Here is a 56,774-nt window from a genome sequence, read left to right as displayed (position 1 = left end):
AGCCGATGCCGCACAGAATCCCGACCGCCACGATTTGTTTGCAGGTGGTGCCTTGAGGCAATGAAGCCCACTTTAATTTCAGCGCCAGCCAGCAGAACAGACCGATACCCAGCGGCTTACCGATAAACAGCCCGGCAATAATGCCCATCGGCAGCAGCGAGGTCAGTCCTTCAATCGTCACACCCTGCAACGAGACGCCGGCGTTCGCAAAGGCAAACAACGGCAGAATCAAATACGCCACCCACGGATGCAGCACATGCTCAAGCTGCTTCGCAGGTGACTTGCCGCCCTGCTCTTTTAGCGGGATCATAAAGCCGACAATCACCCCGGCTAACGTCGCGTGAACGCCGGACTTCAATACCGCGGTCCACAGCACTGCGCCCACCAGAATATAGATGCCGGTACGCCGCACGCCGCACAGATTCATGGCTGCCAGCACGATGATGGCCCCTGCAGCGACAACCAGCGACAATACGGAAAGATCGTTGGTATAAAACAGGGCGATAATGATGATTGCCCCTAAATCGTCGATGATCGCCAGCGCCATCAGGAAGATTTTCAGCGCCGGTGGTACACGGCTGCCCAGAAGTGCCAGCACGCCCAAGGCAAACGCGATGTCAGTTGCCGCCGGGATCGCCCAGCCCTCTCGGGTGATCGGGTCCTGAGCGTTAAACGCCAGATAGATCAACGCAGGAACCACCATGCCACCCAGCGCGGCCACAACAGGGAAAATGGCCTGACGGCGGCTGGCTAGCGCGCCCTGCATCATCTCGCGCTTCACTTCCAGGCCAATCAGCAGGAAGAAAATCGCCATCAGCGCGTCGTTAATCCACAGCAGCATGTTCTTGTTGATTTCTAATGCGCCAACACGCAGCTGTACGGGAGTGTCTAAAAAAGAGTGATACAGGCCGGTAGTGGCGCTGGTGTTAGCCAGCAGCATCGCCAACACGGCCGCACAAATGAGGATAATGCCCCCTGAAGCATCGCTACTGAAAAAACGCTGCAGATGTTTCACTTTTACTCTCTCTATTAAGGCTAATTCATCGATTAAACTATTCTAGTCGCCATAACATTTCGAAAAAATAAGATTATTATTGCTAAATAGATCGGTTTTAACGATCTAATCGTAGCACATCATCAAAGTGCAACACGGAAATCGGCATCACTAACGTAGCGTGGGTCAGAAACAAAAAAGCCACTTAACGATGAAGTGGCTTTTTTAAATTGCAGAAGCTTAGCGGGTCAGGTCGTCGAAGAATTTCTTCACGCCATCAAAGAAATTTTTGGAGCGCGGGCTGTTTTTCTCACCCGTTGGTCCGCCAAAACTTTCCTGCAGATCCTTCAGCAACTGTTTCTGTTTGTCGTTCAGTCCGACCGGTGTTTCAACCACCACGCGGCACAGCAGGTCGCCCTGAGCACCACCACGCACGGATTTCACACCTTTACCGCGCATGCGGAACAGTTTGCCGGTCTGCGTTTCGCCAGGCACTTTGAGATTCACCCGGCCGTCCAGCGTCGGGACTTCAATCTCGCCGCCGAGGGCTGCCATGGTGAAGTTAATCGGCACTTCGCAGTACAGGTTATTGCCTTCACGCTCAAAAATAGCGTGCTGCTTAACCTGGACCTGAACGTACAGATCGCCCGCCGGAGCACCGTGCTCGCCCGCTTCGCCTTCACCTGACAAACGAATACGATCGCCGGTATCCACGCCAGCCGGGATTTTAACCGACAGGGTTTTGGTTTTCTCTACGCGACCGTGGCCGTGACATTTGTTGCACGGATCTTTAATCAGCGTACCGCGTCCCTGACAGTGCGGACAGGTCTGCTGAACGGCGAAGAAGCCCTGACGCATCTGCACCTGGCCCTGACCATGACAGGTCGGACAGGTCTGCGGTTTGCTGCCAGATTTCGCGCCGCTGCCGTGGCAGACGTCGCACTCTTCCAGCGTCGGGATACGAATCTCTTTGGTCACGCCGCGAACGGCTTCTTCCAGCGTAAGATCCATGTTGTAACGCAGGTCAGCGCCACGCGCCGCACGCTGACGACCACGACCGCCGCCAAAGATATCGCCGAACACGTCGCCAAAGATATCGCTGAAGTCGGCACCACCGCCAAAACCACCGCCGCCACCGCCCATGCCACCTTGTTCAAAGGCGGCGTGGCCGTATTGATCGTAGGCCGCACGCTTCTGGTCATCAGTCAGGATTTCATACGCTTCTTTGATTTCTTTGAATTTCGCTTCGGCTTCTTTATCACCCTGGTTACGGTCCGGGTGGTATTTCATCGCCAGGCGCTTATAGGCCTTTTTGATTTCACGCTCTTCCGCTGTTTTGGAAACGCCTAAAATCTCGTAATAATCTTGCTTTGCCATTGGTGTTTTTCAGCCCCTTAACATGCGTGCACGGGCGGAGAGGAAACCTCTTCGCCCGTGCCAGTGTTTTACCCGTTCAAAGGGCGATTATTTTTTGTCTTTCACTTCTTCAAACTCGGCGTCAACGACGTCGTCGTCTTTCGCGTTGCTTTCGGAAGCTTCAGCACCGCCAGCCTGTTGCTGAGCGTGTTGCTGTTGAGCAATTTCCATCAGCTTCTGAGAAGCCTGTGCCAGCGCCTGCATTTTCGCTTCGATATCGGCTTTATCTTCACCTTTCAGGGAAGCTTCCAGCGCGGTCAATGCAGATTCGATCGCAGTTTTGTCGTCAGCCGGCAGTTTGTCGCCTGCTTCTTCAACCTGCTTACGGGTGCTGTGCAGCAGATGGTCACCCTGGTTGCGGGTCTGTACCAGTTCTTCGAACTTACGGTCAGATTCAGCATTCGCTTCCGCATCGCGAACCATTTTTGCAATCTCTTCTTCGTTCAGACCGGAAGAAGCTTTGATGGTGATTTTCTGCTCTTTACCGCTATTTTTGTCTTTCGCGGACACGTGCAGGATACCATCAGCATCGATGTCGAAGGTGACTTCGATCTGCGGCATACCACGCGGTGCCGGGTTAATCCCATCCAGGTTGAACTGACCCAGTGATTTGTTATCAGAGGCGCGTTTACGCTCACCCTGAATCACATGGATAGTTACCGCAGACTGGTTGTCTTCTGCAGTAGAGAACACCTGGCTATGTTTAGTCGGGATAGTGGTGTTCTTGTTGATCAGCGCAGTCATCACGCCGCCCATGGTTTCGATACCCAGAGACAGCGGAGTAACGTCGAGCAGCAGAACGTCTTTCACTTCACCAGTCAGTACACCACCCTGAACCGCAGCACCGATCGCCACAGCTTCATCCGGGTTAACGTCTTTACGCGGCTCTTTACCAAAGAATTCAGCCACTTTCTTCTGAACCATTGGCATACGAGTCTGACCACCGACCAGGATAACGTCCTGGATATCGGAAACGGACAGGCCCGCATCCTGCAGAGCAACTTTCAGCGGCTCGATGGAACGGTTCACCAGGTCTTCGACCAGGGATTCCAGTTTCGCACGAGTCACTTTGATGTTCATGTGTTTCGGACCGGTGGCATCTGCAGTGATGTACGGCAGGTTCACGTCGGTCTGCTGTGCGGAAGACAGCTCGATTTTCGCTTTTTCTGCCGCTTCTTTCAGGCGCTGCATCGCCAGCGGGTCGTTACGCAGGTCGATGCCCTGATCTTTCTTAAACTCGTCAACGAGGTAGTTGATCATACGGCTGTCGAAGTCTTCACCACCCAGGTGGGTATCACCGTTGGTCGCCAGAACTTCGAAGGTTTTTTCGCCGTCAACTTCGTCGATTTCGATAATAGAGATATCGAAAGTACCACCACCGAGGTCGTAAACCGCAATAGTACGGTTGCCGACTTCTTTATCCAGACCGTAGGCCAGTGCAGCAGCGGTCGGTTCGTTGATAATACGTTTGACTTCCAGACCTGCGATACGACCGGCGTCTTTCGTTGCCTGACGCTGAGCATCGTTGAAGTAAGCAGGTACGGTGATAACAGCTTCAGTTACCGGCTCACCCAGGTAATCTTCCGCGGTTTTCTTCATTTTTTTCAGCACTTCAGCAGAGATCTGCGGCGGTGCCATTTTCTGACCTTTCACATCAATCCATGCGTCGCCGTTGTCGGCGCCGATGATTTTGTACGGCATGATGGATACATCACGCTGAACTTCTTCGTCCTGGAAGCGGCGACCAATCAGGCGTTTAATCGCAAACAGGGTGTTTTGCGGGTTAGTCACTGCCTGACGTTTAGCCGGCTGACCTACCAGGATTTCGCCGTCCTGAGTGTAAGCAATGATAGAAGGCGTGGTGCGGTCGCCCTCGGCGTTCTCCAGCACACGAGCAGTAGTACCATCCATAATCGCGACACAAGAGTTGGTTGTCCCCAGGTCGATACCAATAATTTTACCCATCTAAACGTCTCCACTAAAAATTCGATCAACATGTGGTTGTGAACCTGTAATAAGGGCGAAACCTACGGTTTCAACTGCCCGGTCATGATTTTTTTCAGGTTCATTCACTGCGGTTGACTACAAGATGGGGTCGCCTGCCGCTTCATCAAGGGGGGAGATTAAAAATTTTTTATCTTTCTCTCATTCAGTGGGACACAGGAATTCAGGATATCGGCATAAATAGCAGGTGAAAAAGTAAGAACCAACGCCGACGATAACCCCGTCAGACGGCGATCGAGCCAGACAGGTGGCGATGAATCTTCCGCATTTTCCGGTACCTGCGTAAATTGGCGAAAAATACCTCGCCAGATCATAGACAGTTATCCCGCGCCTCATTATTATGCCGCGCCCCGCCACCGAGTCGCGGGGTAATGCTTCCCTTTCTAATCATTATTTTGAGGAATTATGGGCAACACTAAGTTGGCTAATCCGGCACCGCTGGGCCTTATGGGTTTCGGCATGACCACTATTCTGCTTAACCTGGCAAATAGCGGCCTGTTCGCGTTTGATGTAGCTATCCTGGCGATGGGCATTTTTTACGGCGGCATTGCGCAGATTTTCGCAGGCCTGCTGGAATTTAAAAAAGGCAATACCTTTGGTTTAACGGCTTTTACTTCCTACGGCGCCTTCTGGCTGACGTTGGTTGCCATTCTCCTGATGCCGAAAATGGGCCTGGCAGAAGCGCCGAATGCGCACTTCCTGGGCATGTATCTCGGACTGTGGGGCGTCTTTACCCTGTTTATGTTCTTCGGAACGCTGAAAGCTGCACGTATGCTGCAGTTCGTGTTCCTGAGCCTGACCGTACTGTTTGCACTGCTGGCAATCGGTCACCTGGCTGATAACGAAGGCATCGTAAAAATCGCGGGCTGGATTGGTTTAGTCTGCGGCGGTAGCGCCATTTATCTGGCGATGGGTGAAGTCCTGAACGAGCAGTTTGGTCGCACCGTACTGCCTATCGGCGCGCCTCACTGATAGCACATACCCTCGTCCCGGCGGGACGAGGGTTGTCATGCGTTAAGGCAGATGCGGCACTTCAGCGCCTTTTGCCGCCACATCACGATACTTTCCCTGCCGCAGCCAGATCCCCAAGCCTAATCCCATCAACGACAGCGCCAGCACGTACCAGGCAGGAGCCATCGGCGACACCCCCATTAACATGGTGACCGCAATCGGCGTCAGGCCGCCAAAGATCGCGTAAGAGACGTTATAAGAGAAAGAGATACCGGTAAAACGCACTTCTGCCGGGAAGGCCCGCACCATCACGTAAGGCACCGCCCCCACGACACCAACGCACAATCCTACCGTGCCATACAGTAGGAACAGCTGCTCGGGACTGTCTCCTGAAAGGTGATAGAACGCCCAACTGGAAGCCGCCAGTAACAGGCTGCCGACAATGAACGTGCGGCTGGCGCCAAAACGGTCCGCCGCCAGCCCTGCCAGCAGGCAGCCGAAGCACAGCATAATCGTCGCAATGCTGTTGGCCTGTAGGGTGATCGCTGGCGCATAGCCGTAATGTTTTTGCAGCCACACCGGTGACATCAGAATCACCACCACGATGCCGGCGGATAACAGCCAGGTCAGCAGCATGGAAACCACCACCGCTTTCTGATGCTTCAGCACCACCGATTTAACCGGCAATTCCTGCGCTAACGCTTTACGCTGCTGCATCTCAAGGAAGATCGGCGTCTCCTGTAGCCAGCGGCGTAAATACATCGCCACCAGGCCAAACACGCCGCCCAGCAGGAAAGGGATACGCCAGCCGCCATCATGAACGCCCTGTGGCGTCATGCTGGTATTTATTAGGGTGGCCACCACCGAACCCAACAGAATACCGACCGTCAGACCGGCGGTCAGGGTACCGCAGGCGATGCCAATCCGTTTTTCCGGAACGTGTTCGGCAACAAACACCCAGGCGCCAGGCACTTCACCGCCAATGGCCGCCCCTTGCAGCAGGCGCATCAGTAACAGCAGTAACGGTGCCGCAAGCCCGATCGATGCATAGGTCGGCAGCAGGCCAATCGCCAGCGTCGGCAATGCCATCAGCAGAATGCTCAGGGTGAACATTTTTTTGCGCCCGACCAGATCGCCAAAGTGGGCCATGATAATCCCGCCTAACGGACGAGCCAGATAGCCGGCGGCAAAAATGCCGAACGTCTGAACCTGGCGCAGCCATTCTGGAATATCAGCCGGGAAAAACAGTTCGCCGACGACGGCGGCGAAGAAGACGAAGATAATGAAGTCATAAAACTCCAGCGCGCCACCCAATGCAGCCAGCGTCAGCGTTTTATAATCCTGTCGATTCAGAGGTCGGGTATGTTGTGACATAACGAGCAGTTCATCCAGAGGTGTGTAGAGTTATCACGCAATGTGTAAAGTAAAAAACACTATATCGTAAATAAAACAGCACACCACCGACAATGCAGGTTATGTCAGGAAAGTATTAAATTCAGGATAAAGTTTCGCGCCTTGCGCTTTTAGGGCGAAAAGCCGCTACAACATCGCCGTCTGTCTCGACATATGGCCCTTCAAGCAGCTGTACACAATAAGGTACACTTGCGAAAACCCCATGCACCAGCACCTTGCCCTCGGCATCTTTGACGCCTTCAAGCGTTTCCTGAATGGCTTTTGGCTGGCCTGGCAGATTCAAAATCAGCGCCTGCTTGCGGATCACGCCCACCTGACGAGAAAGGATCGCCGTTGGCACAAAGTGTAGGCTAACCTGGCGCATTTGCTCGCCAAAACCCGGCATAACGCGATCGGCAATAGCCAGCGTCGCATCCGGCGTGACGTCGCGTCTGGCAGGACCGGTCCCGCCGGTGGTTAACACCAGATGGCAGCCCATCTCGTCCACCAGCTCACACAGCGTCTGTTCGATAATCACCTGCTCATCAGGGATTAAGCGGGTCTCCAGCTCAAAGGGGGTCGTCAGCGCACGCGCCAGCCACTCTTCCAGTGCCGGGATGCCTTTATCCTGATAGACGCCGCTGGAGGCGCGATCGGAGATGGAAACTAAGCCGATTCGTAAGGTATTCATCGTTATTCCGTTCAAACTGTGCAATTAGACGGAATGATACACGCTGGAGGGAAATACAGACAGGGCTCAAAAGAAGTAGCGTGACCGGGAGCCCGGTCACGCCGCAATGATTACAGCAGATCGCCGATCATTTTTTCCAGTTTTTCCTGGTCGATTGCAAACTTACGGATACCTTCCGCCAGTTTGTCTACCGCCATCGGATCCTGGTTGTGCTGCCACAGGAACTGGGATTCGGTGATGCGTTCCGGGCGCGCTTTCACTTCGCCGCTGAACGTCAGTTTACGCTCGATAGCGCCTTCGCTTTCTGCCAGCTCTTTCAGCAGAGCCGGTGCGATGGTCAGGCGGTCGCAACCAGCCAGCTCAAGGATTTCACCGACGTTACGGAAGCTTGCACCCATCACCACGGTTTCATAACCGTGCTGCTTGTAGTATTCGTAGATTTCACTGACGGACACCACGCCCGGATCTTCAGCCGGCGCGTACTCTTTCTTATCCGTGTTTGCTTTGTACCAATCGAGGATACGGCCCACGAACGGAGAGATCAGGAATACACCTGCTTCCGCACAAGCGCGAGCCTGAGCGAAGGAGAACAGCAGCGTCAGGTTACAGTTGATGCCTTCTTTTTCCAGCTGCTCGGCGGCACAGATGCCCTGCCAGGTAGAAGCCAGTTTAATCAGAATGCGATCGTTACCGATGCCTGCGTCGTTGTACAGCTTGATGATGCGTTTCGCTTTGGCGATAGAAGCCTGCGTGTCATAGGAGAGACGCGCATCAACTTCAGTCGAAATACGGCCTGGAATCAGCTTAAGAATTTCGAGACCAATGTTCACCGCCAGCTTATCGGAAGCATCGATAATCTGCTGCGCGCGATCGCTGCTCTGGCTACGAGCCCATACGACAGCGTCATCAATCAGCTTACGGTACTCAGGAATCTGAGCCGCGCCGAGAATCAAAGAAGGGTTAGTTGTGGCATCCTGAGGCTGATACAGCTTCATTGCCGCAATATCTCCGGTATCAGCTACGACAGTGGTGTACTGACGCAGAGAGGTCAATTTATCCGTCATGATAGTGTTTCTCTTAAACAGCAGTTAAGGGGATGTAACCGGTCTGCCAAGATGATAACACGCTGCATCTTCAGCGCAACAGCGGACCATGCAAGAGCGCAGAGTGTGATAAACTGGATAAATTAATTCTCTGAATGCTAAGGGATTGTCACTAAAATGGTAACGCTTACATTAGCGGGCCTGCATGGACAAGAGGATAATTGATGCCTGACTTTTTCTCTTTTATCAACGAAATACTCTGGGGCTCGGTAATGATTTATCTGTTACTGGGCGCCGGCATTTGGTTTACCTGGCAAACGAAATACGTGCAGTTTCGCTATGTCCGCCAGTTTGGGAAAAGTCTAAAAAAGAGCCTCCTGCCACAACCCGATGGACTGACCGCTTTTCAGGCCCTGTGTACCAGCCTCGCCGCCCGCGTAGGTAGCGGTAACCTGGTCGGCGTGGCGCTGGCTATCTCGGCGGGCGGGCCCGGCGCCATTTTCTGGATGTGGGTTTCCGCCCTGCTTGGCATGGCCAGTAGCTTTGCCGAATGCTCCCTCGCCCAGCTCTATAAAGAGCGCGATGCGCAGGGGCAATTCCGTGGAGGCCCGGCCTGGTACATGTCCCGAGGCCTGGGAATGCGCTGGATGGGGGTGATGTTCTCTATTCTGCTGCTGTTGGCCTATGCCGTTATTTTTAATACCGTGCAGGCCAACTCGGTCGCCCATGCCATGTCCTATGCCTTCGGACTTCCTTCCGTACTGACCGGTGGGGCGCTCGCCGTGCTGACGCTGCTGGTGATAATGCGCGGTTTACGAGGCGTGGCGCGGCTGATGCAGTGGGTTGTGCCGCTGATGGCCCTGCTGTGGGTTGCCGCCAGCCTGCTCATTGGTCTGTGGCATATCACGGCGCTGCCGGCTATTTTCGACACCATCTTCCGTTGCGCATTCGGCTGGCAGGAAGCCGCCGCCGGCGCGGTGGGGTACACCATCAGCCAGGCGCTCACCAGCGGTTTTCAGCGCGGTATGTTCTCGAACGAAGCCGGGATGGGCTCGACCCCTAACGCTGCAGCCGCCGCCGCTTCATGGCCACCGCATCCGGCGGCCCAGGGGATCGTGCAGATGATCGGCGTCTTCATCGATACAATTGTCATCTGTACCGCCAGCGCGGTGATTATTATGCTGGCCCCGCCGTCAGAGGTGGAAAATAGCACCCACGGCATTCAGGCGATACAGCACGCCATGACCGGCATTGTCGGCAGCGGCGGCGCGGGTTTTGTGGCAATCATCGTCTTGTTTTTCGCCTTCAGCTCGATCGTAGCAAACTATATTTACGCCGAAAATAACCTTATCTTTCTGCGTCTTAACCGCCACTGCCATATCTGGGCGCTGCGAATAGTCACCATACTGATGGTCCTCAGCGGCACGCTGGTCGGTATGCCGGTCGTCTGGCAGTTGGCGGATACCATCATGGCGCTGATGGCCATTACTAACCTGACCGCCATTTTACTGCTATCACCCACGGTGCGGATCCTCGCTGGCGACTATCTCCGTCAGCGGCGACTGGGCGTGCAGCCGACTTTTGACGCCACGCGATACCCGGAAATCAATCAGCAGCTGGCGCCCGGCACCTGGAATGACCTGCCGCATGAATAATGCGGCAATCGCAGCTATCGATCCCTCCGTGACCTTTTTTTGTTAAAGTCACAGATAAAACTCCTGCAAGGACTGGATATGCTGATTCTTATTTCACCGGCAAAAACGCTCGATTACCAAAGCCCGCTGACGACATCGCGCTACACGCAGCCTGAACTGCTGGAATACTCCCAGCAGCTGATCGGCATCGCGCGCCAGCTCTCTGCACCGCAGATCGGCAAGCTGATGAGTATCAGCGATAAGCTGGCGGACCTCAACGCCACCCGTTTTCACGACTGGCATCCGGACTTTACGCCGAAAAACGCCCGCCAGGCGATTCTGGCCTTTAAAGGTGACGTCTACACCGGGCTGCAGGCGGAAACCCTCAGCGAAGCCGATTTTGATTTCGCCCAGCAGCATTTGCGCATGCTTTCCGGCCTGTATGGCGTGCTGCGCCCGCTGGATCTGATGCAGCCCTATCGCCTGGAAATGGGGATAAAACTGGAGAACGCCAAAGGCAAAGATCTCTACCAGTTCTGGGGGGACGTGATTACCAATACGCTGAATCAGGCGCTGCAAGCCCAGGGCGATGACATCGTGATTAACCTGGCCTCTGACGAATACTTCAGGTCGGTCAAAACAAAACAGCTGCAGGGCACGTTGATTAAGCCGGTGTTCCTCGATGAGAAAAACGGCCAGTTTAAAGTGATCAGCTTCTACGCGAAGAAGGCTCGCGGTTTAATGAGCCGCTATATCATCGAGAACCGCCTGAGCCATCCGGAGCAGCTTACCCGCTTCGACAGCGAAGGTTACTTCTATGATGCCGATGCTTCCGGCGCAGGTGAGATAGTCTTTAAGCGCCACGAACGTTAATCCTCTCCCCGGCCACCGAACGGTAGGCCGGGGAGAGCACATTAGTGATGATGCCAGTCGCGATCCGGGCCGCGCCCGCGATCGTGGTCATCATGGCGATCGTGGTCATAGCGACGATCGTCATGCGGGCGCCAGTGGTTATCACGCCAGTCGTAATGACGCCCCCACCATTCGTGGTCGCGCCAGTGGCCGCCATCCCAGTAGTTTCCGTGATTGTCGCGATCGCCGATTTGCAGTTTAATGGCCGGCACCAGCGTAATTTCAGATGCGTGAACCACAGCAGGAGCCACCAGCGACATCGAAAGCGCAAGGATCACAGACTTCAGTGTAGACATAGGTTTCCCCTTTCTTAACGGTCCCCTCGATGGGGCGATAACAAAAGATTAACCTCGCGCAACACCGCACGTTATTCTCCGCAATCCTAATCTTTGCGCGCCGGCATTTAATGGTCATTCATCCATTTTTTCTGCCACTTATCTGCATAATTCCTCCTTTTTCGTCCATAAAAAAACCGGGCGCTGAGGCCCGGTTTGCGAACATCGCACAACGATAATCGCCGTTATGCTTTGCCCATCATCAGCTGACGCAGCGCGGCGAAATCGGCCGGCAGATTATGCGACAGCAGCGGCAGATCAGCGCGGTCGGCCAGCGCTTTTGGCAGCGGCAGCGTCTCCTGCAGGATCTCTTCCACGCTTTCCTTAAACTTAGCCGGATGCGCGGTGCCGAGGAACAGACCGTATTCACCCGGTTGCAGCTGGTCACGCAGTGCACGATATGCAATCGCCGCATGCGGTTCCGAGGTATAGCCAATGGCTTGCAGCTCACGCATGGTCGATTTCGTGGTTTCATCATCCACCGCCGCGTAGCCCAGTTCATTGAGACGCCAGACTTTACGACGGAACAGCTCTTCCACACGCGGCCAGTTGTTAGGCTGGCTGACGTCCATGGCGTTGGACAGCGTCGCCTGCGTTGCTTTTGGCGCCCACTCTCCGTCCTGCAGGAAGCGTGGCACCGTGTCATTGGCGTTGGTCGCTGCGATAAAGCGTTTGATCGGCAGACCTAATGACTTCGCCAGCAGACCGGCAGTCAGGTCACCAAAGTTACCGCTCGGCACCGAAATCACCAGTTGGTTGCGCGCGTCCTGCGGCAGTTGGGCCACCGCTTCGAAGTAGTAGCAAATTTGCGCCAGCAGACGGCTAATGTTGATGGAGTTCGCCGAATTTAAGCCCAGAGCCAGCTTCAGCTCTTCATCGTCAAAGGCCTGTTTCACCAGCGCCTGGCAGGCATCGAAGTCGCCATCGATGGCCACGGTTTCGATATTACCGCCCAGGGTGCAGAACAGTTTTTCCTGCAGCGGGCTGATCTTGCCGCGCGGATAGAGAATCACGACTTTCACATTCGGCAGACCGTAAAACGCGTGCGCAACCGCAGCGCCGGTATCACCTGAAGTTGCCGTCAGAATGGTAACCGGTTTGTCGCCGGCGATTTGGGTCAGCATCTGCGCCATAAAGCGGCCGCCGAAATCCTTAAACGCCAGGGTCGGACCGTGGAACAGCTCCAGACAGCCAATATCATCCTGCACCTTGCTAACCGGCGCCGGGAAGGTGAATGCCGCCGCGATACGCGCTTTCAGCACATCCTGCGGGATCTCATCGCCAATAAACGCCGAGAGAATTTTGGCGCTGCGGGAGACCAAATCCATCTCCAGCATGTCGTCGATGTCAGTCAGGCTAAATTCCGGCAGATCGTGCGGGAAGAACAGCCCCTGTTGCTTGCCAAGCCCCTGCGTGATGGCCTGCGCAAAGCTGACCTGTTCGTTATGATCTTTTAAGTTATAGAGTTTCATTGGTTTCCCACTACGCGTGCGCCCGCCGTGTCCAGCCGGCAAATATGAACGAAGCCTTCTTGATTCTGCAGATAATGTGTCGCCAGCCAGTCGGCAACGCGTTGCGCGGTTTCTGGCTTATCACACAGCGCAAACAGCGTTGGGCCTGAGCCAGAGATGCCGCACGCCTGCGCGCCGATCTCCATCGCCGCCTGTCGCGCTTCGCTGAAGCCCGGCAGCAGTTTGGTACGATACGGTTCGGCAATCACATCTTTCATCAATTTCGCTGCCAGCTGCGGCTGGCGGGTATAGCAGGCATGAATAAAGCCCGCCAGGTGGCGACCGTGAGCAATACAGTCCTGGCGACGATACTGCGCCGGGAGTATTGCACGCGCTTCCGCCGTCGAGACTTTGATCCCCGGATAGGCCAGCACCCACAGCCATTCGTCAAAACCGGGAACCTGCTGGCTGATGATGCCATTCTCTTCAATCATCAGCTGCATCCCGCCCAGGTAGCACGGTGCGACGTTGTCATAGTGAATACTGCCGGAAATACGCCCTTCCATCTCGCCCATCAGCGCCAGCATGCGCGTTTCATTCAGCGGTTTGCCGCAGAATTCATTCATCGCCACCAGCGCGGCAACGACGGAGCAGGCGCTGGAACCCAGGCCTGAACCGATCGGCATGTTTTTTTCCAGCACCATCGAAACCGGTACGTTTTTACCGATCTCCTGGCAGAAGCGCTCCCAGCACTGGTAAACAATATTCTCCTGCGGAGCGGTTGGCAGCTTGCTGGCAAAGCGGCCAACGTTTTGCAGACTGAAGCGGTCTGCCGCCTCAACCGAAACGTTATCCCCCAGCAGCGTACCATCGACTGGCGTTACCGCCGCGCCCAGCACATCAAACCCGACGCTCATATTGGCACTGGAAGCCGGGGCATATACTTTGACCATCTTAAACTCCTAACTTCCATGACAGGGTGCGCAGCAGATCGGCAAACACACCGGCCGCCGTAACATCGTTACCCGCACCATAGCCGCGCAGCACCAGCGGCAGTGGCTGATAATAATGGCTGTAAAAGGCCAGAGCGTTCTCACCGTTTTTCACTTTAAACAGCGGGTCGTTACCATCAACCGCGGCAATTTTTACCCGACAGGTGCCATCCTCTTCGATGTTACCGACGTAACGCAACACTTTACCTTCATCACGCGCTTTGGCGACGCGCGAGGCAAATTCGTCATCGAGTAAAGGCAGACGCGCCATAAAGCTCTCGACGTCGCCGCTGGCATCAAATTGCACGGGCAACACCGGCTCGATGACAATATCCGACAGCTCCAGCTCACGACCCGTCTCACGGGCCAGGATCAGCAGCTTACGGGCTACGTCGACGCCAGAAAGATCGTCACGCGGGTCGGGTTCGGTATAGCCCATCTCACGCGCCAGCCCCGTCGCTTCAGAGAGATTCATCCCCTCATCAAGCTTACCGAAGATAAACGACAGCGAACCAGAAAGAATGCCGGAAAAGTGCAGCAATTCATCGCCGGCGTTCAGCAGATTCTGCAGGTTTTCAATGACCGGCAGACCCGCGCCCACGTTTGTATCGTAGAGAAACTTGCGGCGTGAGCTGCTGGCAGCATGACGCAACTGATGATAGTAATCCAGCGAGGACGTATTGGCCTTTTTGTTTGGCGTGACGACGTGGAAACCTTCGCGCAGGAAGTCGGCGTATTGATCGGCAACCGCCTGGCTGGAGGTACAATCGACAATTACCGGATTCAGCAGGTGATACTCTTTGACCAGACGAATCAAGCGGCCCAGATTCAGCGACTCTTTCGCTTCAGCAAGCTCCGCACGCCAGTTTTCGAGGTTCAGGCCATGCACATTGGTCAGCAAGGCCTGTGAATTGGCCACGCCGCAAACGCGCAGATCGATATGTTTGTTCTTCAGCCAGCCCTGCTGGCGCTTGATTTGCTCAATCAGCGCGCCGCCAACGCCGCCGACGCCGATAACAAAGACCTCAATGACCTGATCGGTGTTAAACAGCATCTGGTGGGTCACACGCACCCCGGTGGTGGCATCATCATTGCTGACCACCACGGAAATCGAGCGCTCTGACGACCCTTGGGCAATCGCTACGATATTGATATTCGCGCGAGCCAACGCCGCGAAGAACTTCGCGGAGATCCCGCGCAGCGTACGCATACCGTCACCCACAACGGAGATAATCGCCAGACGATCCATGATCGACAGCGGTTCCAGCTGTCCCTCTTTCAGCTCCAGATAGAACTCATCTTCCATCACTCGCTTGGCGCGTGCACAGTCGCTCTGCGGCACGCAGAAGCTGATGCTGTATTCTGAAGAGGATTGGGTAATCAGGACCACGGAAATCCCGGCACGGGACATCGTTGCGAAGACGCGGGCGGCCATACCGACCATGCCTTTCATCCCCGGACCGGAGACGTTGAACATCGCCATATTATTGAGGTTGGAGATGCCTTTCACAGGCAGACCGTCTTCATCGACGCTGGCACCTATCAGCGTGCCTGGCGCCTGCGGGTTGCCGGTGTTTTTGATAAGGCACGGGATCTGGAACTGAGCGATAGGGGCAATGGTACGCGGGTGCAACACTTTCGCGCCGAAGTAAGACAGCTCCATCGCTTCCTGATAGGACATCGATTTCAGCAAACGGGCGTCGGGCACCTGACGCGGATCGCAAGTATATACCCCGTCAACATCGGTCCAGATTTCGCAGCAGTCAGCGCGCAGGCAGGCGGCCAGCACGGCGGCAGAGTAGTCTGAGCCATTCCGCCCTAGCACCACCAGCTCGCCTTTCTCATTGCCAGCGGTAAACCCGGCCATCAGGACCATGTGGTCAGAGGGGATTTGGCTGGCGGTGATACGACGGGTAGATTCCGCGATATCGACGGTAGATTCGAGGTAATGACCGACAGCCAGCAGTTTTTCAACAGGGTTGATCACGGTAACTTTGTGGCCACGGGCTTCGAGCAGGCCCGCCATCACGGCGATCGATAACTTCTCACCGCGGCAAATCAGCGCGGCATTAACGCTATCCGGGCACTGGCCGAGCAAGCTGATCCCATGCAGAACATGTTTAATCTGGGCAAATTCCTGGGCGACAAACCCTTTCAGCTGTGCCAGCGGGAACCCCGGCTGCGCGTCGGCGAGGCCCTGCAGCAGTTCAGCAAAAATGCGTTCAGCGTCAGCGATATTGGTGAGCGCGTCCTGACCACCGATGGTTTTTTCAATCATCGCGACCAGATGGTTGGTAATTTTCGCCGGGGCAGACAGGACGGTTGCTACCTGCCCCTGCCTGGCATTGCTCTCCAGAATATCGGCAACCCGCAGAAAACGTTCTGCATTTGCCACTGATGTACCGCCGAACTTCAACACGCGCATGGTTGTTACCCCTAGATTTTTTGTCGAAAAAAAAGCCCGCACTGTTCAGGTGCGGGCTTTTTTCTTTGTTTCCTTTACGCGTCAGCCCGCACCGTTACCTGTGGTAATGGTGATGGTGATAATGGTTGTCATCATGCTGATGCGTTTCATGGATGTTGTGTGCTCTGTCATTGTTATCTGTCTGTGTCCTGCCTATATTGGTTAAAGTATCTGCCGGTCTAAGTCAACGAATTTCTACATTTCACCCTTTCAGACACATCCGGGCAATGCGCCACAACGACCTGATAAAACATCCTGATCCGCCAACTTTCACCGTTTCAGATCGGCATGTATCACCATAATCAAAACTTATATCAGAGCTTTATTCTGGAAGGTTTTTTTCAATATCGTGCAGTAATCGGTGCAACATTGCCGTATCGCGCTGCTGCAAAAGCCCGATCCGCTGCTGCAACCAGTCGGTCAGTTTGACGTCCTCAGCAACCCCCAGTCGGATCAATAATTCGAGCGCCCGCAGACGTAATGCCTGGAGCTGATTATCATCGATACTGGCGGGAACGACCGACGCCTGCTGCAGCAAAGTGGTCAATTGATAGCAGTAGACCATCACCGATTGCCCTAAGTTAAGCGACGGATAGTCCGCCACCATCGGCACCCCGGTCAGCACATCCGCCAGCGCCAGTTCATCGTTGGTCAGCCCGGAATCCTCGCGGCCGAATACCAGCGCCGCATGGTTCATCCACTGCGCTTTTTCCTCCATTAACGGCAGCAGTTGCTGCGGTGTGGCGTAGTAATGGAAACGCGCCCGACTGCGTGCCGTCGTCGCAACGGTGAAGTCGACATCATGCAATGCCTGTTCAAGCGTTGGGTAGGTGCTGATATTATCGAGAATATCGCCGGAACCATGTGCAACCCAGCGTGCCGCAGGTTGCAGATGGGCTTCGCTGTCGACAATACGCATGTCGCTAAAGCCCATCGTTTTCATCGCGCGTGCCGCCGCGCCGACATTTTCTGCCCTGGCCGGGGCCACCAATATGATAGATATGCGCATTGTGGTCTCTTCTACTCTCATACGTCGCGTAAATGAAAATCATCCCATTTTACGCGTCGAAAATTTACAAAATTGCAACAAAAATCACTAAAATTGCCGTTGATTACCGTTAAAAAAGCCTAAACTATTTCCATCAAACCACGACCCGAGGTATGTTAACAGAACGCATTTATCCATATGTTTGCCAATGATATTTAGCGTAGCGCCTTCGAGCAGACATTAGATTCAACATATTTATTAATTTACCAACGTAACCATTTGAGCCGTGTAAAATTTGTGACTATAAATCGCATTTCAACACGATGATTTCACAACACTGTTAACGTGCTACAATTGAATTTGATATATGTCAACGAAGCGTAGTTTTATTGGGTGTTCAGCCTCTCTTAGCCTGTTATATTGCTGTTAAAATGGTTAGGATAACAGCCGTTTTTGACACCGTCGGGTCCAGAGGGAAAGTACCCACGACCAAGCTAATGATGTTGTTGACGTTGATGGAAAGTGCATCAAGAACGCAATTACGTACTTTAGTCATGTTACGCCGGACATGTTAATTTGCGACATGTACCAGGCAGGTCAGGGACTTTGGTACTTCCTGTTTCGATTTAGTTGGCAATTTAGGTAGCAAACATGCAGACCCCGCACATTCTTATCGTTGAAGACGAGTTGGTAACACGCAACACGTTAAAAAGTATTTTCGAAGCAGAAGGTTACGATGTGTTCGAAGCCACCGATGGCGCGGAAATGCATCAGATCCTGTCTGAAAATGATATCAACCTGGTGATCATGGATATTAACCTGCCAGGTAAAAATGGTCTCCTGCTGGCGCGTGAACTGCGTGAACAGGCTGACGTCGCGCTGATGTTCCTTACCGGTCGTGACAACGAAGTTGATAAGATTCTTGGCCTCGAAATCGGCGCAGATGACTATATCACTAAACCGTTTAACCCTCGTGAACTGACAATTCGCGCACGCAACCTTCTCTCCCGCACCATGAATCTGGGCACCGTGAGTGAAGAACGTCGTAGCGTAGAAAGCTACAAGTTCAACGGATGGGAACTGGATATCAACAGCCGTTCGCTGGTCAGCCCGCAGGGCGAACAGTACAAGCTGCCGCGCAGTGAGTTCCGCGCAATGCTGCATTTCTGCGAAAACCCAGGAAAAATTCAGTCTCGTGCTGAACTGCTGAAGAAAATGACCGGTCGTGAGCTGAAGCCACATGACCGTACCGTAGACGTAACCATCCGTCGTATTCGTAAGCATTTTGAATCTATTCCGGATACACCGGAAATCATCGCCACCATTCACGGTGAAGGTTACCGCTTCTGTGGCGACCTGCAGGAATAAGACAGTATTATAGAAAACGGCGCTTCGGCGCCGTTTTCTATTTACAAATAATCAGCTTTATCGCTAGCGACAGCGCTGTCTATCACGCTCCCTGCCGTCAATGCGCCTCAGCACCCCACGGCATGATCGGCACGGCGCTAATGGCATTTTTCGGCGAACCATCGACCACTTTATCCGAATAGCTCATGTAGACCAGCGCATGACGTTTACTGTCGTAAAAGCGGACTACCTGCAGTTTTTTAAACACCAGAGAAGTACGTTTCTGGAATACCACACTCCCCTCGGATTTGCCGTTTTTGATTTTGTCGTTCAGTTCAATTGGGCCAACCTGCTGGCAAGAAATTGCCGCGTCAGAGGTGTCTTCCGCCAGCCCGAGGCCGCCCTTGATCCCACCGGTCTTCGCCCGGCTGATATAGCATGTCACGTTCTGAACATCGGGATCGTCAAACGCTTCTACGACGATCTTATGATCGGGACCAAAAAATTTGAATACGGTATCCACGGATCCAATTTGTTCCGCATGAACAACCTGAGACCCCGCCAGTAACAGCAGCCCAGCAACTAACTTCTTGTATTTCATATTGTTACCATTGTATTAAAATTTCACTAAATAAAGATCGTCGACTCAGCAGAAAATATTTAAAGATCACAACGTTACAAATAAAAGTATAACTCTCGCCGATAAATCGCATTTATAAGCAAAAAAAACACTGAATGCTAAAAGATCAAAAAATGCTATTATCCGCTACCTTAGTAGCAGGCACCTGAGTTTATGGATGAGGACATTTTATGGATCAAGCAGGGATTATTCGCGATCTCCTTAGCTGGCTGGAAGGTCATCTCGATCAGCCACTTTCACTGGATAATGTGGCGGCCAAGGCGGGTTATTCCAAGTGGCATTTGCAAAGAATGTTTAAGGACGTAACCGGCCATGCCATCGGTGCTTATATCCGCGCTCGTCGTTTATCAAAATCAGCAGTCGCCCTGCGCCTGACAGCCCGCCCTATTCTCGACATTGCGCTGCAGTATCGCTTTGATTCACAACAAACATTCACCCGTGCGTTTAAAAAGCAGTTTTCTTTAACGCCTGCGCTGTACCGTCGCTCGCCGGACTGGAGCTCTTACGGAATGCGCCCGCCGCTGCGTCTGGGTGAGTTCACCATGCCGAAGCATGAATTCGTCACGCTAAGCAACACACCGCTGTTGGGCGTAACCCAGAGCTACACCTGCAAGCTGGAGGAGATCTCCGACTTCCGCAGCCAGATGCGCGTGCAGTTCTGGCGCGATTTCCTCGGCAATTCACCGTCGATTCCGCCAACGCTATACGGTCTGCATGAACCGCGACCGAGCCTCGAGAAAGACGATGAGCAGGAGGTTTTCTATACCACTGCGCTGACACCAGAAATGGCCAACGGTCACCTGCAAAACTCCCACCCGGTCATGCTGGAAGGCGGCGAGTATGTGATGTTCACCTACGAAGGCTTAGGCACCGGCTTACAGGATTTCATCCTGACAGTTTATGGCACCTGCATGCCAATGCTGAACCTGACTCGTCGCAAAGGTCTGGATATCGAGCGCTTTTTCCCTGAGGATGACAACCGGGACCAGGAAACGCCGATTCAACTGCGTTGTGAATACCTGATCCCAATTCGTCGTTAACGCTGCAGCTCATCCATGGCGGGGGCGTCAAGATGCGAAATATCCCCCGCCGTCTCCACCACCCAGCCAGGCGCCAGCCACAGGCTCTCTTGATAATCCACACGAGAAATAGAGCAGTTACGCAGGCGTAGACGACGCTCTGCATGCGCCGGTAGCCCGAGGATAGTGCTCACCAGACAGCCCAGCGCAATACCGTGACTGACCAGCAGCGGACGACTTCCGGCAGGCAGCTCCAGACAGGCGGCCAGTGCCGCGTGCATGCGCTCGCTCAGCTCCTGCATTGATTCACCCTGCGGAATGCGACCATCCGGGGTTCCGTCGACCAGACGACGGCGCCATGTCTCTTCTTCCACGCTTAGTGAATCGATATGGCGCTTCTCAAGCACCCCCATATCCAGTTCACGCAGCCGCGAATCCAGAACAACATCACAGCCGCAGGCTTCTGCGATAATTTCTGCCGTCCGGCGCGTACGCCCCAAATCACTGGCAATGATATGCGTGATGTTCAGCGTTCTGGCGCGCTCACCGACCTGCCAGGCCTGTCGCTCACCGTGGGGGGTTAACGGGCTATCTGACTGGCCCTGAATGCGCCTTTCGGCGTTCCACTGCGTTTCGCCATGGCGAACAAGGTGTACCTGTAACATGCTATTTTTCCGTTCTGTGCTCTTCATAATTTCGGCTGCAGGTCTCTCACGCTGCAACGAAAACGATTTGGAGTATACCCGTCATACTTCAAGCGGCATAAGCGTTGGCTTCACCCGCGCCCCCCGGTCACTTACCAATGCAAGCTCCTGGGGATTTGCGGCCTTGCCGCCTTTGTGCAACTTGAATTATTTAGGGTATATACTACGACGACGTAAATTTATTCTGAGTCGTTTGATTATGCACCATGTTGTCTCAGCTACCACTAATCCCGCCAAAATTCGCGCAATTCAACAGGCTTTTAACGAGATCTTCGGCGAAGGATCCTGCCACATTGAGTCCGTCTCCGTCGAGAGCGGTGTGCCCGAACAGCCCTTTGGTAATGAGGAAACGCGCGCTGGCGCACGAAACAGGGTCGCCAATGCCCGTGCAGCACAGCCAGATGCTGACTACTGGGTGGCGATTGAAGCAGGGATCGACGATGGCAGCACGTTCAGTTGGGTGGTGATTGAGGATCGTCATCAGCGCGGAGAAGCGCGATCGGCAACGTTGCCATTGCCCGCCGTCATTCTGGAAAAAGTCCGCGCTGGCGAAGCGTTAGGACCGGTGATGTCGCAACAGACCGGCATTGATGAGATTGGCCGTAAAGAAGGGGCTATAGGCGTCTTTACCGCAGGTAAACTCACCCGCAGCAGCGTCTATCACCAGGCGGTGGTGCTGGCACTCAGCCCGTTCCATAACCTTATTTACCGTTAACGTTCAGCAGCGCCTGCTCCAGCCATTGTCGCAGCTCGGGCGGCGCCGATTTTAAGCTGTTGGAACCGCGTGTAATGGTGGCAATCCCGGCGCCAAGCTCGCTTTTCAGCTCCCGCTGGCTCATTTCTCCACGCAGCAACTCTTCAATGATGCGCACACGAGTGCCCAGCGCTTCACGCTCGTCCGGGGTCAGCATCAGCTGCAGTAAAGGCAGATGCAAATCGTCTGTGTACGCCTGCTGAAGCAGGGCAACGAAGCGCAGCCATTCCTGATGACGCTGTTCGGCCACAGCCGTTGAATAAGGGGATTGTTGGGTCATGTTACGCCGCCTTGTTGGAACAGGCGACCATGGCCGCCTGTCGATGTACTCACTAACGAGTACAAAGCATAACATACTCCGCTCAATACTCTATGGATTTCGCGCCATCCACCGGCAGCAGGCCGGATACATGACGCGAAACCTCAGGGTATCAGTAGCGCTGTTTCCACTCCGCGTCGCTCAGCATCGGGGCCGTTTGCCCCATAAAGTAACGGTAGTAGGCATCATAGGACAGCACGTTCTTCACGTAGCCACGGGTTTCCGAGAAAGGAATACTCTCGACAAACGCCACCGCATCAATGCGCCCGGCGCTGTTGCCCTGCCAGGTGCGAACTCTTCCCGGGCCGGCGTTGTAGGCCGCGGAAGCGTAGATACGGTTATTGCCGAACTGCTGGTAAACATATTGCAGATAGCTGGTACCAATATTGATATTGGTTTCCGGATCCAACAGCTGCGACGGACTGCTGTAGCCAGGGATGTTAAACATACTGACCGTGTGGGTCGCCGTCCCCGGCATGATTTGCATCAGGCCGCTGGCACCAACCGGTGAACGGACTTTTGGGTTCCACGCACTCTCCTGGCGAGCGATCGCCATCGCATAGCTTTGGGGGATATCTTTGCCACTGATGTAACGAGAGAACAGATCGTTGTAGGCCAACGGGAAACGCTCTTCCAGCTGATCCCAAAGTTTTCCGGCGATCGTCGCCTGGACGCTAAGATCCCACCAGTGCTGGTTGAACGCGTAGCGCGCCAGCTGCGCCTGCTGATCTTTGGTCCGGCTGGTCACCAGGTTCGCCCACTCGCTACGCGCGGTGTTGTCCATGTTCCAGTACATCAGCTCACGTACCCGGGCCATTTCCGGTCCGGATGTCAACGCGGGATCGAGATTCGCCGGGGCTTTATCGATGCGGAAGACGAAATCCTCTCCCAGACGCTGGGCGGCAATCATCGGGTAGAAACCGCGCTGCTGCATCAATGAATGGAGGATCGCTTTCGCCTCGTCGTCGCGCCCGCGCTCCATCAGCAGATCCGCCTGCCAGTAACGCCACTCATCTTTCTCTTTCGCTTCCATCGGCAAGCGGGCCAGCCAGGTGTTTAACCCATGACGATCCCCGGCCCCCAGCGCCATTCGCACCCGACGCTCCACCAGCGAGGTGGACTGCGAGCGCATAATGGCATCATCGCGCCAGATAGCTTGCTCTTCGGTGACATCATTGCCCATCAGACGCCAGGCGACGATATCTCGCAGTTCCTGGGTTTGATCGTCATTAAGCTGCTGCGCCTGCACCAACGACGGGATCATCAGGCGGGCATTTTCGGCATCCTGACGGGCCACGCTGGCAAAGGCTACCGCCGCCATTTGGCGAGTGAAATCCGTCGCTCCGGTAGTACGGGCAAAGGTCATCACGGTATTGGGATCGTTTGCCAGCGCGACAACCGCTGACGAAATGGTCTGATATTCCGGCGGCATCTGCTGCGCCAGCACCCTCACCAGAGCGGTATTTCCAGCCTTCATGGCCAGACGGATACGCTCGAGGTACGCCAGCGGATCCTGCTTCCCGGAGGCACGCCAGGCGCTAAACAGCACGTCACACGCATTAGGCTGGCTTTTACCGGTCAGCCACAGCGTTTTCGCGCCATCCCAGGCTTCCTGCGTCTGGCCCACGCTCAGCTTCGCGTAGTAGTAATTACACTGGGCTTCGGTGCTGGTTGGTTTATCAGGGCTGAACGCCAGCAGCCCGCTCCAGTCGGTGCGGCGCGCCAGTTCATTGACGAAGCGTGATTTCAGCGAGCGAGCCGGCGGCAGCGTCGGGTTCGCCTCAATAAAGTTTTTCACCACCAGCGTTGGCTGGTTCATCAAATCGTCAGTTATCTGCCGGTACTGCAGATAGGGGTATAGCGGATAGCTCGCCAGCGTCGGCATCAACTGTTCGACCACGGACATCTGCCGGCTGTCCCACGCCTGTTTAATTTGAGCATAGCGGTTGCGCTGTTCATCCAGTGAGTCCGCATGCACCAGTTGACTGAACGTCAGCAGACTGATGCTGGCCGCCAGAAGACGCCATGCCATTGTTTTGGCTTTTTCCACAAGCTCTTCCCCTATTTAAGTACATCTGTTTACATCAGAGCAGCATCGTGCCGCGTGTAAAATATCCCGCTGTCGCATATAGATATGCTAACCAGACAACGCCAAACGTGCCACGTCCTGGACATTTTTTTACGCTTCTGTGAATCCTATCGCCTCTCTGGGATTACCGTGCGAAAAAGGCTACACTTCGCCTTTGAAAACTATTCACTACTCTACTCAACATCATTCTGACTGCATCAGGGCGGCAACAGAGGAATTCCCAGGGAGCATAGCTAACTATGTGACCGGCGTTTCAGATGTCGCCAACACCGAGGCAGCCTGAAGGATAACGAGTATATAAAAGAGGCGAAGTCCAACGTGGCTCAATTCGTTTATACCATGCATCGTGTCGGCAAAGTGGTTCCGCCGAAACGTCATATTCTGAAAAATATCTCTCTGAGCTTCTTCCCTGGCGCGAAGATCGGTGTTCTCGGTCTGAACGGTGCAGGTAAGTCTACCCTGCTACGCATTATGGCCGGCATCGATACCGATATCGAAGGTGAAGCCCGCCCACAGCCTGGCCTGAAGATTGGCTATCTGCCGCAGGAACCACAGCTGAACCCGGAGCAAACCGTTCGTGAGTCCGTGGAAGAAGCGGTCTCCGAAGTGGTTAACGCACTGAAAGGGCTGGATGAGGTGTACGCGAGGTATGCTGAGCCGGATGCCGACTTCGATAAACTCGCCGCGCAACAAGGCAAGTTTGAAGAGATCATTCAGGCTCACGATGGTCATAACCTGAACGTTCAGCTGGAGCGTGCGGCTGATGCGCTACGCCTGCCGGACTGGGATGCGAAAATCGCCACCCTGTCGGGTGGTGAACGCCGCCGCGTGGCGCTGTGCCGCCTGCTGCTGGAAAAACCAGACATGCTGCTGCTCGACGAACCGACCAACCACCTGGATGCCGAATCCGTGGCCTGGCTGGAACGCTTCCTGCACGATTTCGAAGGAACCGTTGTGGCGATTACCCACGACCGTTACTTCCTCGACAACGTCGCCGGCTGGATCCTCGAGCTGGACCGTGGCGAAGGTATTCCGTGGGAAGGCAACTACTCCTCCTGGCTGGAGCAGAAAGATCAGCGTCTGGCTCAGGAAGCGTCTCAGGAAGCGGCCCGCCGTAAATCCATTGAGAAAGAGCTGGAGTGGGTACGCCAGGGCGCGAAAGGCCGTCAGTCGAAGGGCAAAGCCCGTCTGGCGCGCTTTGAAGAGCTTAACAACGTGGAATACCAGAAGCGTAACGAAACCAACGAACTGTTTATTCCACCTGGAGCCCGTCTGGGGGACAAAGTCGTTGAAGTCAGCAACCTGCGTAAGTCTTACGGCGACCGCGTGCTGATTGACGATCTGACCTTCTCTGTACCGAAAGGCGCGATTGTCGGGATTATCGGGCCGAACGGCGCCGGTAAATCTACGCTGTTCCGCATGATGTCCGGTCAGGAACAGCCTGATGCCGGTTCAATCACCCTGGGTGAAACCGTGAAGCTGGCATCTGTCGATCAGTTCCGTGACGCGATGGATAACAGCAAAACCGTGTGGGAAGAAGTCTCCGGCGGTCTGGATATCATGAAGATTGGCAACACCGAGATGCCAAGCCGTGCCTACGTCGGGCGCTTTAACTTTAAGGGTGTCGATCAGGGTAAACGCGTGGGTGAACTCTCCGGCGGTGAGCGCGGTCGTCTGCACCTCGCGAAGCTGCTGCAGGTTGGCGGCAACGTACTGCTGCTCGATGAACCGACCAACGACCTGGATATCGAAACCCTGCGCGCGTTAGAAAACGCCCTGTTAGAGTTCCCGGGCTGTGCGATGGTTATCTCGCACGACCGTTGGTTCCTCGACCGTATCGCGACCCACATTCTGGATTACCAGGATGAAGGTAAAGTTGAATTCTTCGAAGGTAACTTTACCGAATACGAAGAGTACAAGAAACGCACCCTCGGCGCCGATGCGCTGGAGCCAAAGCGAATCAAGTACAAGCGTATCGCGAAGTAATAAAAACGGGTGGCAAATGCCACCCGTTTTTTTTCACCCCGGCTCACCCATGAGCTGCTTCACCAGATCGACACAGCGCAGGAAGCGCGCATCGTAGTCCGATTCCTTCACATGCACGAAGTCGATCTCATTCTCTTTAAGCAACGATATCAACAGCGTCTGGAACTCTTTGCGATCCACCGAGCTCCCCAGACTGCGCAGGCCATCGGCCACCCACGGCGTGTTGTTCTCCAGCAGGATCACCAGGTCGAAGCGGTACTCGTCGATCAGCGCCTGAACAAAAGGATGCTCGCGCCCTTCATACTTCAGACAAAATGCCTGAGTGCTGACAAAATCCGTATCGATAAACGCTACTTTATTGGCATATTTTACTGCAAAATCAATATACTGTGCATGACCCAAGGCGATTTTGTCATAGTCAGAATACTGTAACGCCATCTCATCGCCGCCCAGATGCGAAAACACATAATCGCGGCCATATTCCCAGGCGCTGGTGGTGTTGAAAATATTGGCGAGCTTGTTCACCAGCGTCGATTTCCCGCTCGATTCGCCGCCGAGGATCGCCACCGTGCGCACAAAGAACGGCTTCACTTCGGTCGGGATATATTCCCAGTAGCGGAAGGGGTTTTCACGAATCTGCCCGCCGCTGATGCTCATGAAGGTACGCTTCGGATCGATCAAGACGGTTTCAATTCCCAGATGCTCGAGATACTGCGCCGCATCGCCCTCCTCCGAGGTATAGATCCAGTTGGGCTCAATGCCTTTTTCATCCATAAAGGCGCGGATCCCATGACTCCAGACGTCCCAGCCGTGCGGATAAGGCTCCATCCCCTCTTCATTGAAGGCGTGGATACGAATGTTTTTTTGGTATTTAAAGGTCTGCAGCAACCAGCGCAGACGGTCGGGCACGGTCGGCTGCTGCGACATCGCGCTCTTTTCAAACAACTCGCGGTCACGGGGATCGTCGTAGCCCATGATGATATGCAGTTCATCCACCTGGCTACAAGCGCGCTGGATAAGATAGATATGTCCGGTGTGCAGCGGATAAAATTTGCCAAACACCACGCCTACGCTCTTTTGCCGGCGCGGGAATTCAAGCCCCAGAAAACGGTGTAGCGCTTCCAGCTTCTGCGCGCTGGGGCTTTTGATTTTGGCATTCAGCAATTGGCTCAAATAGCCTTTGGTCATTCCGCTGGCTTCCGCAACCTGCTGCAGTGTACAGCCCTTCTGCTTTATGGCGGTTTTGAGATAGTCGAACGATGACACAAGAGCCTCCTGCTTTAGCAAAAATAAAGAAAATACCCGAGGCGTTTCGGCCTGGCTGGAGGGCAGCGGCGGGTGAATCGGGCGCGAGGTAAACTCAGTCACTCGGAAAAACGAACGCCGCCTGTGCCTCAGCCGCCGGAAAGGCGACGGGTATTTAATTATAAGTCGTCAAACACACTTAGTGCGTCTGAAAGCTTTTTCACACCAAAGATTTGCATCCCTTCCGGTGCTTTTTTCGGCACGTTGGCTGCCGGAACAATGGCACGGCGAAAACCGTGTTTTGCCGCTTCGGAAATACGCTCCTGGCCGCTCGGCACCGGGCGGATTTCGCCGGACAACCCCACCTCGCCAAACACGACCAGATCGTGCGGCAGCGGGCGATCGCGCAGGCTGGAGACCATCGCCAGCAGCAGTGCCAGGTCGGCGCTGGTTTCCGCGACCTTGACTCCGCCTACGACGTTCACAAACACGTCCTGGTCAGCCATTTGCAAACCACCATGGCGATGCAGTACCGCCAGCAAAATCGCCAGACGGTTCTGCTCCAGCCCCACCGCCACGCGGCGCGGGTTGGACATCATCGAGTGATCGACCAGCGCCTGGATCTCCACCAGCAGCGGACGGGTGCCTTCCCAGACCACCATCACCGAGCTGCCGGAAGTCACTTCATCGCCCCGGCTAAGGAAAATTGCCGACGGATTGCTGATTTCACGCAACCCTTGTTCGGTCATCGCGAAGACACCTAACTCATTCACCGCGCCAAAACGGTTTTTATGGCTGCGTAAAGTACGAAAGCGTGAGTCGGCATCACCATCCAGCAGTACCGAACAGTCGATACAGTGCTCCAGCACCTTCGGCCCGGCCAGCGAGCCGTCTTTGGTCACATGGCCAACCATGATAATCGCCACATCGCGGGTTTTGGCAAACCGGGTCAGATAGGCGGCCGTTTCACGCACCTGAGCGACGCTGCCCGGCGACGACTGCACGTCAGCCATATGCATCACCTGGATCGAGTCGATCACCATCAGCTGCGGCTTTTCGTCATCGGCTATCTGGCAGATTTGCTCAATGCTGGTTTCCGAGAGCATATTGAGATTGGCCGTCGGCAGCCCCAGACGATGCGCGCGCATCGCCACCTGCTGCAGCGACTCTTCCCCGGTGACATACAGCGTTTTCATACTTTCAGACAACCGACACAGCGTCTGCAACAGCAGCGTTGATTTACCGGCGCCAGGGCTGCCGCCAATCAGAATCGCGCTGCCTGGCACTACGCCGCCGCCCAAAACGCGGTCGAACTCTTTAAAACCGGTGGAGAAACGCGGAAGCGCCTCAAGGCTGATCTCCGACAGTTTTTGCACTTTCGACACGCCGGCATTCCCGGCGTAGCCCGTCAGACGCTCGTTTCTCGCCACCTGCGGCGAAGCGGCAATGCGCATCTCGGTGATGGTATTCCAGGCCTGGCAGGCGCTGCACTGCCCCTGCCAGCGCGGGTAATCCGCACCACATTCATTACAGACAAATGCGCGTTTTGGAGCTTTCGCCACGTGTTACCTCTTACTTTTGATTCATGCTGCCCGAGAGGATACAGAAGACCCCCATCAGATCGGCGTGACGGATTGTCACTTCCGACAGCTCGTTCACTTTTGGCTTGGCATGATAGGCGATCCCCAGCCCCGCCGCCTTGATCATCGGCAGATCGTTGGCGCCATCGCCAATTGCCACGGTTTGCGTGGGCTGGATTTCATATTTTTCCGCCAGTTTCTTCAGGGTCGCAGCTTTGTATTTCGCATCGACGATATCGCCGATGACGTTGCCGGTCAGCTTGCCGTCCATGATCTCCAGCTCGTTGGCAACCACGGTATCAAGATGCAGCTTATCGCGCAGGTATTCGGCAAAGAAGGTGAAGCCGCCGGAGGCAATCGCCACTTTCCAGCCCAGCGTTTCGAGTTTCAGCACCAGCTGGGTCAGGCCCGGCATCAGCGGCAGCGACTCACGGACCTGCAGTAAAATACCGGCGTCGGCATCTTTCAGGGTTGCTACGCGCTGGCGCAGGCTGGCGGTGAAATCCAGCTCGCCGCGCATCGCGCGTTCGGTCACTTCCGACACCAGTTCACCGGTGCCGGCCAACTTAGCGATTTCGTCGATACATTCGATCTGAATCGCCGTTGAGTCCATGTCCATCACCAGCAGCCCCGGAGTGCGCAGATGAGGGATTTTGCCTAAGGGCGCGACATCCAGCCCCGCATCGTGAGCCAGCCGGGTTGCCCGTTGCGTCAGGGAGCCCGCCAGACGAATCACCTGATAGTCGTCGACCGCCCAGGAAGCCACAATCACCAACGCTGCCCCCAGTTCACGCTGCCAGTCCGTCAGACGGCGTTTATCCAGGCCGCGTCCGTACAGCAGCCAGCCGCTACGTCCGGCGTGATAATCCAGCGGCATGACCTCATCACCGCTCAGCGAAAGCGGTAATCCAGGCCACAGGGAAACATCTTCGGGCAGATCGCACCAGGTCAAACTGTTTGGCATTACGGCTCCACATTTCTTTATTCAAGCCAGGAAAATAACGCATGAGGCTACCTTGTAACCAGCGCTTCTGGCAACATTAAGCTGTAAATATTAAAGGTGGAATATGGTACGCGCAAAACTGAAATTCCGACTGCATCGCGCGGTCATTGTTCTTATCTGTCTCGCGCTGCTCGTTGCTCTGATGCAGGGCGCGTCGTGGTTCAGCCAGAACAGCCAAAAGCAACGTAATCCACAGTTAGAAGAACTGGCTCGCACCCTTGCGCAGCAGGTTACTCTGAATCTGGCGCCGCTTATGCGTAGCGAAACGCCTGATGAAAAACGTATCGGCCAGTTGCTGGGGCAGCTCACCCGGCAAAGCCGGATCCTTGATGCCGGCGTCTATGACGATCAGGGCGATCTGGTTGCGCGCGCTGGCGAAGGCGTTAATGTTCGCGATCGGCTGGCGCTCGATGGCAAAAAAGCGGGCGGCTACTTCAATCAGCAAATCGTGGAACCGATTGAAGGCAAAAACGGCCCGCTCGGCTACCTGCGCCTGACGCTGGACACCCACACCTTAGCCACCGAGGCAAAACAGGTGGATAATACCACCAACATTTTACGCCTGATGCTCCTGCTCTCGCTGGCTATCGGCGTGGTGCTGACCCGTACCCTGCTGCAGGGTAAACGCACCCGCTGGCAACAATCTCCCTTCCTGCTGACCGCGAATAAGCCGGTACAGGACGAAGACAAAGATGAATCAGAATAAGGAAATCGCTGATGTCGACGCTCCGTTTACTGCTCTCAGACTCCACGGATCCGTGGTTTAACCTCGCGGTCGAGGAGTGTATTTTCCGTCAGATGCCCGCCACTCAACGGGTACTGTTCCTGTGGCGCAACGCCGACACGGTGGTGATTGGGCGGGCGCAAAACCCGTGGAAAGAGTGCAACACCCGCCGTATGGAAGAGGATAACGTGCGCCTGGCCCGTCGCAGCAGCGGCGGCGGCGCGGTATTCCATGACCTGGGCAATACCTGTTTTACCTTTATGGCCGGCAAACCGGAGTACGACAAAACCGTCTCCACCGGAATTGTGCTGGCCGCCCTCAACGCACTTGGCGTTACGGCAGAAGCATCCGGGCGCAATGACCTGGTGGTGAAAACTGCCGAAGGGGATCGTAAAGTCTCCGGCTCCGCCTACCGCGAAACCATCGACCGCGGCTTTCACCACGGTACGCTACTGTTGAATGCCGATTTGAGCCGTCTGGCCAATTACCTCAACCCGGACCAGAAAAAGCTTCAGGCAAAAGGCATTGCCTCGGTTCGGGGACGGGTGGCAAACCTGGTCGAACTGCTGCCGGGCGTCACCCACCAGCAGGTGTGTACCGCAATTGAAGAGGCCTTTTTCGAACACTACGGCGAACGCGTCGCCGCCGAAGTCATTTCACCGGATAAGGCCCCGGATCTGCCGAATTTTGCCGACACTTTCGCACGCCAGAGCAGCTGGGCATGGAATTTTGGCCAGGCTCCCGCCTTCTCCCATCTGCTGGATGAACGTTTCGTCTGGGGCGGCGTCGAGCTACATTTCGACGTTGAGAAGGGGCACATCACCCGAGCTCAGGTCTTTACCGATAGCCTGAATCCGGCCCCGCTGGAGGCGCTGGCTGAGCGATTACAGGGCTGCGCGTATCGGGCCGAGGTATTGCAACAGACGTGCGAAACATTGCGAGAAGCATTTCCGGAGCAGGAAAAAGAGCTACGTGAGCTGGGCACATGGATCGCGGGGGCGGTGCGGTAGTACTGGCAGGTGACGTTCCCGCGACCGCGCCAGGCGCGCCGCGGGAAATACCGTCCCTCTCCCACGGAGAGGGACGAGATACGATTACTCTTGATCGCCCAGCAGAACGGATTCCAGCGCGATTTTGATCATATCGTTGAAGGTGGTCTGACGCTCGGCAGCAGTAGTCTGCTCGTGGGTACGGATATGATCGGAAACGGTGCAGATGGTCAGCGCTTTCGCCCCGAACTCTGCCGCCACGCCGTAGATACCAGCAGCTTCCATTTCCACGCCCAGGATGCCGTATTTTTCCATCACGTCGAACATTGACGGGTCCGGCGTGTAGAACAGGTCGGCGGAGAAAATGTTACCCACGCGTGCGTCTACGCCCAGCGCTTTCGCTGCATCAACAGCGTTACGCACCATACCGAAGTCGGCAATAGCAGCAAAATCATGGTCTTTAAAGCGCAGACGGTTGACTTTAGAGTCGGTGCACGCGCCCATACCAATCACCACATCACGCAGTTTCACGTCGGCACGGACCGCACCGCAGGAACCAACGCGAATAATCTTCTTCACGCCGAAATCGGTGATCAGTTCTTTGGTGTAGATGGAGCAGGACGGGATACCCATACCGTGACCCATGACGGAGATTTTGCGGCCCTTGTAGGTACCGGTAAAGCCCAGCATGCCGCGCACGTTGTTCACTTCACGCACATCTTCAAGGAAGGTTTCTGCAATGTGCTTCGCACGCAGCGGGTCGCCCGGCATCAGCACGACGTCAGCGAAATCACCCATCTCGGCGTTAATATGTGGAGTTGCCATAAATTATCCTTATTTAAAAAGTGGGGAAATACCCTGCGGATGTCGCGTTGTGGAAAGGTGACCACTTCAGCGTTCTCCGATCACATCGATAGCAATATGACCGGAGAGAACGAATGCAGCCAATACATCCACAGCACGAACGAACGCGGGTATTACAGCATGTTCTTGCCGTAGTCCATGGCTGAAGTACCGAAGTACGTCGCCAGCGTCTGGCCAATATCCGCGAAGGTTTCACGGTGGCCCAGCGAACCGGGTTTAACTTTCGGGCCGTATACCAGCACCGGAATATGTTCGCGGGTGTGGTCGGTACCCTGCCAGCTCGGGTCGCAGCCGTGGTCGGCGGTAAGGATCAGCAGATCGTCCTCACCCACCAGCGCCATCAGTTCCGGCAGGCGGCGGTCAAAGAGCTCCAGACCCGCAGCATAACCGGCGATATCGCGACGGTGGCCCCAGGAAGAGTCGAAATCAACGAAGTTGGTGAAGACGATAGTCTTATCACCTGCTTCTTTCATCTCGGTGATGGTGGCGTCAAACAGCGCATCCAGGCCCGTCGCTTTCACTTTTTTAGTGATACCGCAGTTGGCATAGATATCAGCGATTTTCCCTACCGACACCACGTGGCCGTCTTTCTCGTCCACCAGTTTCTGCAGGACCGTCGCCGCCGGGGGTTCCACCGCCAGGTCATGACGATTACCGGTACGCTGGAAGTTACCGGCTTTGTCGCCGATAAACGGACGCGCAATAACACGGCCGATGTTGTAACCGCCTTCGGTTAGCTCTTCGCGGGCAATTTCGCACAGCTCATACAGCTTATCGAGGCCGTAGGTCTCTTCATGGCAGGCGATCTGGAACACCGAGTCAGCAGAGGTATAGAAAATCGGCTTGCCGGTTTTCATATGCTCTTCACCCAGTTGATCGAGAATCACGGTCCCCGAGGAGTGGCAGTTGCCGAGGTAGCCAGGCAGATTGGCACGCTTAACCAGTTTGTCCAGCAGCTCCTGCGGGAAGCTGTTTTCGTGATCGGAGAAGTAGCCCCAGTCAAACAGTACCGGCACACCGGCGATTTCCCAGTGGCCCGACGGGGTATCTTTCCCGGATGAGAGCTCGTGGGCCCAGCCGTATGCGCCGATGACTTCGGCGTTGCCGTCCATACCCGCCGCAATTTTACCGGTAGAGCCTTCATGGGCTTTCACCAGACCCAGGCGGGTCAGGTTTGGCAGATTCAGCGGGCCTTGACGGCCATGGTCAGCGTCCCCTTTTGCACACGCCTCAGCGATATGCCCCAGGGTGTCTGCGCCGACGTCGCCAAAGCGAGCGGCATCTTCAGTCGCACCGATGCCGAAAGAGTCCAGCACCATAATAAATGCACGTTTCATATTATTCTCCGTACCTTTTGCGCTGCAAAAAAGCGATCAGATCAGTATACCGCTATTCGGTGATTCGGCGATAGACCGTCGGGGTTTCTTTCGGTGCCGTATCGTCCAGTTTAATTGCCGCTTTTACGGCTTTGGCCGCTTCCTGCCAGCTGCTTTCGTCTTTCGCGTGGATCACCGCCAGCGGTCGCTGTCCGTCGATGCTGTCGCCCAAACGAGCCATATCGGTAAAGCCGACGCTGTAGTCAATCAGGTCAGAAGCCTGACGACGACCGCCGCCCATCGAGACCACGGCCATTCCCAGCGCACGGGTGTCCATTTCGGCCACAAACCCTTCGCCATCGGCGTAGACCGCTTTGCTCAGCATGGCGGTTGGCAGGTATTTCGCATAGTTTTCAACGAAATCGTTCGGCCCTTTCTGGGCGGCAACCATACGGCCAAAGACCTCTGCCGCCTTGCCGTTGTCCAGCACCGCCTGCAGTTTCGCCCGCGCGTCGGCGTCGTCCTGGGCCAGCTTGCCGGAGATCAGCATTTCGACGCACAGCGCCATGGTCACATCAAACAGACGCGGATTACGGTATTCACCGGTCAGGAACTGTACCGCTTCGCGCACTTCGACCGCATTGCCAGCGCTGGATGCCAGCACCTGATTCATATCGGTCAGCAGCGCGGTTGTACGCACGCCGGCGCCGTTGGAGACGCCAACGATCGCTTCGGCAAGCGCCGCAGAGAGCTCATAGGTCGGCATAAACGCACCGCTGCCGACTTTCACATCCATCACCAGCGCATCCAGGCCTTCCGCCAGTTTCTTCGCCAGAATAGAGGCGGTGATGAGCGGGATAGAATCCACCGTCGCGGTAATATCGCGGGTGGCATAAAAACGTTTGTCGGCCGGCGCCAGCGAGCTGGTCTGCCCGATAATCGCAACGCCAACGTCTTTAATAATGTCGCGGAAACGCGCGTCATCCGGGAAGATATCGAAGCCAGGAATGGCTTCTAGTTTGTCGAGCGTGCCCCCGGTATGACCCAGACCACGCCCGGAGATCATCGGCACATAGCCGCCACACGCTGCCACCATCGGGCCCAGCATCAGTGAGGTTACATCACCCACGCCGCCGGTGGAGTGTTTATCCACGATCGGGCCGTTCAGGTTCAGGCTTTTCCAGTCGAGGACGGTGCCGGAATCCCGCATCGCCATGGTCAGCGAGACGCGTTCCGGCATACTCATATCATGGAAGAAAATGGTCATCGCCAGGGCGGCAATCTGCCCTTCCGACACGGTGTTATCACGAATGCCGTTGATAAAGAAACGGATTTCTTCATCACTCAGCGCGTGACCATCGCGTTTTTTACGAATAATTTCTTGTGCGAGAAACACGGTACCCCCCGAGGAATCAGGTTAAGTGCGGCGGAAAATCCGCCGCGAAAGGAGAATTAATATGCGCTTGCGCTCTTGCCATCGCCGTGGCCCAGCGCTTTCAACAGGCTCGCCAACAGGCTGGATGCGCCAAAACGGTAGTGGCGGGAATCAGCCCAGTCGGCACCAAACAGGTCGTCGGCAATCGCCAGGAACTGCTGCGCGTCTTCGGCACTGCGCACGCCACCCGCAGGTTTAAAGCCAACGGTTTTCTGAACGCCCATATCGCGGATCACTTCCAGCATGATGCGTGCGCTTTCCGGCGTGGCGTTAACCGGCACTTTACCGGTAGACGTTTTGATAAAATCCGCACCCGCTTTGATTGAAATTTCAGAGGCTTTGCGGATTAACGCTTCTTCTTTCAGCTCACCGGTTTCAATGATCACTTTCAGCAGCACGTTTGCCGCCGCACAAGCGTCTTTACAGGCTTTAACCAGATCGAACCCGACCTGCTCGTTACCGGCGATCAGCGCACGGTACGGGAAGACCACGTCAACTTCATCCGCGCCGTAGGCGATAGCCGCGCGGGTTTCTGCCAGCGCGATATCGATATCATCGTTACCGTGCGGGAAGTTGGTTACCGTTGCAATGCGGATGTCCGGGGTACCCTGCTCATTCAGCGTTTTACGGGCAACAGGGATAAAGCGCGGATAGATACAGATAGCGGCGGTATTTCCTACCGGCGTTTTCGCCTGATGGCACAGCGCGATCACCTTTTCATTGGTGTCATCGTCATTCAGCGTAGTCAGGTCCATCAGTTTCAACGCGCGCAGGCTGCTTGCAGATAAATCGGTCATTTCATACTCCGAGGGCGTAGTGCCGTTCAATAGTTTGTTCACCTTGCGAGTCTGTTACTATTGTAACATCGCCTCGCGGTTACACTTCGACATTCATCACAGTTAATGAAAACTCATTGCGAATTTGCATTACTTTAATGTGACACTCATCACTTAAAAAAGCGCAGCATCTCTCCTGCGAACGACAGGATTTCTTTAAGTCTGCTTTAAGCATAACCAGAATTCCTCATCGCGTGATAATGTTATTATAATAACATAAAGATGTGAGAGATCTCGACAACAACCAATATATGTTGCTTTAAAATCCGACAAAAATAGACTTAAACTTTGAAAGTAATCAGTTTTATTTCTAAATCAGACGTGATGTAATTATCACATAAAGAAAGGGATACAATGACATATTACCGCCGGTAGCCTCACTACAGGGTGAAGCTACCGGCGATGACTCGTATCACCAAAAGGGATTTACGTCAGGGCAAACAACGCGGTGGTATTATCGAGCAAGGCCTGAGCGATAACCTCTGGCGGCTCGCGGCGGAGCTCGCACAGAACAGTAAACACCCGTGCCGCCTGTTCAGGGCGATTAGGTTCCCCCTGAAAGCCATTGAGCGGCATATCCGGGGCATCCGTTTCCAGCAGCAGCGCCGACAGCGGCAGTCGCGCCATCACCTCACGGGTCTTACTGGCACGCGGATAGGTAATCGTCCCTCCGACACCAATTTTGTAGCCGAATTGCACGAAACGCTCTGCCTGCTGCAGGCTGCCCGCAAAACCGTGGACCACCCCGGTCCGTGGCAGGGCATGCTTTTTCAGCAACATCGCCAGCTTATCGTGGGTGCGACGAGAGTGGAGGATCACCGGAAGATCATAACGCTTCGCCAGCCGCAGTTGCGCCTCCAGGATCGATACCTGATGGTCAAACTGCGGGTCTTCACGATACAGATCGAGGCCGATTTCCCCCACCGCCACCAGCTTGGGATAACGCCTTTGCAAGCAGGTTTCAAGTTGTTCAAGGCTGTGTGCGTCGTGCCGTTCAATGACGATAGGATGCAGCCCTACGGCGGCATACAGTGCCGCATGCTGCTCCGCCAGCGCCAGCACACGTTGGAAATGGTCCGCTTCAATGGCCGGAACAATAATCCGCGTGACCCCTGATTGCGCCGCCCTGGCGATGCTGTCGGTTTCATTCCCACTAAAAGGGGGAAAATCAAAATGGCAGTGAGTATCGATAAAGCGCAGCGTCATGCCAGGTCCTCGTTATCGAAGCGGGCATCATTAGCCTGCTCGGTGGCGATAAAAGTAGCCGGCTGTGGATCGTTGGCCACCGCTGCTGGCGGCACGACCACCGCCGTCGGCTTGGTAACGCGTGGCACATGACGCACCAGTGGTGGGCTGTCGGCAAGCAGTTTCCCCATCGTCGCCAGAAAATAGCGACCACACTGACGCCCGGTCTTGTAATCATCCCGCAACGCCGGTAAACGGCTGCCCAATGCCATGCTTTTTAGCGGCCTGGGCGGGAAGATTTCAAGGATCCGCAACTTACCCGGCGGCGTTTCGATAAACTGCTGGGTGGCGCGGTAGGTCGCTTCATGATGCTGCACCAGGTTCACCAAAGGCTGCAGGCTGCTCTCCCCCAGCCAGCGTTCCATCCGCTTAAACCATTGCGGGGTATAGTACATCTGCGAGGGAACCGTGCGGATCACCACAATGGTTTGCGCCCCGCGACGGGCGGCTTCCTGAACGGGAATGGGATCGCTGACGCCGCCATCCAGATAGCTGATGCCGTCCAGGGTGACGCCGCTACGATAAAAACCGGGAATCGCACTAGAAGCGCGGATCAGATCGAGCCAGGTGGTCTGCGTCGGGGAGAAGTAGCTGGCCGTGTAATCATCGCCTCGACAGGCGCACAGCCACAGTTCCTTGCCCTGGGCGAACCGCTCCAGCGCATAATCCATCGCCAGCGGCATTTTCTGCGCCGTCACCTCCAGCAGCCAGTCGAGGTCAATCAGATTGCCGCCACGAACAAAACGCATCGGGTCGAAAAACTCACGGGCGGTGGTGTAGCGCGTGATCACCTTGCGGGCATAGCCCTGCTGGTTGCAGATATAGGCCGACAGGTTCTGCGCCCCGGCGGAGGTCCCCAGCATAATGTCGAAGGGGTTAAACCCGGCGCGCATGAACTCATCCAGCACCCCGGCGGTAAAAATACCCCGCTGACCGCCACCCTCGCACACCAGGCCAAGTTTTCCCGGACGAAACGGTTCTACGGATAACGGCGTAATATTGCCAAGCGTTACGGGAATTCGATGCCCCACCCTGCTTTCCTGTTCTGTTGATTCTAAAAGCGCAAAAATGATCCGCCGCACCACAAGCAGCCACCACGACAACCTGCCCGGCTAACGATCATCACCACGGAAGCTGCAATTATTACCCCCCAGAAACTACGAAAGCCAGTCCTGAGGACTGGCTTTATGTAAAACGCTATGTCATGCCACGGCGTTTAGCCGGTTATGTGGCGGGGAAAACACGCTTGCTATGGACGCCTGCGCCCGGTAAACAGGCTGATCAGGAACAGAATAATACCGACGACAAAGACGATTTTCGCCGCCCAGGCTGCTGTACCTGCCAGGCTACCAAACCCTAACGCTGCGGCAATCAGTGCGATGACCAAAAAAATAATGCCCCATCGAAACATAGTCTACTCCTTACCATAGTGAGTAACGGTTGCATTGCCACACGCAGACGACGCGTGGGTATCAACCCTGTCGTGCTCTTTTTATTCAACGGCTGTTCGCCATGCTTCATATTACGGCCATCAAAGCGGTATCCGTTTTTCCGGGTCAACCGCGCCAATGCGCGCCCGGAAATATTGCCGTTTGCCGCTCGTCCGTAATCCAGAACCTGGAGATAAAATAGCTATAACATTATTAAATGAATGGTTTTATTTGACACTGAGATTATTTTCGACGCTTTTCACGCCGGAAACGGCTTTGGCAATATCCGCTGCGCGATCCGCCTGCTGGCGAGATTCTACACTGCCGGATAACTGCACCACGCCGTCACTGGTTTCCACCGTGATGTTTCGCGATGGCACCATGTCATCCGCCAACAGTTTCGCTTTGATTTGACTGGTGATAGCCGTGTCACCGGCATACCCCTTCAGGCTGGCGGACTGCTCTTCACTAACGCTCAGCTTGTCATTGACCGTGGTGACGCCTTTGACGTTTTTCGCCACGCTCAGCGCCTGCTCCTTCTGGGCAGTACTGCCGACCGAACCGCTTAAGGTCACCACTTTATTCTCCGTTTTCACGGAGATACCGGCACTGCTAATACTTTTATCGTCAATCAGCGCCGCTTTCACCCGGGCGGTGATGGTGCTGTCATCCATAAAGTCGCCGACTTTATTCAGTGAGCTGTCAACCGCCTGGCCGGCGCTGTTAGCTACCGATTTTGCACTGTCTGTCGTTGAGTTTTCTGCATATGCCGAGACACTTATCATGGCTGAGCCTAAGAAGAGAGCCACCAGCGCTCCGGCATTCTTTAGTCTTGTCATCATCATGTCCTCGTTATTTCTATATGGGTAAAGCTAAATAAGTAGCGTATTAAGCCAGAATCTTAAAAATTACTTATTAAATATAGTAGAAGGTGATGAGGGAGGCGGGAAATATGCACAAAAAATCACGGCAAAGCGGATCTTTAAGAACTTTCTATAACGTAAATCAGGGGAAATTAACGAGAAAAAATAGCGTGGAGCGCGGCGAACACCGCGCTCCGGGAGGAATTAGTGCTCGCGGGTTTTACGGAACAAAACTTCAGGATAACGTTCCTGAGTCAGATTCAGGTTCACCATGGTTGGGGCGATATAGGTCAGGTTATCACCGCCATCCAGGGCCAGCTGAATTTCGTTTTTACGCTTAAATTCCTCAAATTTCTTCACGTCGGTGGACTCCACCCAACGTGCGGTCGCCACGTTTACGGACTCGTAAATCGCTTCGACGTTGTACTCGCTTTTCAGTCGGGCCACGACCACATCAAACTGCAGTACGCCCACCGCGCCAACGATCAGGTCGTTATTGGCAATCGGACGGAAGACCTGCACCGCGCCCTCTTCTGAAAGCTGTACCAGCCCTTTCAGCAGCTGTTTCTGCTTCAACGGATCCTTCAGACGAATACGACGGAACAGTTCCGGCGCGAAGTTCGGGATACCGGTGAACTTCATCGTTTCGCCCTGGGTGAAGGTATCGCCGATCTGAATGGTGCCGTGGTTGTGCAAGCCGATGATATCGCCAGGCCAGGCTTCTTCCACGTGAGAACGGTCGCCCGCCATAAAGGTCAGCGCGTCGGAAATCACCACGTCTTTACCGGTACGCACCTGGCGTAACTTCATGCCCTTTTCATACTTCCCGGAGACCACACGCATAAAGGCCACGCGGTCACGGTGTTTCGGGTCCATGTTGGCCTGGATCTTAAAGACGAAGCCGGTAAATTTCTCTTCTTCTGCCGTCACAACACGGGTGTCGGTTTTACGCGGCATCGGCGCTGGCGCCCACTCCACCAGACCGTCCAGCATGTGATCCACGCCGAAGTTGCCCAGAGCAGTACCAAAGAAGACCGGCGTAATTTCACCGGCAAGGAACAGCTCTTTATCAAATTCGTTTGACGCACCCTGCACCAGCTCCAGCTCGTCGCGCAGCTGCTGTGCCAGATCCTCTCCCACCGCCGTATCGAGTTCCGGGTTATTCAGCCCTTTGACGATCCGCACTTCCTGGATGGTGTGGCCTTTACCGGTCTGATAGAGATAGGTTTCGTCTTTATACAGATGGTAGACGCCCTTAAACAGCTTACCGCAGCCAATCGGCCAGGTGATCGGCGCGCAGGCAATACGCAGCTCGTTCTCAACTTCGTCCAGCAACTCCATCGGATCGCGGATGTCACGGTCGAGTTTGTTCATAAACGTCAGAATTGGCGTATCGCGCAGACGGGTAACTTCCATCAGCTTACGGGTACGATCTTCAACGCCTTTTGCCGCATCGATAACCATCAAACAGCAGTCCACTGCCGTCAGGGTACGGTAGGTATCTTCGGAGAAGTCTTCGTGGCCCGGGGTGTCCAGCAGGTTCACCAGGCTGTCGTGATACGGGAACTGCATCACCGAGGTGGTAATCGAGATACCACGCTGCTTTTCCATCTCCATCCAGTCAGATTTTGCATGCTGGCTGGAGCCACGGCCTTTTACCGTACCGGCGGTCTGGATCGCCTGTCCGAACAGCAGCACTTTCTCAGTAATGGTCGTTTTACCGGCATCCGGGTGAGAAATAATGGCAAAAGTGCGGCGTTTAGCCACCTCTTGCAGATAAGGAGACAACGTCATAATTCAATCTTCTTAGTAAACGCGGCTAGCGGGCCACGCATGTGGAATCCAAAATTGCGGCTATTTTACTCATCAACAGGGGGGAGGCAATCAGTGTTTACACAGGAGTTGCTCCAGTTCGCTTAACGAGGTCACCGTCCAGTCAGGCTGGAGGTCCGCAGGCAATTCGCGCTGATGAGCATTCAGCCAGCAGGTCGCCAGGCCGGCGTTGACGCCGCCGCGGATATCCGACTCTGCCGTATCCCCCACCATCAGCACGCGAGAACGATCGGGATTGCCCGCCTGTGTCAACGCGTAATCAAAAATACGCGCATCGGGCTTCGCAATGCCAACCTCTTCAGAAATAATCAGTAAATCAAAGTGATGACGTAAACCAGTACGTTCCAGGCGGATTTGCTGCAACGACGTAAACCCATTGGTGATAATGCCCATTTTCACCTTGCCGTGCAGCGCGTTCAGCAGCGATACCGCACCCGGCAGCGGCGAGCAGATTTCGGCCATCGCATTCATAAATGCGTCGTTGAGCTCGCCCGGCGGCACGCTGAGGCGCTCGGCCCAGTTATCAAAACGTTGATGTTGTAGCTGGGATGCGGTGATAGCGCCGTTTTGATAATCCACCCACAGCGGCTTATTCACGGCCTGGTAGTCCTGAAAATCCTCGGCGCTAAAGGTCACGCAATAGTCGAGAAACATCCGCTGTAAACCACTGAAAGCGTCAAACGTAAACAGCGTTTCGTCGGCATCAAAGAAAATCCAGTCCCACTTCATCGTATCACCCTGTCATTGCTCGCCCGCAGGCATGTTGTTACAACCGGTCCGGGAAATCTCCCGGCGCCGGCCACTACATACTGATTGGCAGCGCCATGATGATCGCATCCTCACGCCCGTCGGCCGTGGGGTAATAGTTGCGACGAATGGTTGCCTCGTTAAAACCAATATCCTCGTACAGCGCAATGGCGGCCGCGTTGGAGGCCCGGACTTCGAGCCACAGCGTCACGACGCCCCGCTGTTCGACCTCATCAATGACACGCTCCAGCAGCGCACGCCCAAGGCCACGCCGCTGAAAAGCCGGATCGACGGCGATGTTAAACAACGTCGCCTCGTCCAGCACAATTTGCGTAATCGCGAAGGCGGCCATCTCGCCATCAACAGTCAGTTGAAGATTGAGATAGCGCTCACCCTGATTACTGGCAAAGGTTTGTTCACTCCACGGAAAAGCGTGGGCGCGTTGTTCTATTTGCCAGGCACGGGGCAAATCAGCCGTGTTGAGGGTAGAAATCGTGTTCATGTGCGCAGATTTGTTGCCAGAGCGCCATTCGGGCAGGCACGCTGGTCTGGAGTTCATCAAAAGCAGGTGTGGCGACCTGTGCGCCCGCCAGCAACAACGGCGTATCGGTACCCAGCCGCCAGCTGTTGCAGCGACTATTCTGCGGCAGCATGGCGACACGATCGGGGGCAAGCTGCAGCACCTGATCCGGCGTCAGGGCCAGGGCCCGTAAAATATCGCTGATTAACGGTTCCGTTAACGACGGCATTGGTTCTGCCACCATCACCAACCGAATATGCCCGGGAAGCGAGATAGCGATTTCGCCCTGCAACGCCCCGGGGCGACGCAGCGACCACTGAGTAATACCCAGCTGCTGTAATTGCCAGTCTCGTCGGGAAGTCATAGCGAAACACTCCTGTTAATCAAGCGCGCAATATAGCAAATTCGTCGTATCTGCGCCAACAAACAACGTACATCACGCGCACCGAGCCGTCTGCCATCATGTCGGGATAGTCAGACCGAACAACGCCCTGTCGAAAGCGCCAACAAAGAGGCAGCGTTATGGATAACGTGTATAATCGGCGCCAGTCTTAATGAAGGAGTGTTTCATGTCTGCTTTTACCCCGGCAAGTGAAGTCTTGCTGCGCCACAGTGATGATTTCGAACCCGCACGCGTTCTGTTTGCCGGTGACCTGCAGGATGACCTGCCAGCACGTCTGGACACCGCAACCAGCCGTGCCCATACCCAACAATTTCACCACTGGCAGGTTCTTAATGGCCAGATGGGAGATAACGCCCGCTTTAGCCTGATCGCGCAAGCCGAGGACGTGGCTGATTGCGATACGCTGATTTACTACTGGCCGAAAAACAAGCCAGAAGCACAGTTCCAGCTGATGAACCTGCTGTCACTGCTGCCGGTGGGCACCGATGTTTTCGTCGTTGGCGAAAACCGCAGCGGCGTTCGCAGTGCGGAACAGATGCTGGCCGAATACGTCCCCCTGACCAAAATCGACAGCGCGCGCCGCTGCGGGCTGTATCACGGGCGTCTGGAGAAACAGCCGACCTTCGATCCAGAGCAGTACTGGGGTGAATACCCGCTGGAAAACCTGACGATCAAAACCCTGCCTGGCGTCTTCAGCCGTGACGGACTGGACATCGGCAGTCAGCTGCTGCTCTCCACCCTGACGCCGCACACCAAAGGGAAAGTGCTTGATGTCGGCTGCGGTGCCGGAGTCCTGGCAACCGTGCTGGCCAGCCATTCCCCGAAAGTGCGCCTGACGCTCTGTGACGCCAGTGCACCAGCGGTCGAAGCCAGCCGCGCGACCCTTGCCGCCAACGGTATTGAGGGTGAAGTTTTCGCCAGTAACGTGTTCTCGGAAGTGAACGGTCGTTTCGACATGATCATCTCTAACCCGCCGTTCCATGATGGCCTGCAAACCAGCCAGGAAGCGGCACAAGCGCTGATTCGCGGTGCAGTACGTCATCTGAGCAGCGGTGGTGAACTGCGTATCGTGGCCAACGCCTTCCTGCCGTATCCGGATGTGCTGGATGAAATCTTCGGTTTCCATGAAGTGATTGCCCAAACCGGCCGTTTTAAAGTTTACCGTACCGTCATGACCCGTCAGGCGAAAAAGTAGTTTCTTGCACGCATCGGCGGCTGGGTCACCACGCCGCCGTTACCTTTCTGCCCCGCTCGACCATTTTTGCAACAATCAATCCGCCCCAGACAATTAACTATTGACGAAAAGTTGAAAACCACTAGAATGCGCCTCCGTAGTAACGATACTTTCTGAGTATCGATGGTATGCGAAGGTGGCGGAATTGGTAGACGCGCTAGCTTCAGGTGTTAGTGTCCTTAGGATGTGGGGGTTCGAGTCCCCCCCCTCGCACCAATATTCTTAACCTTCCCCGAATTATCCCATCAGCTTTAGATTCAACGTCATCAGCATTATCCCACTGATCAACGCAACGCACGATGGCAGCAGAATAAAGTGGCGCAATTGACGGTGCCAAATCATCAATGCCGACAATAATAGCCCGACCGTCACCAGCCCACGCCAGGCATCTGCCGACAGATCGGCAAATCCCAGAACAGCAATCAGTACGCCAGGAAGCAGCACTCCCCATCCACTGCCTAAAGTTCGCTGTAACATGCCTCACCCCAAGACGATAATGATAACCAATATCATATGATAATATTTATCATTTGTCATGTTATGACAATCAGGATGACCGGTTCTTTACGTTCGCGCTAATGACATACATTCGTGAAGGTGATAAATTACACGAGCAACAGCAATACATTAAATCACCTGATAATTTAACAAAAACCTTACTCGAAATATTGTTTTTTAACGTTCTTTCTTTGCAGCCATCATTTTGAAATTTATGGCTAATAGCGACACGTTCAATATGACTGCACAATCCTGGCAAAAGCATTACGAAAAAAAATATCAATATTCCTTACGGCTATTTTTGCTGTTGAATTTCATTTCTGCGCTTTTTGCGTTGGCTAGCCCATTGTTTATCAGCACCCGATTCACACTGCCCTGCACCCTGATAGTGCTGCTGAGCACTGCCTTAATGCTTTGGCACTGGAAGTACTCACAACGCAAAATTAATATTTCTTTTATTTCTCTGATATTTGGTGTGTTGTGGGCATGGCACGTCGCAGATAAAGCCCTGTTACAAGCGCCACCGCAATTTAACTTTTTGGTTATTGCCTTATTAAGTATATTGTTTATTGGCACTATCGCCTTTCCCAATAATATCATTGCGTTTACGCTACACACTTTACCCACGTTTATCGTTAGTCTGGTTTTTGCCGAAACCGCACAATGGCCCCGGATGTTTTACTGTTTTGCCCTCCCTATCGCCGGCATTACGCTACAGAATATGATTCAAAAACGTAGCGATACTTTTACCCAGGGGCTGATGGATAAACTGCTGCAGGAACGTAACACGCTGAACGATCTCAGTATGTTGGATCCCCTCACTGGCTTATATAACCGGCGTGGCTTACAAAACCGACTGGATGCCATGCTGGCAGCAAACGACATGCGCCATCACGTATTGCTGCTGGATATCGACCACTTTAAGGCCTATAACGACCACTATGGGCATATGATGGGCGATCAGGCGCTGATTCAGGTCTCTGCAGCCATTCGCAATGCTGTGCGCTCACGTGACATCGTGGCCCGTTTTGGCGGAGAGGAATTTATGGTCCTGTTGACTGACAGCACCGCAGAGACTGCCTCACTGGCCGCAGAGCGTATTCGCCAGCAGGTCTATGATTTAAAAATCCCGCACATGTTCAATGAAAGCGTCGCCACCAACGTCACCATAAGCATCGGGATGACCCCGTTGATTGATGCGGATATCGATAGCGCACTGAAGAGAGCCGATACCGCGCTGTACGAAGCGAAAAGCCTCGGACGCAACATTATTCTCGCCAGCTAATCCCAGCTCAGGTCCGGCAAATACGGCGCAGACAAACCGCTTGCCATCATCCAGACAACTAACTAGTATTACTAATCATTATCATTTAGATTAATATCTGGCAATCTGATGGCATACCGTTCCCTTTCATTCAGCAATGAGATCATCTGGCAGGCGCCGTTCCGCCAGGCTGAATGCGCATTGGCGAATGCCATTCGGGAAAAAATCACCGCCCTACGCCCCCATTTGCTGGATTTTCTCCGCCTGGACGAAGAAGCGCCACATCACGCGCTAACGCTGGCTGAGTGGTCAACTCCCGGCGCGCTCAGCTCGCTGCTGGCGACCTGGTCCGATCATATTTACCGCCATCAACCAACACTCCCGCGCGAGCAGAAGCCTCTGCTGTCACTATGGGCACAATGGTATATCGGTTTACTGGTGCCGCCGTTGATGCTGGCGCTGCTTACAGAAAAAACCGCTATCAGCCTGATGCCGGAATACTTCCGCGTGGAGTTTCACGAAACCGGCCGGGCCGCCTGCTTCTGGATTGACGTGCATGCCGAACCGGCCTGCAGAATAGATTCTCCGCAGGCCCGGATGGAAATGCTGATCGTCCGCGCTCTGCAGCCGGTGGTGCAGGCGCTGGAAGCGACCGGCAATATCAATGGCAAGCTTATCTGGAGCAATACCGGCTATCTGATTAACTGGTATCTCGGTGAGATGAAAACGCTGTTGGGGGATGAGCAGGTTGCCGCCCTTCGCCAGCACTGCTTCTTTGAAAAGCAGTTTTCTGACGGCCAGGACAACCCGCTGTGGCGGACGGTGATCTTACGAGAAGGATTACTGGTGCGGCGAACCTGCTGCCAACGTAACCGCCTGCCAGACGTTCAGCAGTGCGGAGACTGCACGTTAAAATAATCCCGATGCGGCGGGCGGCAACAGTGCCGCCCGCCTGCTTTATTACGCAGTCTGTTGGCTCTCTTGCGCCACGCGTTCCGCTTCTTCAGCTTCCTGCGCTAACAGCTGTTTCTCATAGACCTTGAAGAACGGGAAGTAGATAATCGCCGAGACACAGGCCAGGAGCACCACCAGTATCGCCGCCCGGAAATCCCATCCCAGCGCCCACGCGCCGCCAATCGGTGCCGGAGCCGTCCACGGTACCACTGAAATTACCCGCCCAATCAGATCGAGCTTCATTGCCGCCCAGGCCAGCACAGCGTTGACCATCGGCGCCAGCAGGAACGGAATAAAGAACACCGGGTTCATGACGATAGGCGTCCCGAAAATAACCGGTTCGTTAATGTTAAAGAGGCTGGGTACCACACTCAGACGACCGATAGATCGCAGGTGCGCCGAACGACTGCGCAGGTAGCAGAAGACCAGGCCCATAGTGGCACCAGACCCCCCGATGACAATGAAGAATGTCCAGAACGCCTCCATAAAGATATGCGGAAGCGGCGCGCCTTGTGCCAGCGCCTGTTGGTTCATCCCGAGATTTGTTAACCAGAACATCTGCAGCATGCCAGAAACAATGGCCGCTCCGTGGATCCCGGCGAACCACAGCAGGTGGCCAATCAGCACCGCCAGTAAAATTGCCGGCAATGAATCTGCTGCGGACACCAGCGGTTTAAAGATAGCCATGATGGCCTGCGGGATCAGCATGTCAAAGTGATGCTGAATAAACAGGCTCAGCGGATACAGCGTCAGTACCACCACCAGCACCGGAATCAGCAGGTCGAAAGAGTTTTTGATCATCGGCGGCACCTGATCCGGCAGGCGTATACCGATATTATGTGCCTTCAGGAAGCGCATCATTTCAACGCAGTAGACCGCCACCAGGATCGCCGTAAAGATCCCCGTGCCGCCAAGGCTATCGACCGGAAGGTTACCATTGGTTTTTGGCGCCGCCACCAGCAGGAATGCCATGATTGACAACATGCTGCACATGAAAGGATCGAGCTGATTAGATTTTTCATAGTGCTTGCCGAGGTTATAGGAGATGGCAGCACAAATGTAGATAGACATAATGCCCATCGTCATATCGAACGGCGTCAGAATACGCCCTTCAAACTCTTTCGCTAAATCCAGCCAGGCGCGCGCAAATCCCCAGGTGGTATCTGGCGAAAATGGCGGATAAGCAAACACCAGCAGGAACGAGCCGACGATCATAAACGGCATCGCCGAGATGAAGCCGTCACGAATCGCCATCACGTGACGCTGCGATGAGATCCGCCCGGCAACAGGGCTAATATAATTTTCTACAAAGCGAAATATCAGATTAAACGCAGCATGGTTAGCAGACATAGCAGCCCTCCTGACAGGCTTTAGACACAGGCCCAACAACGATTATCCTGCCGTGGTGATGAAATATGTTCTGTGAACGGATCCCCACTGCGGCCATCTCATTGGCTATACTGTTCAGATCAGCACGATTCATACACGGCTCTTTTGTTATAAGTGATACAGGGTAGTTACCCGTTCAGTATTCATCTGAGTGACGATAACAGCAACCGGTTACAGTAACCGGTTACGGTGATTGTGAAGAAGATCCAGAAATTGGAATAATTCCGGATTACCCATCGACAATATTTACACTCCGCCAGGCTTGTGACAGATTGACACGGACATGAATCAGGAGATCCCCATGAGTCTGCAGTCCGTGCGGCAGTTTTTTGCCAGCCATGCCCCCGATATCGAAATCATCGAGCTCAATCAAAGTACCGCAACCGTCGCCCTCGCTGCCGCAGCACATCGCGTTGAGCCTGGCCAAATTGCGAAGACCCTCTCTTTAAAAGTGAAAGAGCAGGTGATTCTGGTGGTCGCCAGCGGTGATGCCCGGCTGGATAACAAGAAGCTGAAGGAAACGTTCGGCGCGAAAGCACGTATGCTCAGCAGTGATGAAGTGGTCATGCTTACCGGGCACCCGGTCGGCGGTGTCTGCCCTTTCGGGCTGGAAAACCCGCTGGTGATCTATTGCGATATTTCGCTGAAGCAGTACCCGGAAGTGTTACCGGCGGCCGGCGCCATTCATAGCGCGGTTCGCATTTCTCCTGACAGAATGGCCCAATTGACGGATGCTACCTGGGTTGACGTCTGTCAGTAGAATGTTGCCCTCCGGCTACGCGACAATGGCATGCGTGATGGTTGTTCTGTCCGGCACGAGGCTCATCAAAATATCGCCCGCGCCGATCAGACCAAGATCGGAGCTGATCCCCAGCTTGGTCATCGCGTTGCACTTGTGGGCGCGAATGGTTTTGATATTGCGATCCAGCTGCAGCGCGATTTCCGGCAAGGAGTAACCATAAGTCATATAGCAGAGAATGCTATGCTCGGTTGGGCTCAGGATTTGATGCACTACAATCTGGCTAATGAGCGGCTGGTCCAGCGGTTGAGCTTGTCGGCGCAGCAGCAGGAATAATTCTTGCTGCAATATCTCACGACGCGTCATTTTATTGATAATCCCGTGCAGGCAGGAAGGCGTCAGTTTCTTGATGAGGTTAGCTTCCCCATTGTCCTTCGCCAAAATAATTCGCCGGACTTCAGGATGAGAATAAGCAATATCACGCAGGTAAAGCAGACTATCAACCCGAAGCCAGCGCTGACCCGAAAGTGAAAAAATAACCGCGGCCATATCCCGGAAGTGTAAAGTGCGTCTTAATGACTGAACATCTTTAAAAAAATGAACACAATATTGTTCGGTGCTGCACTCGTTCAGTATATGACGAAGCCCTATTGCCGTCATCGTACAGGGTTCTACCACTGCGATGCAGCGTGCTGTGTTCCGTTGTCCCATTCCGACTACTCTCCATAAGCTGAGTGTACATTCAGCTCTTTCATTCCTTGTGTGCTATTAATCCAGGCGTACATTTGCGCATTGCTGCATAAAGATAAACGCCGCATTGCGCTATTCTTTTGCGCGCTAATGGTCTTATTACTTTTCTTCAGCAATGAGGCAATCTGATTAATTCCCCAGCCTTTTGCCAGCAATCGGAGCACCTTACGCTCCGAGAAGGTCAAAACCCTCAGCTTCTCATGGCTAATGGTAAAATCTCTCGCACCTACTGCAACCACCGGGTGTACAGGCATCACACCCGGCTCTACCCCCGCACTGACGGCTTCCCGGATGCAGAGCACTTCACCCAGACGTGTCACTGGCTCACTGTCGGAAATACAGGTACTTTCAGGTCCGACAAATAATGTTTCGGCATAGGGAGAACAGGAACGACCAACCATATAGACCCAGTGAATATCTTTAAAACGAACCATTAGAGAACAATAGTTCCGACATATTTCCTGCGGCCGCTCTATTTCGCCAGATAAATCAACAATAATCACCTTTGCCAGATTCACCGGAAGCTGCATGAGTGTCTCCAGCGAATAACAATGGCTGAAGATATAATGAGGAAGGTACTCGTTAGTAATTGTATTTAATCCGGATTGCATCACCGGCATTTTGCTGATGATAATGCCGTACTTACCCTGTCCTGGTAACATAAATCCTCCATGTTTTGTAGAAGATTCACGCTGGCATAAAACAGATGGGCACCTTGCAACCATAATTTATTTGCCAGGTGAATTCTTTATCACCCCTGGCGAACGTCGGCCTTACGCTCAGATACATCCTTTTCTATAGGGAATCGCAAATATATTTTTGGCCTTAACAACAAATGACACTAGCATAAATTACGGTCAACAATAAATTAGAATAAATGAAAACACTTATTAGAAATAAAAAATCCGCGTCACACTATCTGACTTTATTTAATTTCACTCCTGAATGTTTTTGGTGAGACGCCGCTATAGCGACGGAAAAAACGAGAAAAATAAGTTACATCAGAAAAACCTAGATAATCAGAAAGTTGCGTTATCGTCATAGTGGTATATTGCAGATTCCGCCGCGCTTCCAGCATCAATCGCTGGTGTAAAACGCTCAACGCGCTACTGCCATGAAATTCACGGCACAAATAATTAAGATGGGTCGCCGATAGCCCGACCAGCCGGGCATACTCCGCCAGCGGCAGATGTTCGCGATAATGGCTTTCAATAAGACGCGAAAAATGGCGCATGACGCTGCGCTTTCGTTCCGCTTTCCCTTCCGCAACCGGCGTCGGCAGGCACTGCCGGTTCAGCCACACCAGCAGCGTGCCCAGCAGGGAATGCAGCATCATTTCCCGGGCGTCCCGCTCTTCGCAATACTCTTCACGCAACGCGGTAAACAGCGCACGCACATGCCCGCGGGATTGTTTAACGGGGACACATTGCGGCTGGCTGAGGACATCAAGCTGGCGGCCAAACTGGCTTTCAAGCCGGCTGAGCAACGGCAGCGCCAGCGATAACACATAGCCCTGAGTGCCTGGCGAAAAACGAAAACCATGGACGCACAGTGCAGGCACCACCTGAATACAGGCGTCGGTCATCACCGTTATCGTCCCTTCGATTTCGATTTCAGCCCGGCCCTTATGCAGGTACAGCAGTTGCACCATCCCGGCATGCTGATGCATCCGGATATGCCACTCATACAGGCTGCTGCGCTGCAAAATCGACTCACAGTGCAATAGGTCAGGCGTAGGCCAGTCGCGCTCTTCGCCATACAAGGTAAAAACGGGAACGGTATTCGCAACCTGCATGGCAACTCCTGCTGTCTTCAACGCTATGCCACGCGCTCCATCGGCAGACCGACATAGTTTTCCGCAATGGTGGTCAACCCGGCGCGCGAGCCCAGATAATAGCGGCGATCCGCCGCCTGCATTTTTTTATCGAACTCACTCTGCTGCGGGAAGTCATGCAGCAGACGGGTCATAAACCAGCTGAATCGCTCACCTTTCCACACCCGGTCAAGGGCAAAGCGCGAGTAGCTCTCCAGCAGGTCGGCACGACCACGATGGTAATATTCACGCAGGATCCGCCACAGATAATTGACGTCCGAAGCGGCCAGATTCAGTCCTTTCGCCCCGGTGGGCGGTACGATATGCGCCGCATCCCCGACCAGGAACAGCCGCCCGTATTGCATCGGTTCAACCACATAACTGCGCAGCGGAGCGATACTCTTCTCTAGTGAGTGACCAGTCACTAACTTGCCAGCCAGCTCGTCCGGCAGGCGACACTTAAGCTCTTCCCAGAAACGTTCGTCCGACCACGCGTCCACCTTGTCACTCAGCGGTACCTGCAAATAGTAGCGGCTGCGTGTTAGTGAGCGCTGACTACAAAGCACAAACCCGCGCTCATGGTGCGCATAAATCAGTTCCGGGTTCACCGGGGGGGTATCCGCCAGCAGCCCCAGCCAGCCAAAGGGCCAGACGCTTTCGTACTCTTTGAGGATCTCGCGCGGAATGCTCTGGCGCGACACGCCGTGAAAGCCATCGCAACCGGCAATAAAATCACACTCGAGCCGGCAGGTCTCGCCACCGCTGACAAACGTGACTGACGGCCGGTCACTCTTCGCCTCTTCAATGACCACGTCGTTGACGCCATAAATAATCGGTGCTCCGCTGTCCGCACGCGCCGCCATTAAATCCCGGGTCACTTCGGTCTGGCCGTAGACCATCACGCTTTTCCCCCCGGTCAGCTCGCTCAGGGCAACCGGCACCCGCTGCCCCTCAAACAAAAACTCCACCCCATGATGCACCAGGCCTTCCGCATCCATTCGCTGTGATACGCCAGCTTCGCGCAGCAATTCGACGGTCCCGCTTTCGAGGATCCCGGCGCGGATACGCCCCAGCACGTATTCAGGCGTTTGCCGCTCGAGGATAACCGTACGGATGCCGGCAAGATGCAGTAATTGACCCAACAGCAGCCCGGAGGGGCCAGCGCCAATAATCGCGACTTGTGTTTTCATAGGGTTGTCTCACTCTCAGGTGGTTAATTATTTGTTTGTTTTTTGTTTAATAAAAGTTCCTTGCTGCATTTTTGATAACTCAGACGCGAAAAAGAAGGCCATAATTCGTTCAAAAATTGCACTTTCCAACAGTTTTGCGAAAGTGTGGCAGCGCTCAACTTTCATTTCGTCCACCCATGGCGTCTTTTTGCACATTGTTTGATCCCGTCCCCCCCAGATACCACGGGAGTCCAGGTTAAAGTATCGACAAACACTTTGGGATTGGACGTGGGGAACAGCGGGTACTTATGCAAGCAGATCGGGTAGTTCAGCGCGCTATTACGCGGTTGTGCATTCAGTGTGGGCTTTTCTTATTGCAGCACGGCGCCGAAAGCGCCCTGGTGGAGGAACTTTCAACTCGCCTGGGGCGGGCACTGGGTATGGACAGCGTCGAAAGCGCCATCTCCTCGAATGCCATTGTGCTCACGACAATTAAAGATGGCGAATGCCTGACCTCCACGCGTAAGAATGTCGATCGCGGTATCAATATGCACGTGGTGACGGAAGTGCAGCATATTGTGATTATGGCTGAACATAAGCTGCTGGATTATAAAGACGTAGAGAAGCGCTTTGCGCAGATCAAACCGCTGCGCTACCCGCGTTGGCTGGTAGTGCTGATGGTTGGCTTATCCTGCGCCTGCTTCTGCAAGTTAAATAAAGGCGGCTGGGACGGCGCGCTGGTGACCTTCTGTGCCAGCACTGTCGCGATGTATATTCGCCAGCTCCTGACCCACCGCTCGATGCACCCGCAGATTAACTTCTGCATTACGGCGTTTGTCGCTACCACCATTTCCGGGCTGATGCTGCGTCTGCCGGCGTTTACCGCCACCTCAACGGTCGCAATGGCCGCCAGCGTCCTGCTACTGGTCCCCGGCTTTCCCTTAATCAACGCCGTGGCGGATATGTTTAAAGGGCACATCAATACCGGCCTGGCGCGCTGGGCGCTTGCCAGCTTGTTGACGCTGGCCACCTGTATTGGCGTCGTGATGGCGATGACCATGTGGGGGCTGCGAGGATGGGTATAATGACGTATGTTTTTGCACTGCTGCAGGATATAGCGTTATCCGCTATTCCGGCGGCCGGCTTTGCGATGGTGTTTAACGTCCCGCAGCGCGCGCTGCGCTGGTGTGCGCTGCTCGGCGCCATCGGCCACAGCTCACGTATGGTCATGATGGATGTCGGGTTCAATATTGAGTGGGCAACGTTTCTCGCCGCGCTGCTAGTTGGCAGCATCGGTATTCAATGGTCCCGCTGGTATCTGGCGCATCCGAAGATTTTCACCGTCGCGGCAGTGATCCCGATGTTCCCCGGTATCTCAGCCTACACCGCGATGATCTCGGCGGTAAAAATCAGCCACTTTGGCTACTCCGATGAGCTGATGATCATGCTGCTGAGCAATTTCCTGAAGGCCTCTTCTATTGTCGGTGCTCTCTCCATTGGACTTTCTATCCCGGGCCTCTGGTTGTACCGTAAGCGCCCGCGGGTATAGCACAGAGATTTGGCTGAACCCTGTGCTACTATAGCCAATAGATTTCGATTTTTTTTACTGCGGCGCCGATCGGCTTACTGGACTAAGCGATGCCGTCCACCGGGCGCCGCCGGTCAAAAACAACTGTAAAGACAATCGGTTTAACCCCCTCTATAGCCGAACTAATTCGAGTTGCAGAAAAGCCAACGCTCATGCAACTTGAAGTATGACGGGTGTATATGTTGTTCAGAGTTGAGATAGCATTATGTCTTCGCGAATGTTAACCACCGATTTTAGCGGCCTGGATGATTTCATCCAGGACCCTGCGGCCGTACTCGCAAAATCGGCCAGCGGCGCCGTCGCCGTTTTTGCCAACAATGCCCCGGCGTTCTATGCGCTGACGCCGGAACGTCTGGCTCAGTTGCTTGAGCTGGAAGCAAAGCTGGCACGTCCCGGCAGCGATGTGGCGCTGGATACCCAGTTTTTTGATGAGCCCGCCGCCGCGCCAACCGCCATTCCCATGGGGAAATTCGCCATGTATGCAGACTGGCAGCCGGATGCGGATTTTCAGCGCCTCGCTGCGCTCTGGGGCATCGCCCTCAGCCAGCCGGTTACCCCGGAAGAGCTGGCGGCGTTCGTCGCTTACTGGCAAGCAGAAGGCAAAGTCTTTCATCATGTGCAATGGCAGCAAAAGCTGGCGCGCAGCGTCCAAATCGGCCGGGCCAGCAACGGCGGCCAGCCGCGACGCGATGTGAATACGGTTAGTGAACCGGATAGCCATATTCCACGAGGTTTCAGAGGATGAGCATGAAAAACGTTGGCGACCTGATGAAGCGTCTGCAAAAAATGATGCCGGCCCATGTCGAACCGGCGTTTAAAACCGGCGAAGAACTGCTGGCCTGGCAAAAGGAGCAGGGTAAGCTGCGTTCTGAGGCGCTGGAGCGCGAAAACCGCGCCATGAAGATGCAGCGTACGTTTAACCGTTCCGGCATCCGGCCACTGCATCAGAACTGTTCGTTTGAGAACTACCGGGTTGAGTGCGAAGGCCAGATGAACGCCCTGTCCCGGGCGCGTCAGTACGTCGAAGAGTTCGATGGCAATATCGCCAGCTTTATCTTTTCCGGCAAGCCGGGCACCGGTAAGAACCACCTTGCCGCAGCCATTTGTAATGAACTACTGCTGCGCGGGAAGTCGGTGTTAATCATTACCGTCGCCGATATTATGTCAGCCATGAAAGACACCTTCGGCAACCGGGAGGTCAGCGAAGAGCAACTGCTGAGCGACTTGAGCAAGGTCGATCTACTGGTCATTGATGAGATCGGCATGCAGACAGAATCGCGTTACGAGAAGGTGATCATTAATCAGATTGTCGACCGCCGTTCCTCCTCGAAACGCCCGACCGGCATGCTCACCAACAGCAACATGGAAGAGATGAACAAGCTGCTCGGCGAACGCGTCATGGACCGCATGCGTCTCGGTAATAGCCTGTGGGTTATTTTCAACTGGGACAGCTATCGTCATCGTGTTACCGGTAAAGAGTATTAAGATATTTCCGAGCCCGGGCGGGGTTATACTACAAGGATGCTTAAGTAACTATGACGAGTACACTCATGAAATCTGCTCAATATTTGATTCGCACTACCTTGATTGCCGGTGTTTTTCTTAGCGCCGGCGTCCATGCTGCCTCCTGGCAGGATTCCCTTTCCAGCGCGGCCAGCCAGCTAAGCAGCCAGGGCAACACCCAGCAGAGTGGCGGTATGTCGGTCTCCTCCCTGACCAGTCTGCTGAGCAACGGCAACCAGTCCCTGACCTCCAGCAGCATGAATAATGCCGCCGGGATTTTGTCCTATTGCGCGAAGCAGAAGCTGTCTTCGGTGACCAACACTGAAAACGTCAAAAACCAGGTGCTGGATAAACTGGGCCTCAGCACCCCGGAAAAACAGAAAGAGGACACCAGCTACCTTGACGGTTTGCAGGGGCTTCTGAGCAGCAACAGCGGCCAGAAACTGGATCTCAACAGCCTCGGTAATAGTTCGATGGCTGAGAAAGTGAAAACCAAAGCCTGCGATCTGGTCTTAAAACAGGGTGTTAGCTTCCTCTCCTGATCCCCACCTCAGAGGCCGCGTTTAATGCCTTAGGGCCGACAACGCGGCCGCAGTCGCGATTTTCACCCTTTTTCGTTCCGCCTCCCCCTGCAACACAGGGTGAGTCATTATCCCGGAATGACCATTTCTAAACCAATTCTGAACCACAGCACACTTTCATGACTCTACAATTG

Annotated in this window: 56 protein-coding genes, 1 tRNA gene and 1 other annotated feature (1 of these 58 only partly in view); of the genes, 19 read left to right on the top strand and 38 right to left on the bottom strand. The window is 54.5% G+C overall.

What is annotated here, in order from left to right; all coding sequences use genetic code 11:
• The 3 genes from nhaA to dnaK all read right to left on the bottom strand — a co-directional run.
• Positions 1–1,015, bottom strand: partial view of a Na+/H+ antiporter NhaA gene (gene nhaA, locus ACMYSO_RS17520; protein WP_434666346.1) — the 5' portion only. The gene continues 158 nt to the left of window position 1, outside the view; the window shows 1,015 of its 1,173 coding nt (coding positions 1–1,015); its start codon is at positions 1,013–1,015; its stop codon lies beyond the left edge, outside the window.
• A gap of 219 nt (positions 1,016–1,234) precedes the next feature.
• Positions 1,235–2,371, bottom strand: coding sequence for a molecular chaperone DnaJ (dnaJ, locus tag ACMYSO_RS17515; protein WP_123757575.1), 1,137 nt, complete (start codon positions 2,369–2,371; stop codon positions 1,235–1,237).
• An 87-nt stretch (positions 2,372–2,458) separates the two neighbouring features.
• Positions 2,459–4,375 carry a molecular chaperone DnaK gene (gene dnaK, locus ACMYSO_RS17510; protein ID WP_434666344.1) on the bottom strand — a complete coding sequence of 639 codons (1,917 nt, stop codon included), beginning with the start codon at positions 4,373–4,375 and terminating at the stop codon, positions 2,459–2,461.
• Positions 4,376–4,819: 444 nt separating this feature from the next.
• Here dnaK and satP point away from each other — a divergent pair, with 444 nt between their 5' ends.
• Positions 4,820–5,386, top strand: coding sequence for an acetate uptake transporter (gene satP / locus ACMYSO_RS17505; protein ID WP_045860029.1), 567 nt, complete (start codon positions 4,820–4,822; stop codon positions 5,384–5,386).
• A 42-nt stretch (positions 5,387–5,428) separates the two neighbouring features.
• Here satP and ACMYSO_RS17500 read toward each other — a convergent pair whose 3' ends face one another.
• The 3 genes from ACMYSO_RS17500 to tal form a co-directional block, all read right to left on the bottom strand.
• Positions 5,429–6,739, bottom strand: coding sequence for an MFS transporter (locus tag ACMYSO_RS17500; RefSeq protein ID WP_434666342.1), 1,311 nt, complete (start codon positions 6,737–6,739; stop codon positions 5,429–5,431).
• A gap of 121 nt (positions 6,740–6,860) precedes the next feature.
• Positions 6,861–7,448 (bottom strand): molybdopterin adenylyltransferase, encoded by a 588-nt coding sequence (mog, locus tag ACMYSO_RS17495; RefSeq protein ID WP_123757578.1) that lies wholly within the window; start codon positions 7,446–7,448, stop codon positions 6,861–6,863.
• 110 nt (positions 7,449–7,558) lie between these two features.
• Complete coding sequence (gene tal, locus ACMYSO_RS17490) at positions 7,559–8,512, bottom strand: transaldolase (RefSeq protein WP_123757579.1); 954 nt, start codon at positions 8,510–8,512, stop codon at positions 7,559–7,561.
• A gap of 203 nt (positions 8,513–8,715) precedes the next feature.
• On the opposite strand from tal, the gene ACMYSO_RS17485 reads away from it, so the two are divergent.
• Together ACMYSO_RS17485 and yaaA are read left to right on the top strand one after the other, a co-directional pair.
• On the top strand, positions 8,716–10,146 hold the full coding sequence (locus tag ACMYSO_RS17485; protein ID WP_434666339.1) for an alanine/glycine:cation symporter family protein: 1,431 nt from the start codon (positions 8,716–8,718) through the stop codon (positions 10,144–10,146).
• 78 nt (positions 10,147–10,224) lie between these two features.
• On the top strand, positions 10,225–10,998 hold the full coding sequence (yaaA, locus tag ACMYSO_RS17480) for a peroxide stress protein YaaA (RefSeq protein WP_434666337.1): 774 nt from the start codon (positions 10,225–10,227) through the stop codon (positions 10,996–10,998).
• Positions 10,999–11,039: 41 nt separating this feature from the next.
• Here the strand turns inward: yaaA and ACMYSO_RS17475 are convergent, their stop codons facing one another.
• The 7 genes from ACMYSO_RS17475 to yjjY all read right to left on the bottom strand — a co-directional run bounded on the left by ACMYSO_RS17475 (position 11,040) and on the right by yjjY (position 17,823).
• Positions 11,040–11,333 carry a DUF2502 domain-containing protein gene (locus tag ACMYSO_RS17475; protein WP_434666334.1) on the bottom strand — a complete coding sequence of 98 codons (294 nt, stop codon included), beginning with the start codon at positions 11,331–11,333 and terminating at the stop codon, positions 11,040–11,042.
• A gap of 224 nt (positions 11,334–11,557) precedes the next feature.
• Complete coding sequence (gene thrC, locus ACMYSO_RS17470; protein ID WP_434666332.1) at positions 11,558–12,844, bottom strand: threonine synthase; 1,287 nt, start codon at positions 12,842–12,844, stop codon at positions 11,558–11,560.
• Complete coding sequence (gene thrB, locus ACMYSO_RS17465; RefSeq protein ID WP_434666330.1) at positions 12,841–13,776, bottom strand: homoserine kinase; 936 nt, start codon at positions 13,774–13,776, stop codon at positions 12,841–12,843. Before thrB ends, thrC begins: the two co-directional genes overlap by 4 nt.
• 1 nt (position 13,777) lies before the next feature.
• Positions 13,778–16,240, bottom strand: a complete 2,463-nt coding sequence (gene thrA, locus ACMYSO_RS17460; RefSeq protein WP_434666327.1) for a bifunctional aspartate kinase/homoserine dehydrogenase I — start codon at positions 16,238–16,240, stop codon at positions 13,778–13,780.
• A 25-nt stretch (positions 16,241–16,265) separates the two neighbouring features.
• Positions 16,266–16,383: a sequence feature (Thr leader region), on the bottom strand.
• Complete coding sequence (thrL, locus tag ACMYSO_RS17455; protein ID WP_071824685.1) at positions 16,322–16,390, bottom strand: thr operon leader peptide; 69 nt, start codon at positions 16,388–16,390, stop codon at positions 16,322–16,324. Its footprint overlaps the feature before it by 62 nt.
• 211 nt (positions 16,391–16,601) lie before the next feature.
• Entirely contained in the window at positions 16,602–17,288 is a 687-nt protein-coding gene (locus tag ACMYSO_RS17450; RefSeq protein ID WP_434666324.1) for a tRNA/rRNA methyltransferase, read from the bottom strand.
• Positions 17,289–17,682: 394 nt separating this feature from the next.
• Positions 17,683–17,823, bottom strand: a complete 141-nt coding sequence (gene yjjY, locus ACMYSO_RS17445) for a protein YjjY (protein WP_049268126.1) — start codon at positions 17,821–17,823, stop codon at positions 17,683–17,685.
• Between the two features lie 95 nt (positions 17,824–17,918).
• Here yjjY and arcA point away from each other — a divergent pair, with 95 nt between their 5' ends.
• Complete coding sequence (arcA, locus tag ACMYSO_RS17440; protein WP_123757587.1) at positions 17,919–18,635, top strand: two-component system response regulator ArcA; 717 nt, start codon at positions 17,919–17,921, stop codon at positions 18,633–18,635.
• A 97-nt stretch (positions 18,636–18,732) separates the two neighbouring features.
• Here arcA and creA read toward each other — a convergent pair whose 3' ends face one another.
• Positions 18,733–19,215, bottom strand: coding sequence for a protein CreA (gene creA / locus ACMYSO_RS17435; protein WP_434666321.1), 483 nt, complete (start codon positions 19,213–19,215; stop codon positions 18,733–18,735).
• A gap of 209 nt (positions 19,216–19,424) precedes the next feature.
• Here creA and robA point away from each other — a divergent pair, with 209 nt between their 5' ends.
• Positions 19,425–20,294 carry an MDR efflux pump AcrAB transcriptional activator RobA gene (gene robA, locus ACMYSO_RS17430; protein ID WP_434666319.1) on the top strand — a complete coding sequence of 290 codons (870 nt, stop codon included), beginning with the start codon at positions 19,425–19,427 and terminating at the stop codon, positions 20,292–20,294.
• Here the strand turns inward: robA and gpmB are convergent.
• Complete coding sequence (gene gpmB, locus ACMYSO_RS17425) at positions 20,291–20,938, bottom strand: 2,3-diphosphoglycerate-dependent phosphoglycerate mutase GpmB (RefSeq protein ID WP_434666317.1); 648 nt, start codon at positions 20,936–20,938, stop codon at positions 20,291–20,293. The two genes, robA and gpmB, sit on opposite strands and share 4 nt — an antisense overlap.
• 238 nt (positions 20,939–21,176) lie before the next feature.
• Here gpmB and yjjX point away from each other — a divergent pair, with 238 nt between their 5' ends.
• A complete protein-coding gene (gene yjjX / locus ACMYSO_RS17420; protein ID WP_434666314.1) occupies positions 21,177–21,692 on the top strand; it encodes an inosine/xanthosine triphosphatase in 516 nt (171 codons plus the stop codon).
• Here the strand turns inward: yjjX and trpR are convergent.
• Together trpR and sltY are read right to left on the bottom strand one after the other, a co-directional pair.
• Positions 21,679–22,011: a trp operon repressor gene (gene trpR / locus ACMYSO_RS17415; RefSeq protein ID WP_434666311.1), complete on the bottom strand. Its 333-nt coding sequence runs from the start codon at positions 22,009–22,011 to the stop codon at positions 21,679–21,681. The two genes, yjjX and trpR, sit on opposite strands and share 14 nt — an antisense overlap.
• 151 nt (positions 22,012–22,162) lie before the next feature.
• Positions 22,163–24,100: a murein transglycosylase gene (gene sltY, locus ACMYSO_RS17410; RefSeq protein WP_434666308.1), complete on the bottom strand. Its 1,938-nt coding sequence runs from the start codon at positions 24,098–24,100 to the stop codon at positions 22,163–22,165.
• A 357-nt stretch (positions 24,101–24,457) separates the two neighbouring features.
• Here sltY and ettA point away from each other — a divergent pair, with 357 nt between their 5' ends.
• The gene (gene ettA, locus ACMYSO_RS17405; protein ID WP_434666306.1) at positions 24,458–26,125 is read left to right on the top strand and encodes an energy-dependent translational throttle protein EttA; all 1,668 of its coding nucleotides are present in this window, start codon (positions 24,458–24,460) and stop codon (positions 26,123–26,125) included.
• 33 nt (positions 26,126–26,158) lie between these two features.
• Here the strand turns inward: ettA and nadR are convergent, their stop codons facing one another.
• Genes nadR through serB form a run of 3 tightly spaced genes read right to left on the bottom strand, consistent with a single transcriptional unit; the run spans position 26,159 to position 29,914 of the window.
• Positions 26,159–27,493 carry a multifunctional transcriptional regulator/nicotinamide-nucleotide adenylyltransferase/ribosylnicotinamide kinase NadR gene (nadR, locus tag ACMYSO_RS17400; RefSeq protein WP_434666304.1) on the bottom strand — a complete coding sequence of 445 codons (1,335 nt, stop codon included), beginning with the start codon at positions 27,491–27,493 and terminating at the stop codon, positions 26,159–26,161.
• A gap of 56 nt (positions 27,494–27,549) precedes the next feature.
• Positions 27,550–28,932 carry a DNA repair protein RadA gene (radA, locus tag ACMYSO_RS17395; RefSeq protein ID WP_434586433.1) on the bottom strand — a complete coding sequence of 461 codons (1,383 nt, stop codon included), beginning with the start codon at positions 28,930–28,932 and terminating at the stop codon, positions 27,550–27,552.
• Between the two features lie 10 nt (positions 28,933–28,942).
• Positions 28,943–29,914, bottom strand: a complete 972-nt coding sequence (gene serB / locus ACMYSO_RS17390) for a phosphoserine phosphatase (RefSeq protein ID WP_434666301.1) — start codon at positions 29,912–29,914, stop codon at positions 28,943–28,945.
• A gap of 103 nt (positions 29,915–30,017) precedes the next feature.
• Here serB and ACMYSO_RS17385 point away from each other — a divergent pair, with 103 nt between their 5' ends.
• A complete protein-coding gene (locus ACMYSO_RS17385) occupies positions 30,018–30,659 on the top strand; it encodes a YtjB family periplasmic protein (protein ID WP_434666299.1) in 642 nt (213 codons plus the stop codon).
• A gap of 11 nt (positions 30,660–30,670) precedes the next feature.
• Positions 30,671–31,687 (top strand): lipoate--protein ligase LplA, encoded by a 1,017-nt coding sequence (gene lplA, locus ACMYSO_RS17380; RefSeq protein WP_434666296.1) that lies wholly within the window; start codon positions 30,671–30,673, stop codon positions 31,685–31,687.
• Positions 31,688–31,771: 84 nt separating this feature from the next.
• On the opposite strand, the gene deoD is transcribed toward lplA, so the two are convergent.
• From deoD to ACMYSO_RS17320, 12 genes are all read right to left on the bottom strand, one after another.
• Positions 31,772–32,491: a purine-nucleoside phosphorylase gene (gene deoD / locus ACMYSO_RS17375; RefSeq protein WP_041143950.1), complete on the bottom strand. Its 720-nt coding sequence runs from the start codon at positions 32,489–32,491 to the stop codon at positions 31,772–31,774.
• Positions 32,492–32,643: 152 nt separating this feature from the next.
• A complete protein-coding gene (deoB, locus tag ACMYSO_RS17370; protein WP_434666295.1) occupies positions 32,644–33,867 on the bottom strand; it encodes a phosphopentomutase in 1,224 nt (407 codons plus the stop codon).
• 52 nt (positions 33,868–33,919) lie between these two features.
• A complete protein-coding gene (gene deoA, locus ACMYSO_RS17365; RefSeq protein ID WP_434666292.1) occupies positions 33,920–35,242 on the bottom strand; it encodes a thymidine phosphorylase in 1,323 nt (440 codons plus the stop codon).
• 56 nt (positions 35,243–35,298) lie between these two features.
• Positions 35,299–36,078 (bottom strand): deoxyribose-phosphate aldolase, encoded by a 780-nt coding sequence (gene deoC, locus ACMYSO_RS17360; RefSeq protein WP_434586438.1) that lies wholly within the window; start codon positions 36,076–36,078, stop codon positions 35,299–35,301.
• 465 nt (positions 36,079–36,543) lie between these two features.
• A complete protein-coding gene (locus ACMYSO_RS17355; protein WP_434666290.1) occupies positions 36,544–37,323 on the bottom strand; it encodes a TatD family hydrolase in 780 nt (259 codons plus the stop codon).
• On the bottom strand, positions 37,320–38,393 hold the full coding sequence (locus ACMYSO_RS17350; protein ID WP_434666289.1) for a patatin-like phospholipase family protein: 1,074 nt from the start codon (positions 38,391–38,393) through the stop codon (positions 37,320–37,322). Before ACMYSO_RS17350 ends, ACMYSO_RS17355 begins: the two co-directional genes overlap by 4 nt.
• Before the next feature lie 218 nt (positions 38,394–38,611).
• Positions 38,612–38,773, bottom strand: coding sequence for a DUF1328 domain-containing protein (locus ACMYSO_RS17345; RefSeq protein ID WP_100682648.1), 162 nt, complete (start codon positions 38,771–38,773; stop codon positions 38,612–38,614).
• Positions 38,774–39,019: 246 nt separating this feature from the next.
• Positions 39,020–39,631 (bottom strand): molecular chaperone OsmY, encoded by a 612-nt coding sequence (gene osmY / locus ACMYSO_RS17340; protein ID WP_434666287.1) that lies wholly within the window; start codon positions 39,629–39,631, stop codon positions 39,020–39,022.
• A 228-nt stretch (positions 39,632–39,859) separates the two neighbouring features.
• Positions 39,860–41,449, bottom strand: a complete 1,590-nt coding sequence (gene prfC / locus ACMYSO_RS17335; RefSeq protein WP_154144460.1) for a peptide chain release factor 3 — start codon at positions 41,447–41,449, stop codon at positions 39,860–39,862.
• Positions 41,450–41,539: 90 nt separating this feature from the next.
• Positions 41,540–42,217, bottom strand: coding sequence for a pyrimidine 5'-nucleotidase (yjjG, locus tag ACMYSO_RS17330; protein WP_434666286.1), 678 nt, complete (start codon positions 42,215–42,217; stop codon positions 41,540–41,542).
• A gap of 73 nt (positions 42,218–42,290) precedes the next feature.
• Positions 42,291–42,737, bottom strand: a complete 447-nt coding sequence (gene rimI, locus ACMYSO_RS17325; RefSeq protein WP_154144458.1) for a ribosomal protein S18-alanine N-acetyltransferase — start codon at positions 42,735–42,737, stop codon at positions 42,291–42,293.
• A complete protein-coding gene (locus ACMYSO_RS17320) occupies positions 42,706–43,119 on the bottom strand; it encodes a DNA polymerase III subunit psi (protein WP_434586442.1) in 414 nt (137 codons plus the stop codon). Before ACMYSO_RS17320 ends, rimI begins: the two co-directional genes overlap by 32 nt.
• Before the next feature lie 205 nt (positions 43,120–43,324).
• Between ACMYSO_RS17320 and rsmC the strand changes: the two genes are divergently transcribed.
• Both rsmC and ACMYSO_RS17310 read left to right on the top strand, forming a co-directional pair.
• Complete coding sequence (gene rsmC / locus ACMYSO_RS17315; protein ID WP_434666284.1) at positions 43,325–44,353, top strand: 16S rRNA (guanine(1207)-N(2))-methyltransferase RsmC; 1,029 nt, start codon at positions 43,325–43,327, stop codon at positions 44,351–44,353.
• Between the two features lie 169 nt (positions 44,354–44,522).
• Positions 44,523–44,608: transfer RNA gene (locus ACMYSO_RS17310), tRNA-Leu, on the top strand.
• Positions 44,609–44,629: 21 nt separating this feature from the next.
• Here the strand turns inward: ACMYSO_RS17310 and ACMYSO_RS17305 are convergent.
• Complete coding sequence (locus ACMYSO_RS17305; RefSeq protein ID WP_434586444.1) at positions 44,630–44,869, bottom strand: DUF1435 domain-containing protein; 240 nt, start codon at positions 44,867–44,869, stop codon at positions 44,630–44,632.
• A gap of 259 nt (positions 44,870–45,128) precedes the next feature.
• On the opposite strand from ACMYSO_RS17305, the gene ACMYSO_RS17300 reads away from it, so the two are divergent.
• Both ACMYSO_RS17300 and fhuF read left to right on the top strand, forming a co-directional pair.
• Positions 45,129–46,175 (top strand): GGDEF domain-containing protein, encoded by a 1,047-nt coding sequence (locus ACMYSO_RS17300; RefSeq protein WP_434666281.1) that lies wholly within the window; start codon positions 45,129–45,131, stop codon positions 46,173–46,175.
• Positions 46,176–46,283: 108 nt separating this feature from the next.
• Positions 46,284–47,072: a siderophore-iron reductase FhuF gene (gene fhuF, locus ACMYSO_RS17295; RefSeq protein ID WP_434666279.1), complete on the top strand. Its 789-nt coding sequence runs from the start codon at positions 46,284–46,286 to the stop codon at positions 47,070–47,072.
• A gap of 42 nt (positions 47,073–47,114) precedes the next feature.
• Here the strand turns inward: fhuF and ACMYSO_RS17290 are convergent, their stop codons facing one another.
• Positions 47,115–48,458 carry a PTS sugar transporter subunit IIC gene (locus tag ACMYSO_RS17290; protein WP_434666277.1) on the bottom strand — a complete coding sequence of 448 codons (1,344 nt, stop codon included), beginning with the start codon at positions 48,456–48,458 and terminating at the stop codon, positions 47,115–47,117.
• Positions 48,459–48,798: 340 nt separating this feature from the next.
• Here ACMYSO_RS17290 and ACMYSO_RS17285 point away from each other — a divergent pair, with 340 nt between their 5' ends.
• Positions 48,799–49,257 carry a YbaK/EbsC family protein gene (locus tag ACMYSO_RS17285; RefSeq protein WP_434586447.1) on the top strand — a complete coding sequence of 153 codons (459 nt, stop codon included), beginning with the start codon at positions 48,799–48,801 and terminating at the stop codon, positions 49,255–49,257.
• A 15-nt stretch (positions 49,258–49,272) separates the two neighbouring features.
• Here the strand turns inward: ACMYSO_RS17285 and bglJ are convergent, their stop codons facing one another.
• The 4 genes from bglJ to pobA all read right to left on the bottom strand — a co-directional run bounded on the left by bglJ (position 49,273) and on the right by pobA (position 52,989).
• A complete protein-coding gene (gene bglJ, locus ACMYSO_RS17280) occupies positions 49,273–49,896 on the bottom strand; it encodes a DNA-binding transcriptional activator BglJ (protein WP_434670829.1) in 624 nt (207 codons plus the stop codon).
• Positions 49,897–49,952: 56 nt separating this feature from the next.
• On the bottom strand, positions 49,953–50,648 hold the full coding sequence (locus ACMYSO_RS17275; protein WP_434666274.1) for a helix-turn-helix domain-containing protein: 696 nt from the start codon (positions 50,646–50,648) through the stop codon (positions 49,953–49,955).
• A 263-nt stretch (positions 50,649–50,911) separates the two neighbouring features.
• Positions 50,912–51,781 (bottom strand): helix-turn-helix domain-containing protein, encoded by an 870-nt coding sequence (locus tag ACMYSO_RS17270; protein ID WP_434666272.1) that lies wholly within the window; start codon positions 51,779–51,781, stop codon positions 50,912–50,914.
• 23 nt (positions 51,782–51,804) lie between these two features.
• A complete protein-coding gene (gene pobA / locus ACMYSO_RS17265; RefSeq protein ID WP_434666270.1) occupies positions 51,805–52,989 on the bottom strand; it encodes a 4-hydroxybenzoate 3-monooxygenase in 1,185 nt (394 codons plus the stop codon).
• A gap of 287 nt (positions 52,990–53,276) precedes the next feature.
• Between pobA and ACMYSO_RS17260 the strand changes: the two genes are divergently transcribed.
• From ACMYSO_RS17260 to ACMYSO_RS17240, 5 genes are all read left to right on the top strand, one after another.
• On the top strand, positions 53,277–54,053 hold the full coding sequence (locus tag ACMYSO_RS17260; RefSeq protein ID WP_434666268.1) for a threonine/serine ThrE exporter family protein: 777 nt from the start codon (positions 53,277–53,279) through the stop codon (positions 54,051–54,053).
• Complete coding sequence (locus ACMYSO_RS17255; RefSeq protein ID WP_434666266.1) at positions 54,044–54,517, top strand: threonine/serine exporter; 474 nt, start codon at positions 54,044–54,046, stop codon at positions 54,515–54,517. Before ACMYSO_RS17260 ends, ACMYSO_RS17255 begins: the two co-directional genes overlap by 10 nt.
• 244 nt (positions 54,518–54,761) lie before the next feature.
• A complete protein-coding gene (dnaT, locus tag ACMYSO_RS17250) occupies positions 54,762–55,301 on the top strand; it encodes a primosomal protein DnaT (RefSeq protein WP_154144450.1) in 540 nt (179 codons plus the stop codon).
• A gap of 2 nt (positions 55,302–55,303) precedes the next feature.
• Entirely contained in the window at positions 55,304–56,041 is a 738-nt protein-coding gene (gene dnaC, locus ACMYSO_RS17245; RefSeq protein WP_123757626.1) for a DNA replication protein DnaC, read from the top strand.
• Between the two features lie 65 nt (positions 56,042–56,106).
• Positions 56,107–56,601 (top strand): DUF2501 domain-containing protein, encoded by a 495-nt coding sequence (locus ACMYSO_RS17240; RefSeq protein WP_434666263.1) that lies wholly within the window; start codon positions 56,107–56,109, stop codon positions 56,599–56,601.
• Positions 56,602–56,774 lie beyond the last annotated feature (173 nt).

Source organism: Klebsiella sp. B345 (assembly GCF_051131735.1).
GTDB lineage: Bacteria > Pseudomonadota > Gammaproteobacteria > Enterobacterales > Enterobacteriaceae > Klebsiella.
This window is presented reverse-complemented; position numbering and strand designations above follow the sequence as displayed.

What these genes read in the sequence shown, in the direction of transcription:
- ACMYSO_RS17345 (WP_100682648.1), bottom strand. Translation starts at nt 38,773, where the DNA reads ATGTTTCGATGGGGCATTATTTTTTTGGTCATCGCACTGATTGCCGCA.
- pobA (WP_434666270.1), bottom strand. Translation starts at nt 52,989, where the DNA reads ATGAAAACACAAGTCGCGATTATTGGCGCTGGCCCCTCCGGGCTGCTG.
- ACMYSO_RS17300 (WP_434666281.1), top strand. Translation starts at nt 45,129, where the DNA reads ATGACTGCACAATCCTGGCAAAAGCATTACGAAAAAAAATATCAATAT.
- yjjG (WP_434666286.1), bottom strand. Translation starts at nt 42,217, where the DNA reads ATGAAGTGGGACTGGATTTTCTTTGATGCCGACGAAACGCTGTTTACG.
- bglJ (WP_434670829.1), bottom strand. Translation starts at nt 49,896, where the DNA reads ATGACGGCAATAGGGCTTCGTCATATACTGAACGAGTGCAGCACCGAA.
- deoC (WP_434586438.1), bottom strand. Translation starts at nt 36,078, where the DNA reads ATGACCGATTTATCTGCAAGCAGCCTGCGCGCGTTGAAACTGATGGAC.
- robA (WP_434666319.1), top strand. Translation starts at nt 19,425, where the DNA reads ATGGATCAAGCAGGGATTATTCGCGATCTCCTTAGCTGGCTGGAAGGT.
- ACMYSO_RS17270 (WP_434666272.1), bottom strand. Translation starts at nt 51,781, where the DNA reads ATGCAGGTTGCGAATACCGTTCCCGTTTTTACCTTGTATGGCGAAGAG.
- dnaK (WP_434666344.1), bottom strand. Translation starts at nt 4,375, where the DNA reads ATGGGTAAAATTATTGGTATCGACCTGGGGACAACCAACTCTTGTGTC.
- ACMYSO_RS17290 (WP_434666277.1), bottom strand. Translation starts at nt 48,458, where the DNA reads ATGTCTGCTAACCATGCTGCGTTTAATCTGATATTTCGCTTTGTAGAA.
- yjjY (WP_049268126.1), bottom strand. Translation starts at nt 17,823, where the DNA reads ATGACTAAAGTACGTAATTGCGTTCTTGATGCACTTTCCATCAACGTC.
- thrA (WP_434666327.1), bottom strand. Translation starts at nt 16,240, where the DNA reads ATGCGCGTGTTGAAGTTCGGCGGTACATCAGTGGCAAATGCAGAACGT.
- ACMYSO_RS17355 (WP_434666290.1), bottom strand. Translation starts at nt 37,323, where the DNA reads ATGACGCTGCGCTTTATCGATACTCACTGCCATTTTGATTTTCCCCCT.
- ACMYSO_RS17255 (WP_434666266.1), top strand. Translation starts at nt 54,044, where the DNA reads ATGGGTATAATGACGTATGTTTTTGCACTGCTGCAGGATATAGCGTTA.
- trpR (WP_434666311.1), bottom strand. Translation starts at nt 22,011, where the DNA reads ATGACCCAACAATCCCCTTATTCAACGGCTGTGGCCGAACAGCGTCAT.
- yaaA (WP_434666337.1), top strand. Translation starts at nt 10,225, where the DNA reads ATGCTGATTCTTATTTCACCGGCAAAAACGCTCGATTACCAAAGCCCG.
- arcA (WP_123757587.1), top strand. Translation starts at nt 17,919, where the DNA reads ATGCAGACCCCGCACATTCTTATCGTTGAAGACGAGTTGGTAACACGC.
- fhuF (WP_434666279.1), top strand. Translation starts at nt 46,284, where the DNA reads ATGGCATACCGTTCCCTTTCATTCAGCAATGAGATCATCTGGCAGGCG.
- ACMYSO_RS17500 (WP_434666342.1), bottom strand. Translation starts at nt 6,739, where the DNA reads ATGTCACAACATACCCGACCTCTGAATCGACAGGATTATAAAACGCTG.
- prfC (WP_154144460.1), bottom strand. Translation starts at nt 41,449, where the DNA reads ATGACGTTGTCTCCTTATCTGCAAGAGGTGGCTAAACGCCGCACTTTT.
- rsmC (WP_434666284.1), top strand. Translation starts at nt 43,325, where the DNA reads ATGTCTGCTTTTACCCCGGCAAGTGAAGTCTTGCTGCGCCACAGTGAT.
- deoD (WP_041143950.1), bottom strand. Translation starts at nt 32,491, where the DNA reads ATGGCAACTCCACATATTAACGCCGAGATGGGTGATTTCGCTGACGTC.
- ACMYSO_RS17450 (WP_434666324.1), bottom strand. Translation starts at nt 17,288, where the DNA reads ATGCGCATATCTATCATATTGGTGGCCCCGGCCAGGGCAGAAAATGTC.
- ACMYSO_RS17385 (WP_434666299.1), top strand. Translation starts at nt 30,018, where the DNA reads ATGGTACGCGCAAAACTGAAATTCCGACTGCATCGCGCGGTCATTGTT.
- creA (WP_434666321.1), bottom strand. Translation starts at nt 19,215, where the DNA reads ATGAAATACAAGAAGTTAGTTGCTGGGCTGCTGTTACTGGCGGGGTCT.
- ACMYSO_RS17485 (WP_434666339.1), top strand. Translation starts at nt 8,716, where the DNA reads ATGCCTGACTTTTTCTCTTTTATCAACGAAATACTCTGGGGCTCGGTA.
- dnaT (WP_154144450.1), top strand. Translation starts at nt 54,762, where the DNA reads ATGTCTTCGCGAATGTTAACCACCGATTTTAGCGGCCTGGATGATTTC.
- mog (WP_123757578.1), bottom strand. Translation starts at nt 7,448, where the DNA reads ATGAATACCTTACGAATCGGCTTAGTTTCCATCTCCGATCGCGCCTCC.
- ACMYSO_RS17305 (WP_434586444.1), bottom strand. Translation starts at nt 44,869, where the DNA reads ATGTTACAGCGAACTTTAGGCAGTGGATGGGGAGTGCTGCTTCCTGGC.
- tal (WP_123757579.1), bottom strand. Translation starts at nt 8,512, where the DNA reads ATGACGGATAAATTGACCTCTCTGCGTCAGTACACCACTGTCGTAGCT.
- yjjX (WP_434666314.1), top strand. Translation starts at nt 21,177, where the DNA reads ATGCACCATGTTGTCTCAGCTACCACTAATCCCGCCAAAATTCGCGCA.
- ACMYSO_RS17320 (WP_434586442.1), bottom strand. Translation starts at nt 43,119, where the DNA reads ATGACTTCCCGACGAGACTGGCAATTACAGCAGCTGGGTATTACTCAG.
- thrC (WP_434666332.1), bottom strand. Translation starts at nt 12,844, where the DNA reads ATGAAACTCTATAACTTAAAAGATCATAACGAACAGGTCAGCTTTGCG.
- deoB (WP_434666295.1), bottom strand. Translation starts at nt 33,867, where the DNA reads ATGAAACGTGCATTTATTATGGTGCTGGACTCTTTCGGCATCGGTGCG.
- ACMYSO_RS17260 (WP_434666268.1), top strand. Translation starts at nt 53,277, where the DNA reads ATGCAAGCAGATCGGGTAGTTCAGCGCGCTATTACGCGGTTGTGCATT.
- dnaJ (WP_123757575.1), bottom strand. Translation starts at nt 2,371, where the DNA reads ATGGCAAAGCAAGATTATTACGAGATTTTAGGCGTTTCCAAAACAGCG.
- ACMYSO_RS17475 (WP_434666334.1), bottom strand. Translation starts at nt 11,333, where the DNA reads ATGTCTACACTGAAGTCTGTGATCCTTGCGCTTTCGATGTCGCTGGTG.
- ACMYSO_RS17275 (WP_434666274.1), bottom strand. Translation starts at nt 50,648, where the DNA reads ATGTTACCAGGACAGGGTAAGTACGGCATTATCATCAGCAAAATGCCG.
- osmY (WP_434666287.1), bottom strand. Translation starts at nt 39,631, where the DNA reads ATGACAAGACTAAAGAATGCCGGAGCGCTGGTGGCTCTCTTCTTAGGC.
- serB (WP_434666301.1), bottom strand. Translation starts at nt 29,914, where the DNA reads ATGCCAAACAGTTTGACCTGGTGCGATCTGCCCGAAGATGTTTCCCTG.
- gpmB (WP_434666317.1), bottom strand. Translation starts at nt 20,938, where the DNA reads ATGTTACAGGTACACCTTGTTCGCCATGGCGAAACGCAGTGGAACGCC.
- dnaC (WP_123757626.1), top strand. Translation starts at nt 55,304, where the DNA reads ATGAAAAACGTTGGCGACCTGATGAAGCGTCTGCAAAAAATGATGCCG.
- ACMYSO_RS17240 (WP_434666263.1), top strand. Translation starts at nt 56,107, where the DNA reads ATGAAATCTGCTCAATATTTGATTCGCACTACCTTGATTGCCGGTGTT.
- thrB (WP_434666330.1), bottom strand. Translation starts at nt 13,776, where the DNA reads ATGGTCAAAGTATATGCCCCGGCTTCCAGTGCCAATATGAGCGTCGGG.
- ACMYSO_RS17285 (WP_434586447.1), top strand. Translation starts at nt 48,799, where the DNA reads ATGAGTCTGCAGTCCGTGCGGCAGTTTTTTGCCAGCCATGCCCCCGAT.
- lplA (WP_434666296.1), top strand. Translation starts at nt 30,671, where the DNA reads ATGTCGACGCTCCGTTTACTGCTCTCAGACTCCACGGATCCGTGGTTT.
- satP (WP_045860029.1), top strand. Translation starts at nt 4,820, where the DNA reads ATGGGCAACACTAAGTTGGCTAATCCGGCACCGCTGGGCCTTATGGGT.
- rimI (WP_154144458.1), bottom strand. Translation starts at nt 42,737, where the DNA reads ATGAACACGATTTCTACCCTCAACACGGCTGATTTGCCCCGTGCCTGG.